This window comes from Microcoleus sp. B5-D4 (assembly GCF_036705145.1).
In the GTDB taxonomy this organism is placed as follows: Bacteria; Cyanobacteriota; Cyanobacteriia; order Cyanobacteriales; family Microcoleaceae; genus Microcoleus.
Genome location: NZ_JAUBTV010000059.1, coordinates 1 through 48225, shown reverse-complemented (window position 1 = coordinate 48225; position 48225 = coordinate 1). Strand labels below are relative to the sequence as shown.

Annotated in this window: 39 protein-coding genes, 2 tRNA genes and 2 pseudogenes; 25 read left to right on the top strand and 18 right to left on the bottom strand. The window is 45.2% G+C overall.

Annotated features, from left to right (window positions below):
- Positions 1-94: 94 nt before the first annotated feature.
- The 4 genes and pseudogenes from QUB10_RS23540 to QUB10_RS23525 all read right to left on the bottom strand — a co-directional run.
- A pseudogene (locus QUB10_RS23540) lies at positions 95-384 on the bottom strand (transposase family protein); the annotation flags it as partial.
- Positions 385-881: 497 nt separating this feature from the next.
- Positions 882-1136 carry an ISAzo13-like element transposase-related protein gene (locus QUB10_RS23535; RefSeq protein ID WP_333205668.1) on the bottom strand — a complete coding sequence of 85 codons (255 nt, stop codon included), beginning with the start codon at positions 1134-1136 and terminating at the stop codon, positions 882-884.
- Positions 1137-1154: 18 nt separating this feature from the next.
- A pseudogene (locus QUB10_RS23530) lies at positions 1155-2222 on the bottom strand (ISKra4 family transposase).
- Between the two features lie 283 nt (positions 2223-2505).
- Entirely contained in the window at positions 2506-2814 is a 309-nt protein-coding gene (locus QUB10_RS23525) for a hypothetical protein (protein ID WP_333205667.1), read from the bottom strand.
- A gap of 273 nt (positions 2815-3087) precedes the next feature.
- On the opposite strand from QUB10_RS23525, the gene QUB10_RS23520 reads away from it, so the two are divergent.
- Positions 3088-4191: an IS630 family transposase gene (locus tag QUB10_RS23520; RefSeq protein WP_333205666.1), complete on the top strand. Its 1104-nt coding sequence runs from the start codon at positions 3088-3090 to the stop codon at positions 4189-4191.
- A 101-nt stretch (positions 4192-4292) separates the two neighbouring features.
- Here QUB10_RS23520 and QUB10_RS23515 read toward each other — a convergent pair whose 3' ends face one another.
- Positions 4293-5009, bottom strand: coding sequence for a GUN4 N-terminal ARM-like repeat domain-containing protein (locus QUB10_RS23515; protein ID WP_333205665.1), 717 nt, complete (start codon positions 5007-5009; stop codon positions 4293-4295).
- Here QUB10_RS23515 and QUB10_RS23510 point away from each other — a divergent pair.
- On the top strand, positions 5008-5205 hold the full coding sequence (locus QUB10_RS23510) for a hypothetical protein (protein ID WP_333205664.1): 198 nt from the start codon (positions 5008-5010) through the stop codon (positions 5203-5205). The two genes, QUB10_RS23515 and QUB10_RS23510, sit on opposite strands and share 2 nt — an antisense overlap.
- A gap of 40 nt (positions 5206-5245) precedes the next feature.
- Here the strand turns inward: QUB10_RS23510 and QUB10_RS23505 are convergent, their stop codons facing one another.
- Both QUB10_RS23505 and QUB10_RS23500 read right to left on the bottom strand, forming a co-directional pair.
- Positions 5246-5818 carry a hypothetical protein gene (locus QUB10_RS23505; RefSeq protein ID WP_333066315.1) on the bottom strand — a complete coding sequence of 191 codons (573 nt, stop codon included), beginning with the start codon at positions 5816-5818 and terminating at the stop codon, positions 5246-5248.
- A 281-nt stretch (positions 5819-6099) separates the two neighbouring features.
- Positions 6100-6309, bottom strand: a complete 210-nt coding sequence (locus tag QUB10_RS23500) for a hypothetical protein (protein WP_333205663.1) — start codon at positions 6307-6309, stop codon at positions 6100-6102.
- 970 nt (positions 6310-7279) lie between these two features.
- On the opposite strand from QUB10_RS23500, the gene QUB10_RS23495 reads away from it, so the two are divergent.
- From QUB10_RS23495 to QUB10_RS23460, 8 genes are all read left to right on the top strand, one after another.
- The gene (locus tag QUB10_RS23495; RefSeq protein ID WP_333205662.1) at positions 7280-9916 is read left to right on the top strand and encodes an AAA-like domain-containing protein; all 2637 of its coding nucleotides are present in this window, start codon (positions 7280-7282) and stop codon (positions 9914-9916) included.
- Positions 9917-9988: 72 nt separating this feature from the next.
- Complete coding sequence (locus QUB10_RS23490) at positions 9989-10243, top strand: type II toxin-antitoxin system RelN family antitoxin (RefSeq protein ID WP_333205661.1); 255 nt, start codon at positions 9989-9991, stop codon at positions 10241-10243.
- Entirely contained in the window at positions 10233-10598 is a 366-nt protein-coding gene (locus QUB10_RS23485; RefSeq protein WP_333205660.1) for a type II toxin-antitoxin system RelE/ParE family toxin, read from the top strand. Before QUB10_RS23490 ends, QUB10_RS23485 begins: the two co-directional genes overlap by 11 nt.
- A 21-nt stretch (positions 10599-10619) precedes the next feature.
- Entirely contained in the window at positions 10620-11243 is a 624-nt protein-coding gene (ruvA, locus tag QUB10_RS23480; protein WP_333156680.1) for a Holliday junction branch migration protein RuvA, read from the top strand.
- A 233-nt stretch (positions 11244-11476) separates the two neighbouring features.
- Positions 11477-11746: a 30S ribosomal protein S15 gene (gene rpsO / locus QUB10_RS23475; RefSeq protein ID WP_333205659.1), complete on the top strand. Its 270-nt coding sequence runs from the start codon at positions 11477-11479 to the stop codon at positions 11744-11746.
- Positions 11747-11841: 95 nt separating this feature from the next.
- Entirely contained in the window at positions 11842-12315 is a 474-nt protein-coding gene (locus QUB10_RS23470; protein WP_333205658.1) for a PAM68 family protein, read from the top strand.
- 206 nt (positions 12316-12521) lie between these two features.
- Entirely contained in the window at positions 12522-13583 is a 1062-nt protein-coding gene (gene aroF / locus QUB10_RS23465; protein WP_333205657.1) for a 3-deoxy-7-phosphoheptulonate synthase, read from the top strand.
- 180 nt (positions 13584-13763) lie between these two features.
- Positions 13764-14324, top strand: coding sequence for a Uma2 family endonuclease (locus QUB10_RS23460; protein ID WP_333205656.1), 561 nt, complete (start codon positions 13764-13766; stop codon positions 14322-14324).
- Positions 14325-14472: 148 nt separating this feature from the next.
- Here the strand turns inward: QUB10_RS23460 and QUB10_RS23455 are convergent, their stop codons facing one another.
- The gene (locus tag QUB10_RS23455) at positions 14473-14790 is read right to left on the bottom strand and encodes a hypothetical protein (RefSeq protein ID WP_333175392.1); all 318 of its coding nucleotides are present in this window, start codon (positions 14788-14790) and stop codon (positions 14473-14475) included.
- Positions 14791-15008: 218 nt separating this feature from the next.
- On the opposite strand from QUB10_RS23455, the gene QUB10_RS23450 reads away from it, so the two are divergent.
- The 3 genes from QUB10_RS23450 to QUB10_RS23440 are packed head-to-tail and all read left to right on the top strand — an operon-like array spanning position 15009 to position 18295.
- Positions 15009-16403 carry an NB-ARC domain-containing protein gene (locus QUB10_RS23450; RefSeq protein WP_333205655.1) on the top strand — a complete coding sequence of 465 codons (1395 nt, stop codon included), beginning with the start codon at positions 15009-15011 and terminating at the stop codon, positions 16401-16403.
- Between the two features lie 8 nt (positions 16404-16411).
- A complete protein-coding gene (locus QUB10_RS23445; protein ID WP_333205654.1) occupies positions 16412-17020 on the top strand; it encodes a tetratricopeptide repeat protein in 609 nt (202 codons plus the stop codon).
- Between the two features lie 36 nt (positions 17021-17056).
- Entirely contained in the window at positions 17057-18295 is a 1239-nt protein-coding gene (locus tag QUB10_RS23440; protein WP_333205653.1) for a tetratricopeptide repeat protein, read from the top strand.
- A gap of 91 nt (positions 18296-18386) precedes the next feature.
- Here the strand turns inward: QUB10_RS23440 and QUB10_RS23435 are convergent, their stop codons facing one another.
- From QUB10_RS23435 to QUB10_RS23410, 6 genes are all read right to left on the bottom strand, one after another.
- Complete coding sequence (locus tag QUB10_RS23435) at positions 18387-19106, bottom strand: DUF2786 domain-containing protein (protein WP_333205652.1); 720 nt, start codon at positions 19104-19106, stop codon at positions 18387-18389.
- A gap of 174 nt (positions 19107-19280) precedes the next feature.
- Positions 19281-20498 carry a DUF790 family protein gene (locus tag QUB10_RS23430; RefSeq protein ID WP_333205651.1) on the bottom strand — a complete coding sequence of 406 codons (1218 nt, stop codon included), beginning with the start codon at positions 20496-20498 and terminating at the stop codon, positions 19281-19283.
- Between the two features lie 15 nt (positions 20499-20513).
- Positions 20514-20975: a DUF3598 family protein gene (locus tag QUB10_RS23425; protein ID WP_333205650.1), complete on the bottom strand. Its 462-nt coding sequence runs from the start codon at positions 20973-20975 to the stop codon at positions 20514-20516.
- A gap of 270 nt (positions 20976-21245) precedes the next feature.
- Positions 21246-23948 (bottom strand): C2 family cysteine protease, encoded by a 2703-nt coding sequence (locus QUB10_RS23420; protein ID WP_333205649.1) that lies wholly within the window; start codon positions 23946-23948, stop codon positions 21246-21248.
- Between the two features lie 1190 nt (positions 23949-25138).
- The gene (locus tag QUB10_RS23415) at positions 25139-25315 is read right to left on the bottom strand and encodes a hypothetical protein (protein ID WP_333205648.1); all 177 of its coding nucleotides are present in this window, start codon (positions 25313-25315) and stop codon (positions 25139-25141) included.
- 89 nt (positions 25316-25404) lie between these two features.
- A complete protein-coding gene (locus QUB10_RS23410; protein WP_333205647.1) occupies positions 25405-26943 on the bottom strand; it encodes a DEAD/DEAH box helicase family protein in 1539 nt (512 codons plus the stop codon).
- 308 nt (positions 26944-27251) lie between these two features.
- Between QUB10_RS23410 and ald the strand changes: the two genes are divergently transcribed.
- Positions 27252-28340 carry an alanine dehydrogenase gene (ald, locus tag QUB10_RS23405; protein WP_333205646.1) on the top strand — a complete coding sequence of 363 codons (1089 nt, stop codon included), beginning with the start codon at positions 27252-27254 and terminating at the stop codon, positions 28338-28340.
- 277 nt (positions 28341-28617) lie between these two features.
- On the opposite strand, the gene QUB10_RS23400 is transcribed toward ald, so the two are convergent.
- Positions 28618-29514 (bottom strand): Uma2 family endonuclease, encoded by an 897-nt coding sequence (locus QUB10_RS23400; protein ID WP_333205645.1) that lies wholly within the window; start codon positions 29512-29514, stop codon positions 28618-28620.
- A gap of 257 nt (positions 29515-29771) precedes the next feature.
- Between QUB10_RS23400 and QUB10_RS23395 the strand changes: the two genes are divergently transcribed.
- From QUB10_RS23395 to mutT, 5 genes are all read left to right on the top strand, one after another.
- Positions 29772-29853, top strand: a tRNA-Leu gene (locus tag QUB10_RS23395).
- A gap of 73 nt (positions 29854-29926) precedes the next feature.
- Positions 29927-30724, top strand: a complete 798-nt coding sequence (locus tag QUB10_RS23390) for an RNA methyltransferase (protein ID WP_333205644.1) — start codon at positions 29927-29929, stop codon at positions 30722-30724.
- Between the two features lie 599 nt (positions 30725-31323).
- Positions 31324-32283 (top strand): RNA polymerase sigma factor, RpoD/SigA family, encoded by a 960-nt coding sequence (locus QUB10_RS23385; protein ID WP_333205643.1) that lies wholly within the window; start codon positions 31324-31326, stop codon positions 32281-32283.
- A gap of 221 nt (positions 32284-32504) precedes the next feature.
- Positions 32505-32846: a DUF760 domain-containing protein gene (locus tag QUB10_RS23380; protein ID WP_172187001.1), complete on the top strand. Its 342-nt coding sequence runs from the start codon at positions 32505-32507 to the stop codon at positions 32844-32846.
- A 188-nt stretch (positions 32847-33034) separates the two neighbouring features.
- The gene (gene mutT / locus QUB10_RS23375) at positions 33035-33439 is read left to right on the top strand and encodes an 8-oxo-dGTP diphosphatase MutT (protein ID WP_333156657.1); all 405 of its coding nucleotides are present in this window, start codon (positions 33035-33037) and stop codon (positions 33437-33439) included.
- A 49-nt stretch (positions 33440-33488) separates the two neighbouring features.
- On the opposite strand, the gene QUB10_RS23370 is transcribed toward mutT, so the two are convergent.
- The gene (locus QUB10_RS23370; protein ID WP_333156656.1) at positions 33489-34727 is read right to left on the bottom strand and encodes a histidine kinase; all 1239 of its coding nucleotides are present in this window, start codon (positions 34725-34727) and stop codon (positions 33489-33491) included.
- 53 nt (positions 34728-34780) lie between these two features.
- Here QUB10_RS23370 and QUB10_RS23365 point away from each other — a divergent pair, with 53 nt between their 5' ends.
- From QUB10_RS23365 to QUB10_RS23355, 3 genes are all read left to right on the top strand, one after another.
- A complete protein-coding gene (locus QUB10_RS23365; protein WP_333205642.1) occupies positions 34781-36505 on the top strand; it encodes a DUF2079 domain-containing protein in 1725 nt (574 codons plus the stop codon).
- 250 nt (positions 36506-36755) lie between these two features.
- Entirely contained in the window at positions 36756-37943 is a 1188-nt protein-coding gene (locus QUB10_RS23360) for a glycosyltransferase family 4 protein (protein WP_333205641.1), read from the top strand.
- A 315-nt stretch (positions 37944-38258) separates the two neighbouring features.
- Positions 38259-39503, top strand: coding sequence for an MFS transporter (locus QUB10_RS23355; RefSeq protein ID WP_333205640.1), 1245 nt, complete (start codon positions 38259-38261; stop codon positions 39501-39503).
- Between the two features lie 270 nt (positions 39504-39773).
- Here the strand turns inward: QUB10_RS23355 and QUB10_RS23350 are convergent.
- Positions 39774-39847: transfer RNA gene (locus QUB10_RS23350), tRNA-Arg, on the bottom strand.
- 78 nt (positions 39848-39925) lie between these two features.
- Here QUB10_RS23350 and moaC point away from each other — a divergent pair.
- The 3 genes from moaC to QUB10_RS23335 all read left to right on the top strand — a co-directional run bounded on the left by moaC (position 39926) and on the right by QUB10_RS23335 (position 41262).
- Positions 39926-40450: a cyclic pyranopterin monophosphate synthase MoaC gene (gene moaC / locus QUB10_RS23345; protein ID WP_333205639.1), complete on the top strand. Its 525-nt coding sequence runs from the start codon at positions 39926-39928 to the stop codon at positions 40448-40450.
- A gap of 187 nt (positions 40451-40637) precedes the next feature.
- Positions 40638-40895 (top strand): 2TM domain-containing protein, encoded by a 258-nt coding sequence (locus QUB10_RS23340; RefSeq protein WP_006633890.1) that lies wholly within the window; start codon positions 40638-40640, stop codon positions 40893-40895.
- Positions 40896-40959: 64 nt separating this feature from the next.
- Complete coding sequence (locus tag QUB10_RS23335) at positions 40960-41262, top strand: DUF3181 family protein (RefSeq protein ID WP_333057367.1); 303 nt, start codon at positions 40960-40962, stop codon at positions 41260-41262.
- Between the two features lie 63 nt (positions 41263-41325).
- Here the strand turns inward: QUB10_RS23335 and QUB10_RS23330 are convergent, their stop codons facing one another.
- A complete protein-coding gene (locus QUB10_RS23330) occupies positions 41326-48216 on the bottom strand; it encodes a Calx-beta domain-containing protein (protein WP_333205638.1) in 6891 nt (2296 codons plus the stop codon).
- Positions 48217-48225: the final 9 nt, after the last annotated feature.

The window sequence follows — 48225 nt, the reverse complement described above, 5'->3', positions numbered from 1 at the left end:
TCTTATTTTTGCGGGTTCGGTGGCCCAATCTTTGAAAAATACTCGCTCGCGCGATCGCACCTGCGGAATGTGGGATAACTTCTCAAGAAAAAACTTTCGGGTCTAGCTTTTCAAACACCCGGCGAAATGTATCATCACGCTTGGATGCCATTGGGTAACTCTAAAAATTATTCACGCCCATTGCTGCTTGCTGAGTCCATAATTTTCGATGTCTTCCCACCCCTGGGCACCGGCGATCGTAGCTAATATGGTAATGACCAGAATGTCTTTAAGTAAATGTTGTTTTGTTCGGTCTACTCTCGGATCTGGTATGTCATCAAAATAAGTTGAAGGCGCAGTAAGTGTTGCAGGGAGAGGGGTTGAGACCTGTCGGGTTTCGGTGATGATTTTGCCTCATTCACAACACGCTCGAATCCTTTCTCCATTGATTTTTCCTCACCATTCGTGACACAGATGAAGCAGTATTATAGAACCAATTTGACATCTTTGAGGCTGCGAGTCGATCGCCCGTTGTCTGTCGGGCGTTGCTTAATCAGGGATGGGTTCAAAGAGCCGCTATTGACAGGATGCTCTTTTATATCTTGCCCTTTTTGTCAAGTACAATTTATACCAAATTAGATGAGCTTACCCTGAAAAAAACGCTTAGCTATTGCTTTTTGTGAGATGGGTTCAGTATGATAAGTATCTAGGATTTTTGGCAGAAAATCAATCGAGTAAGCTTTCATTTTTAACAAGGTATGATGTTTGGTACAAGTAAACGTGTTGTGAGTCAAGCATCGCGTACTTTCAAAAAAATGTTATGATGTGTGGTATCGCTTTCGCGTGGCTTTACTCAACCATATAATTATAGTTCATTTGATCCGATATTCTCTGTTTTACCCTCACGAGTGAGGGTCAGTAACATTATACCTCATCTTTCTGAGAAAGGCTGTATATCGTCGGTTTTGTTGAGAATCATAAACCCCATGCGGAATCACTTTCCCGTGACCTAAACTCCAAAAATCATGATCGAAAGTAGTGACAGGTTCCTTTGTATAGAGAGTTCCCGGACGATACAATTTTCCTAAAACTTCTTTCTTTTTGGTGTCAAGACTAATAATAGGATTGCTGGGTTCTCTATACTCTGTAGGGTGCATCTCACTTTGGCAAATACATCAAATTGAAAGTTGACCGTTGAGATAAGCACAGCGAAGAGAAAGGATAGAGGGAACGCTCTCAATTTTCCATTGCGCTCCTGATATTTTTACCCTGAACCCAATTCGTTTAATAATTGATTCAACTGTTCCCGAACCTATCGAACTTATGGACTCTTCTTTATAGTATTGGTAGTTGACTATTCGGCACCGATGGGTCTCTAAATAGTTACAAAATATTTTGAATCCTTTTTTTTTCATCTCTTTAAATAGATTAATAACTTCATCTATTTTACCTTGCCACAACATATTTTCGGCTAGTTTTAAACGTTTTAGCGAACCTCCTACCTTGTAAAGATTTTCTTTCAGATGATACCAATCTAAGATTTCTTGTCTTTGTTCAGTATCTCCTATTTCTTGAAATATTTTCCAAATTCCCGCATGACCATCTCAACCGTCAATACATAGGATGTAGTAAGTTTTGGCTATTAGTCCAATCAATTAAATCTTGATTATTTTGAAAAAAGGCTCCCGAATAAACATTATCTAAACAAATGGCTTTATAGTCTTTCCAGTAACAGCCCTCGCCTTTGGTGTCGTTGCGTAGCCTGACTTTCCCGCCATCTAATGTAATTTCTTGAACTCCTTGTTTAGATGTAGGTAATTCAAATTCTTGTCGTTTGACTAATCTTTGTAATGTACTATGAGAGACTTTGATCCCCGTGAAAATCTCTAAATCTTTTTCTGCCATTTGATAAGATTCGTTGGCACTGATTAAAAGACAGCACTTTTCCATCATTGGACTGAATTGACTATACGCTTTCAATCCAAAATATTTCGCTTGATTGTCTGTAATTTCGAGCGAACCGACTATTGATTTTATTTTTCTGGATTTTCCTGTTTGAATCCCTGATACTGCTGAAAAAAAAAGCTACCTAGTTCTGGTCCCACTTGTTCTAGCATTTTCTGACGGAGAGATTTTTCTATGCTATCAAAACTTTCTAACTCGGTTGGATCTGTATTTCTGTAAAGAATGGATGCTGCCGCTTTTAAGTAGGCTTTTAGCTGTTCTTGGTCTGAGGGTGTCATTTTCTTTACCTCATATTTTTTGGCAATTTTACTAGCTTTTCCATTTTAACCCTTTTGCGACATATTCGCCAAAGCGAGATGCACCCTACTCTGTACTCTGTATCCAGTCGCGCAATATTTTTAAATTGAGCGTCCCGATTTTTGTTAATTCCTATTGTTTGTTTTTTTGGGCTTTTCTTTTCACATATCCATGCTTTTTTAATAGCTTGGCAACTCAGGGTAGACTAATGGTGAAACCTGCCGTTCGTAGTCCAGAAGCTATTTCTTTATGCGTCAAATTAGTTTATTTGATTAACTCATTCATTGGGTCTCCGGCTGTGTGATTTTTTAAAACTTCTAAAAAGGCTGCCTCAATACCGATTTGAGTAGACCCAATACTTTTTCTTCCCCCTCCTTTCTTTCTGATCCTGGAACTATTTAGTGTCTCTGAGTCCATTTTCTCTAATTCTTCCAATCCCTTGATTATGGTATTTCGGCTGCAGCCCAAAAGTTGCATTACATAGCTAATTCCACCCCATCCTAATTTTTGAGATTCTATAGCTGCATACCTTCTTTTATCCTTTTCTGATAAGGATTTATAAAAAATTTTCATTTCTGACTCAATTGAACTCGAATAAAACATGGATTTAAAAGTAAATTAGAATAGTTAAGTAGAAAAATCCTTTGTGAGTTGATCTCTGTAGGAGCCAAAATTGCAATAAGCGCACTTTTTTCATTATAACCGATAACTCATCAACTTATTTATTTTTCATTCCTTATTCAGCAAGCCCTATCTATGTTCTGACGGGGTTGTTACTGTCATAAGCTGTTCAGCATCTAAAACGCATATTGCATAGTATAATATGATGATATTTATAAAAAGTCAATGCCTACTAAAAACTTCCTCAGTTCCGAGACAAGGGAAAATCTTCAACAAGTATTAAAGGAGCATGAGCATCCAGACATTCGGCAAAGAGCCTTAATTTTTTTATTGCTAAATAGCGGAAATACACAAGCTCAAACTGCTGAACTAATAGGATGCTCTCTGAGAAAGATTGCTTATTGGAGCATTCATGGTGATCCTGATAATTTAGACACTTTTAAAGATAATAGGATGAAGGGTAATTACCGAAAAGCCACAGAAGAATACATTAATTTACTTTTAGAAACAGTTGAAGTAGAACCTGAGAAATATGGCTATGAATTCGGGAAATGGACAACAGCTAGACTTGCCATATATCTAGGAGAGAAAACAGGAATCGAGTTGAGTAGTACCCAAGTAAGGAGAATTTTAAAATCAAAAAAGTATGTTTACCTTTGGGCTAAATACAGCTTGAAGGATAAGCAAGATGCCGTAGAAAGGGGTTTATTTAAAGATAAATTAGCTGAGTATTTAAAAGTAGAAAAAGAATCTCCAAACCTATTGCAGGTATGGTTTTGGGACGAAAGTGGATTTAGTTTAAGAGTAATTAGACGGAAAACCTGGTGTAAAAAGGGGACTAGAAGTAATAAAAGAGGAGACCGACGAAAAGGTCGTATTAATGTTATGGGTGGAGTGAGATACTCAGACAAAAAAAGATGGGTAGATTTTATTCCATCTGGTAATTCTGCTAATTTTTATGCTGTGCTGAAAACTTTTTATGAAGATTTAAAATCCGAGTGGATATTGCAAGGAAATTTAGCGGAAGAATTTGAAGATAAAGGCTGTAAATTTGTGATAATCTTGGACAACGCTAGTTTTCATAAAAAAGCAGCGACTTTGCAGAAAATAGCGTCAGAGATGCCGAATCTAATCATAGAGTTTTTGCCCAAGTATAGCCCGGACTATAACTTAGTTGAATTAGTCTGGCATTCTGCCAAGGAATATGTTGCTAATAGATTATTTGAATCCATTGAAAAATTAGAAGCACTGTTACATAAACTGTTAAATGAAGGAGGACTAATTATGAAATGGAACCGAAAAATAAAAAATAAAGGTAACGCGAGTTAATGCAGTTTAGATGTTTGACAGCTTATCCAACACCCCCTCACTAACAAATGTCGGGCCGAACATCCCGCCGGCCCCGCCTTCTCCAAAAGCCCGAAAACCATTCACTTCAACCAGGCACGGTGAGCCATCAAAGCTGCAAAAGGCTGCACTCCCCGCAACTGATTCGACAGCGGCAAATGACCCCTAGGCGCGCTCAAATCCCAAATAAACTCTTGCGGATACCGCGTCCAATTATTCCCCTTCTTCCAGCCAATTAGCGGCCACAACTTATCCCAATTCTTGCCCGAACTCAGCCAAATTTCCCGCTGCACCGAAAAGCCAAATTTGCCTTCGGAATGAACTTTCCACAGCGTATTAATTGTTTGCAAATCCGCCACTGGCAAACTCTCAACTTGCGTAAAATACAGCCACTTTCTCATGGAAGCTGTCTCACCCGCTAATTCACAAAGCTTGTCTAAAGTCAAGCGATCGGCTTCTTGAAATTCCTGTAACGCCAATAATTGTTGCAGTGGAGTGTAATCAATGTTAGAGTCCGATCGCAGCGGCACAACCCCAGTGGGAAAATTCGCTTGCAAAAACTCCGCCGCTCTCGGAGAATTAGCACTGTAAAGAATTTGGTAAGCCTTACCCATTACCGCAGTCGGTGCTTCTGACTTGCGCTCTAATAAAAATTCCATCAATACATCCCAACCGGAATCTGCTATTTGTTGTTGTAGCAGTTGCAGTTGAGCTTTTTCCGAACCCGACCTCAACTGAGAGCGGAGTTCGGCTGTATCGGCCGCCGAGTCTAGAGGAGAAGTAGAAATCGAGTCAGTCATGAGAAACTATCAGCTATCAGCTATCAGCTATCAGCTATTAGCTGAAGCCCTGGTTTTCCTCCATTGTACAATGGTACTGACTCCGATTCACTTCTCTGTACTCGGATGCCTGCGCGCCACGCTGCCTAGTTTAGCCTCAAGCCCGCACGCACCCTCTTCGCCAATGGCAGCAATAGCAAATCAGTCTACCATCTGAAATTTACGATCGATGCCATGTCAAAGAGTTTTTCTTGAACCTAGTCGTCCACGATCGAAACCCATGCAGAGAAGGAAGGCGGAAAAAAGTTTATGTCATATTCCGAGTCTTCCCATTCTTTGACCCAAAGCGGTACCGCGCCGGGGCGAGGAGTAGCAGAAAATGTGCGTTCTTTGACTTCGATCGAGTGAAATAGCTGTTTTAAAGTATCTCCCCGATCCAAAGCTTCGCTAAGGATGTCGTCCAACTCAGGATCGACCCGTTTGACACGGTTTTTGTCCTCCTCCAGCCACAGAAGTTTCAAAGACTTCAGATCTCTCGGACTGAGGATGCTCTTGTAGTACACGCGCTTAAGGGTCGCTACGGGCTCCAATGAACGTTCGATCCGGCGAATTTGCTGAACTCGCAGGTAGTGCCATTCTGCTAAACGCTTGCTTTCCGAAGGCGGGAGAGTACCCTTGCCCGCTGCGTGTTTGTAGTCGTATTTAATCAAACTGCAAGCCATATTGGCTAGCAGGTGAATCAACTGTTTTTCTTTGGGTGTTGCCTGACGCCGTTCCTGGGTTCTTGTCAATACGCGCTGTCTGCGGGTAGTTTCGAGAGTATTTTCCATTGGGTTTTTACGAGATGAAATACGATTGTGCCAGATCCAAATCCCGAACATCAGAAGGTAAGGAAGTTGATAGGCGGGGAAACTCCACCGACAGACTCGCCTTACCTGTTTATTTTCCCATTCACCGTTCTCTGAAACTGACCCCCACCCCCGGGATTAGGTAGACTGATATTGGGATCTAGTTTTAACCACCTCGATTAGAGGCCCTTGCGACAACAAATACCACCACAACTACAACCACAACCACAACCGCACAAGAGCGAACCACACAAGAGCGCCAATTATTTCCTGCCTTTACCCGTTTTTACCTCTTCTTGCTCCCCATCCTCATTCGTTCCAGTGTAGTTAAAGTCGGGATTAATCTCCCAAGCCGTCAAACTGCTGGCTGATGAATGTTGTGGGGTGATCGCTAAAGCGCTGGCGCTGCCTGCCTGGAAAAAGCCGAAGCCAGCCGAGGCAATTACCCCTAATACTAAGATGCTGTTTTTCATGTTCGATGACCCTGATTTCCGTAGATAGACACTTTTTGGCTAACCCGATCTGTCAGAAATGGGTTGATGCAATAGCCCACTTGTCTTCTGATAAATCTGCCTGCCATAATCAATTCAGACAGGCACACCCGCTTGCGATCGGAAACGCCGGAAGTGACGTGTTACTAATGTCCACGATCATCCACCAACCCGAATTTTTTGGGTAGTGGAGCGAAAGCCATCAGGGCGTCGATCCATCAGGGAGTTATGCCATCAGGGTGCTAATCCATCGGGTAGTTAAGCCATCAGGGCGCATCTTCTACAATTAGCCACCGACTTAACTTTTATAGTTGAGTGAGTGGTTAGCCTGGTACTGACAAAGCCTTTAAGAATTAAACTTTTTGTGGATGCATCCTGAAAAGTTTGTTCTTAGGAATCCCCGAACGCGAAAGCCCGGGGAAAGTCAGCAGCATGGAATTCCATGCAATCTAAGTCAATTAAAAAAACGCAGATTAACGATATCTCCCACTCAAGCAGTCCTCAGCTAAACGCTGGGGTTTTTTATTGGCAGCCATTCCGAGCGCGTTTTTCTCCGGCATCCGGGAGGCGGATCAGAAGGCAGAAGGTTGACGGCGTTCTGTGGTTAGGAGTTTCCCTGCCCACATCATACCACCGGGTGAAATTTAAAGTATTATTGTAAAAAAATGTGAAAAAATGGGCGTTTTAGCGTTCTAAATCCGATCGAGTGAAAATTCATCTAATTATGTGAACGAGTGTAAAAAATCCAGGGGCGGGCTACAATTGGGCCGAGCGTAGGATTTGGGGCGAACGCTTGCAAAGATACGGTAAAGATTGACGAGAAGAAAGCTGAGCTAGTAGACAATAGAGAAAGAGGAAGAAAAATTTTCCACCATAGTAAGCGGGCAATAATTGTAATTTGTAACCTTTCGATCGCACAGCATAGGGGCGTAGGATCTTGATGAATTCCCAGATGAGAGCAGAAGTCAACTCAACGTACCAATATCAAGTTGGAGGATATTTGCCTGCCGGGGCGCCCACCTATGTCAGGCGATCGGCAGACAGCGAACTCTACGAAGGACTCAAAGCCCGAGACTTCTGCTACGTGTTGAGTTCGCCACAAATGGGAAAGTCCAGCCTGCTAGTGCAAACGGCCAAAAGGTTGCAAGCCGAAGGTACAGTTTTTACCGCCATCAACTTGAGAAGCATCAGTAGCCGAGATATCTCCCCCCAGAAGTGGTATGGCGCAATCATGTACCGCATGGCAAGCAGTTTACACATCACAAACAGGTTTGATGCCATGAAGTGGTGGAACGATCGCGAACTGCTATCGCCGGTGCAGCGATTGGAGATATTTATCGAAAAAGTTTTGCTCAAGTCACTTCAGCAAAATCTGGTAATTTTCCTAGATGACATTGACAGCATCAGCAGCCTAAATTTCAGTACCAGCGATTTTTTTGCTTTGATCCGGGCTTGTTACTCCAAGCGGGCAGAGCAACCGGAATACGATCGCCTGACTTTTGCTGTTATGGGAGTAGCAGCCCCCTCAGAATTGATCCGAGATCCAAGATGCAACCCTTTTAATATTGGACGGCAGATTCATTTAAGTCGATTCCAACTGCACGAAAGTTTGCCGCTAGCAAAAGGATTAGCCCTGAAAGCTTTTCGCCCCCAAAAAGTGCTCCAAGAAATATTAGCTTGGACGGGCGGCCAACCGTTTCTAACTCAAAAAGTTTGTCACTTGGTACTTGAATACGGGCCTTTTATTGGCCGAAATTCCGAAGCTCAGCAAGTTGAAAAACTGGTCAAACACAGAATTATTAAAAATTGGGAAGAAGAAGACGAACCCCAACATTTGATAGCAATTCGCGATCGCATTTTCCATAACCCCTGTGACCTCACGCGGCTGTTAACGCTGTACCAGCAAGCTTTGCAACCCGCCAAGGCAACAAAACGGGGGGAACTGCAGGCAGTACCAGCAGATTACTCTCCCGAAAAACTCGAATTGCAACTGTCAGGACTGGTTGTTAAATCTCACGGTAAATTAATAGTTTCCAACCTAATTTATCAGTCAGTTTTTAATCAATTTTGGGTAGAAAAAGAGCTGGGAAAATTGGCTCCGTACCGATCCGCCCTAGCAGCATGGCTGGCTTCAGACCGCGAAGATGAATCGCTGTTATTGACAGGAGAAAGTTTGCAGTCAGCTTTGGATTGGGCTGCGGACAAACAATTAAGCCAAGAACACTATTGGTTCTTGAATCCCGATCGAACTTTTCGGGAAAAACCGACAGTCGTTGTCGCACAAGTTGCAGACAGCAGCGTAGACACAGATGCAGACAGCAGCATCCTCACCCCGCCCTCAGATAGTGTTCCAACAGGCAGCAACGAACAGAGATTGTACGATCACATCGTCTCCTGCGTGGAAACAGAATCCCCCGCACAGGTGATCGAGCGGTTCCGAAAGCTATTTATCGACGGCATGGGCTATCCCGATCGAGAGATTGAAGCAACTTTGTACAGTATAGTCTCCGTCAAGCGATCGGATCAGGACTTTAAATATCTCCTCCACCGCTGCTGCTACATCCCGATCAACCGCTGGCAATTGCAATCACAAAATCAGTTCGCGATCGCCAAGTTGGTAGCTTTATTTAAGCAGACTTCTCCCCGATTCGGGATGGAATTTTACATAGTCAAGCGCTTACAAGAACAAATAAATTTCTTTACTAAAAGTGAAGAATTCCAGACCATAGAGCGCTTAGTAAAAGCCTTAGATAGAGAGGCGGAACAGCAGAAACAAGATACAGATTCTCCTTTGGGCGAATTGATATGTCGGTATCCTTATTTGTACGGCTATTCTCTACTGAGCAAGGACAGCATTGAGGAAGACCAACAAACCATCCAAAAACTGGCATTTCAAAGACAGCGACAATTTGAAACACATTTGTCTAAATATTTGAATTATATGGTTGAACCGAGAAATACAGAAATAGGAATTGTGCAGCGGGCTGCTAATCCCACACTTTTGAACGATGCAGAACTGCACTTAGCGGTGAGGGAATTTGCGGGAAAAGTAGCAGGCGATCGCAGCTACAAAGAAGCGGCTCAATTTTTTCTAAGAGATTCCCGACAAACTCCATCTTACGCATCATTTAAAGGAGATTTATATGAATATTTAATATCCTCGGTAGAACCAGAATACGGGGGGCGTCAATTTAATGACCGTTTGTACAAACAAATCAAAAATACATTGCGAGAAAATGACTCGGTGAAATTCAATAATCGCTTGTTAGTTCGTACTTGCAGCCAGTTGTTCAACTTCTTAGTAGTGGAAAATTCTCAACATCCCAGCCACTACGTTTTTTACGACTTGGTGTACAACCTCGGCGCTAGTAGGACAATGGGCTTACTGCTGAAACTTGTGCTGCTTTCGGGCAAAGTCAAACCAGAGTTGGAAAAGCGATTTTCTATTTTGTTCAATCACTATGAAGGTAAAGCTTCTAATGAAATTATGTGGTTTGTCAAATCGTTGGAAAATTTCAATGTGGCTTTGGTTGTGAATTTTGGTAAGACGGATTTGTCTTTGGTTAAACAGCAGCTTATTTTGACTTGAGAATAACAAAATCGCTCGAACTCGAACAGGGTTATATAATAGTATTAATTGAAAAAAATACAGGAGAAACAAATGAAAGCCTTTGAAGTCACAGGAACGATCGACGAAAAAGGTCAATTAATTCTCGATCGACCTTTAACCGCAGAAACTCCCGGCCGCGTGCGAATCATCGTTCTTCTTCCCGAACCTACAGATGAAGATGAAGACGACCCCGACGATACTCCAGTTGCAGAAATAAAAGCCAGTCTCAAAAGAGCGTTGCAGGAAGCTAAAACAGGGCAGCGAATACCTCTTTCTCAAATGTGGGAGGGCATCGATGTCGAATGAATCCGATGATCTAGTTCAAATCGATTTAACGCCTGAGTATAAACGAAATTTGCGTGAATTATCCAAAAAGTATCGACAAATCCGGCTAGATACTCAGCCCGTAATAGAACAAATACAGGCTGGCAATTTTATTGGCGATCGCATTCCCGGAATGGGCGAAGATTATATCATCTTAAAAGTCCGGGTGAAAAACAGCAACATCCAAAAAGGAAAAAGTGCAGGGTATCGCATGATTTATCAAGTCGAATCGCCCGTCAGCGTACTTTTGTTAACCATTTACTCAAAATCAGATCGAACAGATATTAGTCTCAACGAAATCCGCAACATCATCGCCGAGTTTGATGAAAACGAATAGCGGTGTATTATTATTAATTTTATGATTAGCTATCTCAAAGGCACAGTCGCCGATATCGCCAAAGGCAGCAACCGCGTCATATTGACTCTCGAAGTCAATCAAATTGGCTATGAAATCCAAATTTTGCCCCGCGTGACCGGTCAATTGCCAGCATCCGGCGAAGTCGCCCAAATTTTTACCCACCAGCAAGTTAAGGAAGACCAAATCGTATTGTACGGTTTTGGCAGCGCGGCCGAACGCGATTTGTTTCGGCAGTTGACGAGTGTTAGCGGTGTCGGTGCTCAACTGGCGATCGCACTTCTCGATACTTTAGGATTGCAAGATTTAGTCCAGGCGATCGTCGGCGGTAACACCCGCATCCTCGCCAAAACACCGGGCGTGGGTACCAAAACCGCAGAACGTCTCGCCCTGGAACTCAAAAGCAAACTCTCGGAATGGCGACAGCAAGCAGGTTTGACAACTTCAGTCGCCGCCGGAGTCCCCCCAGCTATTCAAGAAGAAGTCGAGATGATCCTGCTGGCGATGGGATACACTGGGGCGGAAGTTTTGCAAGCGCTGCAAACCCTCAGTCAAGACAGCACTTTGTCCGCCAAAGGTGATGCGGATGATTGGATACGTGAGGCGATCGCCTATTTGAGCCGATAATCCCCTACAATATCTAGCCGCCGGGAATAAACACCCAGGACGGGCGGGACGCCCATCCCACAATTTTTTTCCTGTGGGATGGGCGTCCCGCCCGTCCTAAGTATGTTTACAATTCAAGTCTATTCTGCTCAAAAAACAAACCCATCCTTGGCAAAAATTTTATCGTTGTTATGCTTCCCCTGTGATAACATTGGAGATTGTGACAATCGTACAAAAAAAACTAAAATCAATTCATGGCTCTTACACAACAGCGCAAACAAGAAATCATGGGCGACTTCCAAACCCATGAAACCGATACCGGTTCAGCAGATCTCCAAGTCGCCATGCTGACCGATCGCATCACCAAACTCAGCGCCCACCTGAAAATCAACCAAAAAGACTTCGCCTCCCGGCGCGGTTTGATGATGATGATCAGCCGCCGCAAGCGCCTGCTGGCATACATCCAAAAGCAAAATGTCGATCGCTACAAAGCATTGATTGCCCGTCTAGGCATTCGCGGCTAAACACCTAAGCCAAAATTTGCGACAATATTCTTTAATCTTGGGCAAACACCAAGACTTATTGAAAAATGTTCGAGATTTCAGGTTAGAGATAAAATATGTCCTCCGAACCACCCCGCAAGCGCTTGCCCTTTGAACCGGCAACGAATCGTAAAAAAACGCCTAAAAAGCCCCCAGAGCCCCAAGCAAGCATAGCCTTAGAGTCGGATTCTGCCGACAAGCAGCCGAAAGCTAACAAAACCGGAAAACAGGCGCAATCCATCCCAGAAGTAGTCAGCCAACGCATGATATCCCGTATAGCGGTATTCTGTGGCATACCGACAATCCTGGGAATTTCCACATTTTTTGTCAGCTATTTGGTAGTCAGCAAGGGCTTGTTTGATCTGCCCAACACAGCAGTATTGCTGGTAAGCATGGGCTGTTTTGGTCTAGGCGTTCTGGGATTAAGCTACGGAGTCCTCTCGGCTTCCTGGGATGAAGAAGTTTCAGGAAGCACTCTGGGGTGGGAAGAATTTAATACAAATTTTGGACGGATGCGAGAAGCGTGGCGCGCCGCGAAGCCAAAAAGTTAGTCATTAGTTATGAGTTATAAGTCATTAGCTAAAAACTAAGCTGTTAACCATTAGCGAGTTTGTATTTGGGGAGGGAACAAGAACCCGCCCCACAAAAATGCTAATAATACTGATATAAATAGATTCTCGATCGCCATTGCATCTATTTTTCTCAGTGCATCAGAGTCATGATCCGTTTCTAGCCCAACTAAAAAGGCAAAAAAAATATGATTATAGTAATGAAAGCCGGCACTCCAGAAGCCGAGATCGATCGACTAGACGAAGAGCTCCGCACTAACTGGGGTTTGATACCAGAAAAAATCGTCGGCCGTTACAAAACCGTCATGGGTTTGGTGGGCGACACCGTTGAGCTCGAACCGATGCAACTGCGCGAAATGAGCACCTGGATTGAGGAAGTGCTGCGGGTGGAAAAACCCTACAAACGCGCTTCTCTCGAATATCGCCAAGGTGAACCCAGCGAAGTAGCGGTTGCTACTCCTTTAGGAACTGTAATGATCGGCTTGCACCACCCGATCGCGATCGTAGCAGGCCCTTGCTCGGTCGAAAACGAAGAAATGATTGTCGAAACGGCAATGCGCGTCAAAGCTGCTGGAGCTCATTTTCTCCGTGGTGGCGCGTACAAACCGAGAACTTCCCCCTATGCTTTCCAAGGCCACGGCGAGAGTGCTTTGGGATTGCTAGCGGCGGCGCGGGAAGCTAGCGGTTTGGGAATTATCACAGAAGTTATGGATGCGGCCGACTTAAGTGCGATCGTAGAAGTAGCCGACGTAATCCAAGTCGGGGCGAGAAATATGCAGAATTTCTCACTATTGAAGAAAGTTGGAGCTCAAGACAAACCTGTTTTGCTGAAGCGCGGCATCTCCGCCACCATTGAAGAATGGTTGATGGCTGCTGAGTATATCATGGCTTCTGGCAATCCGAACGTGATTTTGTGTGAGCGCGGAATTCGCGGGTATGACAGGCAATATACACGCAATACTCTCGATTTGTCGGCGGTTCCAGTGTTGCGGACTCTGACTCACTTACCGATTATGGTTGACCCCAGTCACGGCACCGGTTGGGCGCAGTTTGTACCGTCAATGGCGTTTGCTTCGATCGCCTCTGGTACAGATTCGCTGATGATTGAAGTGCACCCGAATCCCAAAAAAGCTTTGTCTGACGGGCCGCAATCTTTAACACCGGATCAGTTCGACAAGTTGATGGAAGAATTGGCGGTGATTGGTAAAGTCATGGGACGTTGGCCGCAGCCCGTGCCAGTTTTGGCATAAAAACAGGCGAAACGCCTAACCTAAAATGCAATCGCGGTTAAATCCCCGACTTCTTTAAGAAGTTGGGGATTTTGTTATTGTGTTTTTGGAATAGAGACCCAGGGGCGATCGTACTTCTAGGAATATTGGGAAATTTTGTATAATTGATATTTGAGTTAATTAGCGAGAGGGCTGGGAGTCATGGTAGGCATCGGAACCAAACTCACTTTAGCAGAATTTCTAGCTTTGCCCGACGGAGATATATATTGTGAGTTTGTAGATGGTGAAGCAGTTCCGAAAGTGTCTCCAAAATTTTTTCATTCCAGTTTACAGGGAGCTTTGTGTCGCCTGATTCGTGTATGGTGTAAAGGACGCGGGCGAGTGCTTCCAGAATGGGCAATTTTGTTAAAACGTCAGGATAAAGATTGGGTACCTGTTCCTGCTTTGACCTATATTTCTTATGAACGTCTGGCGAAAAGCTGGCGGCAAAATGAAGCTTGTCCTGCAATTCCTGAACTGGTGATTGAGATTATCTCTCCTGGTCAAACGATGCAGGGATTTGAAGAGAAGGCGAAAGATTATTTGGCGGCGGGCGTTCCGCGAGTTTGGGTAATTGATCCACAAGCTATTTTAATAAGAAGCTTTTTCCCCGATGGTTTGAGTCAAGTTTATACGGATAATACACTAATTTTGGATGAGTTGCTGCCTGGTTTGGAGTTGACGACTAGACTGATTTTTGAAGAAGCGGAATTGATTGATTAATTGAGGGCGATCGTACTCTGTGCAAGATATCAGTCGTAGGGTGCGTGACAACGGGAAACTTTAACTCGCGGCGGTGGGACTATTGACTGTCACGCACCGCACGCGGGCCAAGCATTAAATAATACGCTCTCACCGGAAACGAGATCACTTACACTTCGAGACGGATTTTGACTGTTGTGCCAAACGCTTTTCTGAAAGCTGATTCAACATCGGGAAGTTTTTGAATTGCCATTAGCAAAAGTGGTGTTGAGGAAACTTTAATTCTTGCTTCTCTATCATTGAGAGCCATCAGTTTTCCATGCTGTCGCATCAGTTCTTTAGTGCTGCGTGGTGATATCTGAAGCAGCACAGTTTTCCATGTTAGGTCTAGTATTCCTTGCATTGCTTCTTCTATTTGTTTGAGGGTGTCGTTTTTTTGAGGTAAAACGCCTGGTAGTTCCAGTTGAACGAAATTTTGTGCTTGCATAGTCTTACTCATGATGAAGAAATGATTGTTTTAACTGGGAAATGAGCGATATCGCCTAACTTGCTTCCCATCTCTATATTCCTTGAACAGCAAAGGTTTGACGGCTCTCTTTCAACGCAAATCTGGCGCTGTATCCAAAAGTGAGCCAAAATAGAGCCGCGCCACAAATTGGCAGATGTTATAAGTTAAATATGGTTACTGAAGGTTAAAAAATCAGCATGGCAGCTAGTCTAAGAGCATCTGAATCTGGGTTGGAAATAGTCGATCGGGCTAGGCGAAAGAAAGGCTTGGAAAAACAAGCTTCTAGCTGGTGCGGAGATGCCCAAACTTCAGTCGCAACTTTAAAGCGGTTTTGGCGGCGGAAGCCTATTCAGCATGAGGTTTTTGTCAAGATTTGCAAGGCTGTAGAATTGGAGAACTGGGAAGATATTGTGGATGATAGTCCCTTATGTCAGACTGATTCGAGAGCAGAGTTTTTTGCTTGTGACGATGCTTGGGTTGGTCGAAAAGACCTGATTAGTCAACTCGCCCAGAAGGTTCAGGGTTCGTGCCACTTGTTAATTCTTCTTGGCATCGCGGGAATTGGCAAAACGGCTTTAGCTGAAAGATTGGCGGTGGAGTTGCAAGACGACGGTCGTAAGTTTCATCAGGAGAATTTTGAAAACCAGCAGCAAGCTTCGGATTTTGCTAGTGTGGCGATTCGATGGTTGGAAAAGTGGGGAGAACGCATTACGCCAGATGACCGCAAAGATACACAGCGGCTGCTGAATCGATTAGTCGAGCGATTGCGAGAAAATCGGTATTTGGTCGTGATAGATTCTCTGGAACTGATTTTAAAAGGAAATGAAGAAGCGGGCTGGAATGGTTTTCAGGATGAGTTGTGGGCAAAATTTTTTGATGGTTTTTTGGCAGTAGGATCTTGCCAAAGTCGTATCATCGTAACATCGCAGGATTTGCCAGAGCAAATTCCGGCCCGTTATAAAAATTTTTGGTATTGTCAAGAATTGAAGGGACTGACAGCATCAGAACAGTTAGACTTGTTCGATAAAACTGGACTAGAGGTGGAAATAGATTCACCAAACAAACCTTATTTAGAACGAATCGGGACTGCTTATGAAGGGCATCCATTGGCTTTGCGGGTGATTGCTGGGGAAATTGGCAGTAAGCCTTTTTATGGCAACGTGGCTGGTTATTGGAATAAATACGGGCATGAAATTGAAGAAGTGGAGAAGGCAATTGAGGAAGCTAAGACCAAAGGAATAACGGCATCAGCAGATGACGACTGGCGACTGGATCGATATACTCGCGAACTGCGAAAAAATGTGCGATTCCGGCTGGAAAAGACGTTTGAGAGATTGAAAAAAGATGTTTTGAATGCCTATCGATTGCTTTGCGAAGCTTCTGTGTATCGCTGTGCCGTACCGGAAGAGTTTTGGCTGAGTCATTTGGAAGATTGGGATTGCGATGACCAGAAGCAAGAGTTAGCGTTGGATGCGTTGCGCGATCGCTTTTTGGTAGAAGAAGAATTAATTGACGATGAGATACACTTGCGACAGCACAATTTAATTCGCAGTGTAGCATTAGAGCATTTGAAAAATTTGACAGTGAGGTAGTGGACAATATGAAGAGTGATTTTGCTGAATTTGATTTTAAAAGTCAAAATAGTTTGGAAGTTGACATCACGCCGCCGGGAGAGTGGATGCTGGCTAATCTGGGAATTGATCTAGCAGCACCGGAGTTTAGGGAAATGCCCCCTTGTAAACGCGCTCAGTACAGAGCGGTTAAAAATTGGCTGACGAGGTACAAACTGAAGCCGGATGCTTCCAATCTTGAGAAAGTTCGGGGATACTTGGAAGCATTTCACCATCTCTGCGAAGTCGAAGACTGGCAAAGAGCTTGGGAAACCCTTGTGATTCGCCTCAATACTCCTATTAAAGAACAATTACACAATCAATTTGGTATTTGGGGGTACTATCGCGAACAAATTGAAATTTATGACCGAATATTAGGTAAATTAAACCAGACAGAAAACACTATTTTATTCAATGTTTTCGCTAATGCTTATCAAGCATTAGGAGACCATGAAACAGCGAGGAAATACTACCAACAAAGTTTGAATAGTGTAATGGAATTCCCAAACCGTAAGCTAGAAGCCACGGTTTTGGGAAATATTGCAAATACTTATTTATCTCAGAGAAAGTTTTCCAAAGCCCTAAAGTGCTATCAATAAAGTTTAGAAATTAGCCAAAAAATAGCAGACAGATATGTGGAATGCTCGACGCTAGCAAATTTAGGTGATTTTTACCGTATTCAGGGCAATTATATTAAAGCAACAGAGTATTTAAAGCAAAGTTTACTTATTGCACAAGAAATTTCAAACCGCCAGCTTGAGGGAGCAGTATTGGGAAAGTTAGGCGTAGTTTACCGCTGTTGTGAAGAGTATACAAAAGCTATGCAATACCAGCAGTATAGCTTAAATATTATGGAAGAGATTCAATACTCTAAAGGTGTAGAAGCATCTCTAATGAATGTGGGCGCAATTTACCGTCGCCTCAAAGATTATACTAACGCAGTTGAGTGTCACAGGCAGCACTTAGCAATAGCGCAGGAGATTCAAGATCCATTGGGTAAGAGACAGGCGCTAGCAGATTTGGGAAGAATTTATTATCTCCAAGAATACTACTCTCAAGCTATTGACTATTACCAGCAAAGTTTAACCATTGCACGAGAACTAAAAAGTGACGTTGTAGGAGAGTTTTTTGCCATTTTGGGTTTAGGATTAGGTTACGCAGGATCAAAAGATTATGTCAAAGCAATTGATTGCTATCAGCAAGCTTTACTCCTTGCCCCACAAATGGGAAACCAGCAAGAAATAGCTGTTTTATTGGGTATTGCAGAAGCTTATAATTTACTAAAAAGCTATTCTCAATCTATCGAATATTATCAGCTAATATTAATATTCTTAAGTAGGCTTAGTAACCGTGAAGCAGAAATGTTTACTCTGGTTAATTTGGGCAGTGTTTATTCGCAGCAAAAAGATTACTCAAAAGCAAAAGATTGTTACGAGCAGATTGTATTACTGGCACAACAAACTGGCACTCGTCACATGGAAATGGTAGCATTGGCTCGTTTAGGATCTACCAATGCTAAACTAGGATGCAAACCACAAGCTGTTGAATTATACGAGCAGACATTACCAATTGCTAAAGAACTTGGGGAATATGGACGAGAGATAGCAATACTGATTAGTTTGGTTCTTTTGTATTTAGAACAGCAAAGATATTCCAAGTTATTTAAATCTTTAATTCGACTTGCATTTAAACATTGGTTGGTTATACCAATCTTTATTGGATTATTATTTTCCTTAGCCTTAATAGGAATATTTTCTGTTATTCTATCAGTGATAATTTGGGGATTGGCTGCACTTTTTCTCAGCGTAATTGTTACATTTATCTTGTGGGAAGTTTTCAAAACTCTTAAGAATAGTCAGGATCAAGGTGCATGATCCTCAACTTTTCAGTACGCCAACTGACCTAATTTGTAATTTGCTTTAATTTTATCCCAGTTTGGATTATCCATCAATTACTATCGAGAACTCAAAGACATTCATTAAGTTGCTTCATATCCCCTTGCGGCTGCACTTGCTTGTGCAAACTAATTTTATCGCCCACTTCATACCCCGAATTAAAACCCGCCGCGCTGCTGACTTGAGAATCTGTTCTAGTTCTAATTTTAACCCCTCGGCCCTCTAGATAATCCGCGATCGCCTGTTGATTTTTCTCAAACATCGATCGTACTACAATCCCTGGAGTCGCCGCCACATCCCCCGAACCCGGAATCCCCGACTCTTCCATCTGCTGTTTTTGTTCCAACAATCTTTGTCTCAACCTTGTCGCGCATCCCACCCGAAAAGCATTCAGATACGCCAATCCCCTCCCGTTTCCTTTGCGGTATTTAGCCCTTTTTTCAATCGCCGAACTCAAATACTCGTACAGATGTTTGCAAACAATCAGGTTTGTAGAAGTTCCCACCAAAAACATACTGCCATTATAAGTGTTTCGCATGGCAGTGCAACCGTTAGCGTCGGCAATTCCCGAAAGCAGCATCATTTTCCAAGTTACAAATTTCGATGTTGTTTCAACAGAGTTTTCGTCAATCTCTTCTTGGTGATTTGGCCCTAAATCCGCGAGGCTGAGATTGTACTGTGCCAGTAAAAGGGAAGCTTTTTCGGCCGCAGCAGTCGATTCGTTTTCATTGGATGAGGTGGCGAGGGCTAACAGCTTTTTGATTCTTTCGACAATACTTGTGTCTGGCATTTTTCAATCGATTTTAGGGTGAGAGTATGCGGTGGCAAGGATTTGGGTGAATTCCTATTTTAGTATAGCGTGCAAGGTGGGAGGTTTTTTGAGGAGGATTTTTTTGAACCGCAGAGGGCGCAGAGGCCGCAGAGAGAGAGAAAGAAAGGAGTTTGCAACTGATGCGCGGATTGGTTACTCTTCGAGGACTTCCAGGACTGATTTGGGCAGCAATTTATCTTTAAACCAGACTACTTTTGCTGGCACATCATTTACATTCACCCCGGCTTTTTCTAAATTCAGCCGTTCGGAAATAGCTAAAATCAAGTGATCGCATTCAGACTTCTGTACTTGTGAAAATTTCTTTTGCAAATACTCCGGCCGCCAATAACCAACTATTTCTAATAAAAACACTCGCCCGTCGGGATGCACCAACCGAAAATCGGGAATCATCACACTACCTGGAATCGGAATTAAATCAACTTCTCGCTCTAGTTGCCACTCGGTTTTTGTGGAATTCCATCTTTCAGCAAAGGCGGCTTCTAACATACTATCATAAGGCTTGCCAGGGGGATAGTGGCTGACTAAACCGCAATCGGAATTTAGGGTAAATTTACCTGTTTTCAAAACGCCACTAAAAGGATCTTTTGTATGGAGTGTCGAGTGCATACTCCATTTGGTGACGTGCAGCAGTGCGGGCAGCATTTTCGCCAGGGCTAAGCCGTAGCGGGTGCTGGGTTTGAATAAGCTTGTAGGGCCATCTATTGTCAGTGTAAAACCGTGGTCTGCATCGCCTTCAATGTAAGTCATTAATTGAAATAGTTTCAGATAGCGAAATAAGAGTTTGTATTCTCCTGGATCGTTGCGGTGGGCGGTTAATTGGACTTGACTTGCTCGGTAAAATATGCCTTGAACTTGAGAAAGATTGTATTTGTGAAGCAAGTTTTCGGGAGTTGGTGCATTAAACTCTGTGAGGATTTTGTTTTCGTTTAAATCGGCGTATAAACCTGTAGTGATTTCGTGAGGCAAAACTTCTCTGTTTAACTCTTGGCTGAGTTCACTTGCTACTTTTTCCAGGGTTAATTGGGTGGATTGAGGGCTGGGAGTCGATCGCGCGGACAACGCAAAAACCCGCTGTCTCAACTCTGATGGTTCTAGGGGACTGATGACTTCCAAGGTGCAGAAACCGCCTTTCAGCAGGTGCGCTAATCCCCGTTTCAGCCGATAATCGGGGCTGTCGCCTTCTAATTCTAGTAACCGTCCGTCGAGTTCGCCTTGGGTTTTGCCGATCGCACTTTGAAAGCAATCAATCATTTCGGTAGCTGCTTCTAAGTTTTTAGCATCTATCTTGAGGCGGAGAGGAATAATTGATTCTCCGTTTTGGCGGTGACTTAATAAATCAGTGGGTAACATAAGCAGTGAAAAGTTTTACTCAATTCTTCGTTCAACAATCACCAGAACTCCCCTAAGTTTTCCCTCTTCTGTCAAGCTTTGGGTAGTCCGAATTCGCCGATCTGAACTGACAAGATGGATGGTTTCAACAGCCCTCATAAAGCCAGTTGCTTTGTCCCATACTTGAAAAATTATCAAATCCTCTCCAACTTCTGTCGCTAGTGTATTGTAGTTGGAAAAAACCGAGTCCAGACCTTCAATTTGCACTTGCCCTTCGCCGACAACATAACCCACAAAATTTTGGGTTTCACTCTGACCATTGGCATAAGTTTGAAGGTTAGTTTGCCTCCACTCGTTATTAACTATTTTCTGAGTTACCACTGCTGTAAAACGCCGGGTTTCTTTGCAGTCGCCATCGAGTATTGTCCAGTCTCCCTCCCAAACTCCTGTATGTTTGGGGAAAATTTTAAAGTTAGTTAGTTGTGCAGTTTCGCTCATTTTTAGGCAATGTAAATTAGTTGTTGATGATATTTTATTCCAGCTTCCTCTAATTTTACTGTAGCCAAAATCATAGAAGAGGATATTACTCAAAGACCTCTAATTGAGGTGCAGCCCAAAATTGCGTGTCGGTAGGAGTTGGAACCAATTGCGTAGATTGGGTTGACAATAAGAAACCGAACAGCCCTTTACTAGGTTGGGTCTCGCGAAATGAGACCCAACCTACATCTGTTCCAGCTTAACAGTTGGGTTGTGAAGAAGCGATCGGTACTATGCCTGGGACAGACTCACCCCCTGAAAGTTCTTCAAAAACGCATCAAATGTGATGGTTATAAACCCATCATTATCGTTACTCGGATCTTCTGCTGCCTTCACGAGACTACGGTTCTCGCCATTAGTATTATCGATCCCGTGGGGATTCCGCAGCAAGATCAGCTTTTGCCCATCTTCTCGTTCATAGGCATTGTGGATGCTGTAGGCATGGCTTTGGTATAAGACCCCACCATATAATAGCTTTGAGTCATCCCCGCCGCCGGGTGTCCCAGCAGCGACGTAGCCTCCATTGTCCAACGCAGTTTTAATGCTGTCAAAGACTTGATCGGTCTCAATAGGGTCTCCTGGTGTGACAAAAAACCTACTCTCAATTGTTGCATCGGGTGTAATCGTGCTCGGTGTAGTCTTCTCTGTAAGATTAGAGGGATTCCATTTAATGAAGTCGATCGATTTGTTCGTGAGCCGGCTGAGGGCATTTCCGTAAAAACCACCATTCCCTATGGCATCATAGCCACCCCGAAACTTTGCATAGGCTCGTTCAAAAATGGGAGCCCAGATGGGTTGACCATTTGCGTCTGTTGCCCCGACATTGTTATTGGTCCATTTGGCTCCAAACAACTTACCTTCAGAGGTAACCACCTGATTGTCCACGACGATATCCTGGGTTTGTTTCTTGTCGAAGAACTTGATGCTGTAGTTCGTGTCCTCGGTAGAAATCGCACTTTTGAGCACCGTACTCTCCTTGGATTTAGCATCGGAAAGGTCTTCCTTGATTTTGCCGAACGTAGCCGTCATGGCTGCCAAAAAGTAGCAATCGCCAAATAGATTCTGGTTCAATTGGTCGATTCGGATTGAACCAGGGTCGATCTGACCATTATCAAGAGGGGCATAGGTAAAATTAGTAGTGTTGCCCTTATAAGTAAAGACCGGTAGTGGTAACGGAGTGTCAGCACTCGCACTGCGTAACGCGTTTGCAATCGGCGTTCCCGTCACCGTCGCATTCAGAGTATAGTCACCCAAGCCCGGAGCATCCACACTGGAGGCAAACACCACATATTGAACCCCTGGCTCCGTGGTGAAACTCACCCTGGCATTGAAGTCTCCACCGTTGGTGTTGATATCATCGTTTTCAGCCACCACTTCGCCCGTGAGCTGATCCACCACTGTTAGAGAAGCATCGAAATCCTGTGATTCTTGAGTCACAGTCACCGTTAACCCAGCCCCCAGTTCCGACAGCAGATAGGGATCGGCGTAGTTTTCCTGATCGTTGGGATCGAAGTTATCGTTTTGAGTCAGGGTGCCTGTCGTGGGGATACCGGGGAAGAGCGGGTCATAGTTTTCAATGTCTACCCGGCTGCCCGGTTCGGAGATGGCAGCAATTTCGTAGGGCGTTGGAGCACCGGGCGCGCTGACATTGACGTAATAGGTACCGGGGTTGATGTTATCCTCCTGGATTTCATTTGTCCCCTGGGCAACAATCTCATCCGCATCCAACTGATCGTTGCTATTACGATCGCTCCATACAGTAAGGTTTAGATCCGCCTTCCGGTTCTCGGTAAACAGATCCAAATACCCCGCGTTGAGCACTTCCAGGCGATAGGCATCCACTGCATCAGTCCCGCCCACATAATCGTGCAATTCCACTTCACCGTCTGGCGACAGCAGGCGTGCCGTGCTGGCTCGATCGCCCGCCAAATCTTTTGCTACAGTTCCGGCAACACCTGCCAAACTCAGGCTGTAGTTGGTGTTTCCTTCATATGCCTCCACCGATAGGAAATATTTACCCGGATCTAAGGTGACGTTCTCAATGGTTTCATTCGCAGCGCCCGATTTTGTGGATGCGGAGATGATTTCATCTCCCCCCAATTCCCCATCATCGTTCAGATCCTTATATAGTGCCACATCCGCATCTGCGCTCATCCCACTCAAGCCCAAGTTAACAATGCTCGTTTCCGTTACCTGGAATTGGAAAAAGTCGGCATAATCTTCATCGCCCACTGCCCCCTGAAGGTTAGCTCCTCCCGGTATCGAACCCAGCACTGTAGCCCCCGGTTCCGTATCGTCCAGTGTCGCTTTGACGGTACTGAATAAGCCTGTCAGGCTAGCAGGGCTGACTCCCTGCACCCGCGCCAAAATCCCACCAGTTGCTTTCAGCCGAATGAATGTATCGGTGCCATTCGCTTCCAGCGTTACGTCGGCTTCGGTGAGGGCATCGCCTGCTCCATCCGTCAGAGCAATGACATCGCCCTCTTCATCGCTGAAGTCGGCGATCGTATCGGCGAGAGCCGGATTAGTTAGAGCATCAGCGACATTCAAAACAAAAGCATCGGAACCGTCGCTGCCAATTAGACTATCAACTCCAGCACCCCCGGCTAGGAAATCGTCTCCCTCTTGACCGATTAATGTATCGTTGTCTTCACCGCCATAGATAACATCATTACCGCGTTCTCCCTGGAGATAATCATCTCCAGCATTGCCCAACAGCAGATCGGCTCCGCGTCCGCCTTGTAGGCTGTCGTTCCCGATTCCACCGGAGATCGAGTCCGCTCCGTCATTCCCATAGACCAAATCCGGGCGATCGGAGCCCACAATGGAATCTGCTCCTGCGAGCGAGCGAATCCCAAAACCGGCCGGAACTTTGGAGTCGATCGTAAAAATATCGACACCGCTGGTCAAATCAAACAAGTTATTGGATGACATTAGTATATGAACCCTGAAAGATGAATGTACGAAGACATGAAAAATCCCACCCGCAATACCTAGGAATTAGTTAGAGCGGTGAATTAGTTGTTGAGCCCAAATCCGGCTGAAATACCCCCTCGATCTCTTAGTCTGTCCCTGACTACGTTCGAGGATAAAGTTCGGCAGACGTTGTAGTTGGCTCTCGTGAGTTTTAGGTGATCCTAAAAATAAAACTTCCCGTGGTACAGCCCGGAAAGCCTGCGTGAGCGAGACGCTCACACTACCGTTTCCACCACAAATCCAGAACAGCCAATTTATTCGTCTACTATAGAGTGCTAAGGATAATATTGATGAGCTATTGCATCTTTATTAACTCTTATCTTACAAAAATATCATACCTTAGATAGATGACAAAGCAATACTTTTTATAACCGCTTGGTTAATCAGTGGGAAAACTAAACACTGTATGGGTTCACCGAAAAACGAGCCCGGCGTGCCCCTGGCTTTAGACACGGGGAGGAAGTCGGCTGCGGTTTCAACCGCCTTCAATATTTCTTTACACAACTGATTGAAAGGTTGTATTAGAATTAGATTGCAAGTAAAACAACCATCTACGTGTTGAAACACGCCTTGTATCGGAGAAATCCCGGCGAGCGTGAGCCACCACACTCTTGAGGAGTAGTAAGCCTGTACAACTGACAAGTAATGACAGAGTGTGAAGCGTACCTATCTCGCAAAAGTGATGGATTATGAAAGCAAACACAATTTAAAAGTAAGCGCAATTGCAATACCCTTCGTACTGGTAGTTGTTTTGAGCGTATAGAGGTGCTTTGATAACGCCTTTGAGAGTTTTCGGATTCATTCAAGAATCCCCGTGGCTTCAGCCGTGGGGAGTATCAAGAGGTGACAACCCCATCAAACTCATCAGCTTCCCAAAAATCGGTGTAGCAGATGGCACAAGGGCGGTAAACTGCCTTTAAGGATTGCCAAAGCCCCGCCTTTCCTGAGTTTTAGGTGATAATCAAAATAAAACTTTCCGTGGTACAGGCCCGAAAGCCTGCGTGAGCCAGAGGCTGACACTACCGTTTCCACTACAAATCCAGAACAGTCGTGTAGTTTGAGATCAAAATTTTTCAAGCCCCTTTTCCATAAAGGGGGTAACGGAGCCGAAGTTGGCATTCTAAGGCTATACACTAAGTTGGCAATATTCAATCTTTATTTTCTTCGTCATAATTTTCTCCCCATTTGGCTGGTGATTCGGCTGCTTTTTTGGTTGTCTCCCGGTTGACTCCGTAAATGGGTGTCGGTTTGACAGTTTCTAATTTCTGATATTCAGGCTTTGGCGGTTCTATTTGTGTTTGTGGTTGGGGTTTGTGAGGCTGCATTCCTCCTCAGCGGCGTTGGGATGTTCTTCGTCGCGAAGAACGCGAAGGGAAGAGAGAGAAAGAAAGTGTTTAGAAATAGTTTAGGCTTGCTACCAGGGAATTTCATCATTGTCTTCTCCCCATTTTGCGGGTGATTCTGCTGCTTTTTTGGTTATCTCTCGGTTGACTCCGTAAATGGGTGTCGGTTTGACTATTTCTAATTTCTGATATTCTGGTTTTGGCGGTTCTATTTGTGTTTGTGGTTGGGATTTGTGAGGCTGCATTCCTCCTCGGCGGCGTTGAGAAGTTCTTTCTTCGCTAGTGTCTTCGGTGACGACTTCGTAGAGAATTGCTAACTTATTTACATCGCTGCTTTTGCGGAGAACTCGACCCAATCGCTGGATGTATTCGCGTTCGCTGCCGGTACCTGACAATATGATAGCAATTCTGGCGTCGGGAACGTCCACTCCTTCGTTGAGGACGTGGGAGGCGACGAGGGTTTTGTATTCGCCGCTGCGAAAGCGATCGAGGATTTCGTGGCGTTCTTTGACAGGGGTTTGGTGGGTAATTGTGGGGATGAGAAATTCTTGGGAAATTCGGTAAACTGTGGCGTTGTCTCCGGTGAAAATTAGCGTGCGCTGGGGAGAGTGTTCTGCTAGTATGTTGGCTAAAATTCGCAGTTTTCCTTCGGTACAAAGGGCGATTTCTTTGGCTTGACGGTGGGCTAGCATGGCGCGCCGTCCCAGGGGCGATCGCGCGCTTGCCATGATAAACTGTTTCCAACCTTCGAGGCTGGATATTTTGATGTTAGACTGTTTTAAGAAGTCGTTGCGAATGTTGATTAATTCGGCGTAGCGAGATGCTTCTTCTTGTGACAGTTTTACCATAATTTGAACTATTTTATGGTCGGCTAAAGCATCCCCCGCCAAATCTTCTGGTCTTTTGCTAAATACTGTCGGGCCGATGAGAAAATGTAAATCACTGTGGCGGCCATCGGTGCGATCGGGTGTAGCTGTCAGTCCGAGTCGAAAAGGCGCGATCGCATATTCGGAAATTACTCGATAAAAGTCCGTTGGCAAATGGTGGCATTCGTCAAAAACCAGCAAACCGTATTTATTGCCCAAGGTTTCTGCATGAATACTTGCACTGTCGTAAGTGGCGACTAAAATTGGCGTTTTGTCCCGCGAACCTCCGCCCAACAATCCGATTTCGATGTCGGGAAAAGCTGCCTTTAAATTAGCATACCACTGGTGCATTAAATCGAGAGTTGGTACTACAATTAATGTACTGCGACCAGTGACTTGCATGGCTAATTGTGCCAGATAAGTTTTGCCGGAAGCTGTGGGGAGGACGACTACTCCTTGGCTTCCTGCTTCTTGCCAAGCTACGAGGGCCTGTTCTTGATGTGGGTAAGGCTGCATTTCCACGCTGGGTACCAGTTCGAGTAGTTCGTATGCCCTAGCTTCGTCGGTAAAGTGAATGCACTCGGCTTGGAGGCATTCTACCAGCGGGCGGTAGTGAATTGCTCGAATGCGGTATTTTTCCACGCGATCATCCCATGTCGCAAAGTCCACCCAGTCTCTGCCTTTGGGCGGCGGGTGCAGCAAGAGAGTTCCGCGATCGAATGTTAAAGTAGGTATGCGTGGCATTTGTTTAGATAGGGGGCGAGTTATGCCTGTTAAATTATAAGTGACAGATCAAATATATTGACTCTTCTTGAAATTATCTGCGTTACTCTGCGTTAATCGGCCCTACATCTGCGGTCGATCTATCAATCAAAAAATTATGTAATTCAAGTCTCAATTGAGGAAATTGCGATCAATCTGGCGAAAAATCCAACAAAAATTCTTCTAGCCCAGCCGGATTGCCAAATCTAAAATCTACAAGAGTATTGTCCCCCTGGGGATTGTTTTTAGGTTAGATTCGATCTACGTATGCCTGAGATTAGAGGTTATAGATGGAAATAGGCGTCCCCAAGGAAATCAAGGATTTAGAGTTTCGAGTCGGGCTTAGCCCCACAAGTGTCCGGGCTTGTTCGGACAAAGGCCACACAGTTTTTGTAGAAACGAATGCTGGTGCTGGGGCCGGTTTTGCGGACGAGGACTACGTTGAAGCAGGGGCTAAGATTGTTTTAAAGGCTTCAGATGTCTGGAATCGCGAACTAATTGTTAAAGTTAAAGAACCGCTGCCTGCTGAGTATCCGCTGATTCAAAAAGAGCAGTTGCTGTTTACATATTTGCACTTGGCGGCCGATCGCACATTAACGGAACATTTAATTAGCAGCGGAGTCCAGGCCATCGCCTACGAAACCGTCGAACTCCCGGACAGAAAATTGCCGCTGCTGACGCCGATGAGTATTATTGCAGGGCGTTTGGCCGTGCAGTTCGGAGCTCGGTTTCTGGAACGACAGCAAGGTGGCAGGGGCGTACTTTTGGGTGGCGTACCGGGGGTAAGACCGGGTAAAGTTGTGATTTTGGGCGGCGGAATTGTCGGCACAGAAGCAGCCAGAATTGCTGTAGGAATGGGCGCCAGAGTGCAGATATTAGACGTAAATGTCGATCGCCTAGCTTATTTAGAAACTCTGTTCGGTTCCCGAGTAGAATACCTCTACAGCAGTCCTTTGCAAATTGAAGCAGTTGTTCCCGATGCTGATTTGTTAATCGGTGCGGTTTTGGTCTTAGGTAAAAAAGCTCCAGTGCTGGTTTCTCGCGAATTTGTTGCGAAGATGCACCCAGGTTCTGTGATTGTTGATGTCGCTGTCGATCAAGGCGGCTGCGTCGAAACTTTGCGGGTAACTTCTCACACAAATCCCACTTATGTTGAGGAAGGAGTTGTGCATTACGGCGTGCCGAATATGCCCGGTGCCGTGCCTTGGACTGCGACTCAAGCTTTGAATAACAGCACTTTGCCTTATGTTTTGCAGTTGGCAAATAACGGGATTAAAGCTTTGGAAATGAATCCGAGTTTGGCGAAGGGATTGAACGTGCAGAATCACCGATTGGTGCATCCGGCCGTGCGCGAGGTTTTCCCCGATTTGGCCGATTAGATTCCCATTTTTTTAAAGTAAGCTATCCCGCATCTAAATTGTATTTTGGTGCGGGCGCGGCGCCCACTCCACAAGCAACTTGATGTGTTGTGGAATGGGCCGGAGAGCCCGTTCCTAAGAAGATCACAAGATGTGAGTTATATCAAATCCGTTAGCATCGGAATAGTAAATTCGAGTTCACTGTTCACTGTTCACGGCGTCAACCGTCAACCGTCAACCGTCAACATCACCTGACGGTGTAACCGGAAATGATATTACTACGAACCTTGTTGTAAAATTAGGGTTGATAGATTTGCCGGATTTCATCGAGGTTGTTGGCTGCTTGCATATAAGATGCGATCGCCTGCAAAACACCAACATCAGAAATTCCCGAAATCTCCTCAAGCAGCAGCAATCCTTCGTCTCCGAATTTGAGTTTTAAACCGAGTTCGATCGCCTGGATAAATGCTTGTTTAGTGCGCGCCTGTTCCTCCAGTAACTGAGCATCTTTTTGAGATAACTGAGCATCTTTTTGAGATAACTGAGCATCTTTTTGAGATAACTGAGCATCTTTTTGTGCCGCCAGTTCGTCGCCTGTAGGAATGGGAACGCCACTAGCATAGCACCAGCGCAACCAAGTACCACCGACATTTTCAAATTCACCTTGCCACAGAGTTAGTCCCAAACCGACTTCGGGAAACCAAGCATCACTTTTGGGTACGTAAGATTGATTCTGCAATTCAAAGACTCGCAGCGTACTCCCTTTCAACTCTCGTAGCGGATCGTACACGATATAATACGGGATTCGCATTCGAGCGTAATCTATTAACTTGCTGCCCAATTCGTTGCCCGGAGTTGGGGAAACAATTTCGATCGCAATTTCGGGAGGTTTGCCAAATTCCCAAAATAAATACGATCGCACTTGTTTTTCCCACCAATCCTCAGCACCAGTAATATTGATACTGAGAAACACATCCGGGGCGATTCCAGGTAGACGCACGCTGCTGAACAAACCGACATTTGCAGCCGCAATGAAGGGAACGGTAATACCTGTATCGCCACCGCTATATAAAACCGTTGTCAGCAGCCGCTGCTGTTTTTCGTTGATGAAACTGTCCAAAGGAGTATCGTCTTCTAAAACTAAGTTGCTAATATCTGGCAACTGACTCGGATCGAGGGTTAATGGCTCAGACATAGGTAGCCGACGTGATGAGAAATATCTGCCAAATGAATTATAACAGAATGGGAATTGGGCATCGGGCATCGGGCATCGGGCATCGGGCATCTTCGCCTTTATAGAATTGGGAGTTGGGAATTGGGAAGAAGGAAGATTTTCTTCCTTCTCCCTTTGCTAACGGGTTTGGTATTACTCGCAGCCCAGAAAAAAAATAAATTCCCCAAAACACTTGACAGATTCGCGGAGGTATGGCAGAGTAGTAATTCGTGACCGATGCGGAACTGGCGGAATTGGTAGACGCGCATGATTCAGGTTCATGTGGTGCAAGCCTTCCGGGTTCAAGTCCCGGGTTCCGCATTCCCAAGGCAGAAGGAAGTTTGGGGTTAACCCGATACAGGCAATAACCCCATTCGCTCTGCTGAATTAAACAATGCTGACAAGTATTCAAAACCCCCTAGTTAAAGAAATTCGCAAGCTGCACAGCTCGAAGGGACGCAGGGAACAACAATTATTTTTACTCGAAGGGACGCACTTGCTCGAAGAAGCTTGCGCGGCAAAATACCCGCTAGCAACGGTTTGCTGCACTCCCGAATGGCTGGATCAGCACGGGGAACTTTGGCAGCAAGTTGGTAATTTAGCCGATCGCACAGAATTAGTAAGTGCAAAAGTGTTAGAGTCGATCGCCACTACAGTCCAACCCGACGGCATTGTCGCCACCGCACCCCGCACCGCAACAGAGCCCGCAAAATTGTCAACTTTAGGAATAGCCCTAGAAACAATCCAAGATCCGGGCAACTTGGGGGCGATCGTCCGCACGGCTGCGGCTGCTAATGCTGACGGTTTGCTGCTGAGCGCAGACAGCGCCGATTTAGACCATCCCAAAGTGCTGCGCGCCTCAGCAGGAGCTTGGTTTAAGCTGCCAATGGCAGTCAGTCCAGATTTAACCGCCGAAGTCTCCGGGTATAAAAATCGAGGAATGCAAATTTTAGCAACCGTCGCCGGAGCCAGTTTAAGTTATTGGGAAGTAGATTTGCGAGTGCCGACTCTGATAGTTTTGGGCAACGAAGGCTCTGGTTTGTCGGAAGAATTGAGGAGTTTGGCCGATCGACAAATCCAAATTCCCCTGAGTCGTGGCGTAGAATCTTTAAATGTGTCGATCGCCGCAGCCCTCATCATGTACGAAGCTCAACGGCAAAGAAGTCAATCGATTTTAGATTTTAGATTTTAGATTTTAGATTGAAGCATTGAGCCACGGATAAATTCGGGGGCCAGTTTATCGGATACAGGTTTTTTATTTCTGGACGGATGAATCACGTGGCGGGTATCCTGGATGCTTTCGGTCATTAGTTATTAGTCATGAGTCATTAGTCATTATCTGTTGGGGCGGGTTCATCAATATCTGTAACTTCATATTCAGGGCAGCCACGGGGGGCAGCCCCTACAAGATAATGAAACAGCCCTGCCCCTCTACCAATCTCCCCCTCTGAGAGGTGGCCGATTTTGTTTATATTGATGCAAACTGTAAAGCCAGGAAAGCGGATACTCTCGTATCAACAGTTCAGGCTGGCATGAAATAAATATGAAGAAGTGTAGCCAACTGCTCTCACAAATGTTAAGATTCTTAACATAACGTAGTATTGTTCACGCCCCAACCAAAACCTAACCTGAGACGGTGCTGACTGGGAGTAGTAGCTAGCTACCATAAAATTAAGCCTCTTTAAATGGAAGGAAAGCGCAAGTCCCCGCCCGCTTTCCTTCCCAGCTAAAGCTAGGGGTTTGCGACTACCGCAAACCTTTAGAGGCACAGATCCTCAGCGGGAAAAGCTCATGAAAACTCTTAAGTCCTCAGATACAGATTCTGTTCGCGCTTACTTGCGGGAAATCGGCCGCGTTCCCTTGTTGACCCATGAGCAAGAAATACTCTACGGGAAACAGGTACAGCGCTCAGCCGCACTGCATCAGGAGAAAAATATTTTAGCCGAAGAGTTAGGCCGCGACCCGACGGCGGCTGAATGGGCACAGGCAGTTGGGCTGTCTGAGGCACAGTTGCAGCGGACGATCGAACACGGGGAAAGGGCAAAGCGCCAAATGGTGGAAGCGAATCTCCGCCTGGTAGTGTCTGTTGCCAAGAAATATATCAAGCGCAACGTAGATTTACTGGATCTAATTCAGGAAGGCACGATCGGGATGCAGCGGGGAGTAGAAAAATTTGACCCGACTAAGGGCTACAGATTTTCTACTTATGCTTATTGGTGGATTCGTCAGGCAATTACTCGGGCCATCGCCGAAAAAGGCCGCACCATCCGCTTACCGATCCACATCACCGAAAAGCTCAACAAAATTAAAAAGGCTCAGCGCCAACTTGCTCAACAGCTTGGTCGCGCGGCCACGGCTGCTGAATTGGCATCCGAGTTAGAGTTGACTCCCAAACAGATTCGCGAATATCTCGATCGCGCGCGCCTGCCACTTTCCCTGGACTTGCGCGTGGGAGACAATCAAGATACAGAGTTGGGCGATTTGTTGGAAGATACGGGTACTACCCCGGAAGATTTTGCTTTGCAATCTTCCCTGCGGACTGACTTAGACCAGCTAATGGCGGAACTGACTCAGCAACAGCGAGAAGTGCTCGCCTTGCGGTTTGGTTTAGAAGACGGGCAAACCTTAACTTTGGCCAAAATAGGCGATCGTCTCAACATCAGTCGGGAACGAGTGCGGCAAATAGAACGGGAAGCTTTGACCAAACTCCGCAAGCGCAAGCAAGATATCAACGATTATCTAGCCAGCTAGGTAGATTGGGGATTGGCGATCGGGTTCCCCCCACTTGCAATCCCCAATCTAAAATCGTAAAAACCGCCGCTTTTAATTCGGTTGTGCCCACTTGGTTGCTATGACTGTCCTGCTACATTAGTAATTACTTAGTAATAAAGATCAGCAGCCATCAGATAAGGGTTATTTAATTTAACCGCCCGCGTCTAACATAACAAGCTGTCTCTGAAACGGAGGTACTCGTGAGCAACTCATCTAATAAATCCCCAGAATTCTTTGAAGAAGACGGAGAAAATGCCAACTTATTATGGCAATACGTGCAGTCAATGGCTCCCGACACAGTTTCTCAGTTGTCTAAGCCGACTTCTCACGAAGTGTTTCAAGTAATGGAGCGAAATATTGTTGGACTTTTGGGCAATTTGCCTTCGGAACACTTCGGGGTGACAGTTACTACCAGTCGCGAACATTTGGGTAGATTGCTCGCCTCGGCTATGATTAGCGGTTATTTTCTGAAAAATGCCGAACAGCGAATGACTTTTGAAAAGTCCATACAAGCCAGTGAGAGACACGGCTCGGACGATTAGTAGATTCTTAACATTTAAGTAATCCAAGTGTCAAGCCCCCCCTCGCAAGATGGGGGCTTAATATTTTAGATTTTAGATTTTAGATTTTAGATTTTAGAGGGTTGATTTTAGATTAAATAATTGAATAATTATTGATATTATTCTTACATTCCCAATTCCCAATTCCCAATTCCCAATTCCTAATTAATATGTCTGTTTCTCCTGTTGCCCACAAAGTTATCGGCGTTGCTGCAATCTGGAACGATCGCCAACAAATTTTGATTGACAAGCGCCGACAACATGGACTGCACGGGGGTTTCTGGGAGTTTCCGGGCGGAAAAATAGAGCCTGGGGAAACAATCGAAGCTTGCATAAAACGGGAAATTATGGAGGAGTTGGGGATTGTCGTAGAAGTTGGCGATCGCTTGATTACAATTGACCACGACTACACTAAATTTACAGTTAGACTATACGTCCACCACTGCCGCCACGTCAGCGGGGAACCGCAAACGATCGAATGCGATGAAATTCGCTGGGTGACACTCGACGAAATTGACCAATTTACTTTTCCCAAGGCCAACGCACAGATTATTGCTGCACTGCGTTCAAGTTGAGCTGTAATATAAAATTCGGTTGGTACTGAACAACTGACAACTGTTAACTTTATTTTTGTACGGGCAGAGTAAAGTGAAAACAACTGCCTCGATCGACTACGGAGTCTACCCAAATTTGACCGTAGTGGGCGCGGATGATGCCTTGACACAGAGACAGTCCAATGCCGTAACCGTCGGTTGATTTATCTCGCTGCAACCGAAAGCTGTCTTCAAAAATGCTCGCGCAATCTTCTTCAGGAATTCCCGGGCCGCTGTTGCAAATGCTGACTTGAACTTTGTAAGCGGTGCGGTGGAGAATTGAAAGATTAACAGTTCCTCGGTCTGGCGTGTACTTGCTGGCGTTGTCCAGCAGGTTGACTATGACTTGTTTGATGCGATCGGGATCGGCATAAACTAAGGGCAAATCGGCGGGAATGTCTGTTTCTAAGTTCAGACTTTTCGCCTGAAATTTGTCTTGAAACTGCAAGATTACATCTTGACAAATCGGGCCCAGTTCGATTCTTTTTGGTTCAATGTGGAGTTGAGCGTTTGTACCCCGGGCTGCTTGCAGGATATCTGTAATCATACGATCGACAATTCGGATTTGGCGGCGGGCTTGTTTCATCAAATGAGCCGCCAGACTCGGTGTCAAACGCGACTTTTCCCCCTCTTTCACCTTCTGACTTGACTCCAAAGTTTCCAAAGCCAAAGATGCTGCCGTCAAGGGATTACGCAAGTCATGAGCTAGCATCGCAATAATCCGGTCTTTCAACTGCAACTGCTCTTGCAGGTGTTCTTTTTCCTGTTTGAGGCGAAAAACTTCATCGGAAAGCTGCACAAGTTCGGCGGCGCAAGCAACGGAATAGATTGGTTTTGGGTCAGTCAGGCTTTCAGCAAGAGCTGGGGCCGACTGTTGTTGAGCTGCGTATTCCTCTACAGAACGCTTCCAGCGGGGCCACCAGTGTTCGAGTTGGGCGATTAAATTGCTGCCGGCGAGAGTTTGTCGCGGATCGGGATGAATTTTGAGCAGCGAGGGAGTGGCTACAAGTTTAAAGTGTTCGGCTAAATCGGGCTGTTCTCCTACGTCGATGATTTGAAGCTCAAAGTCGCACTCTGCCTTCAAATCCTTTAGGGACTTGCGGATGTGTCTGGTCTGTTCCCTGGAAGAGGGACGCTTGTCTACGAACAGCAAAAGCTGTAAAAGCGGTGCGGGATTTACCGGCTGTTCGGGAGAACAGTCAGTGCCGCTGGTGCCTGGTGTTGGATGGACGCTGTTGAGCTTTTCGATCGGGTGAAAATAATTGAGCATTGCCTAGCCGAGTTATTTCACTTCTACTTTAATTTAATACTTACTTTAGATTTATGCTATTGTCCGATAATTTCATTACAAGCGGGCAGATGATATTTTTGAGATGGAAGAAAAATGAGTCGCTGCGGGTGGTGGTTCAAGTGGCGGCCGCCTTTTTTGTGCTGTGCCTGTTGCTGACGCTGCACCGCTACTACAGCTTTTACGCTACTTACGACCAAGGCATTTTCAATCAACTTTTTTGGAATGGCACTCGGGGTCAGTTGTTTGAGAGTTCCCTCTCTTCGGCGTTGTCCACTAATGTGGTTCACCAAAACCAGCTCCCGGAGGTATCTTACTACCGGTTGGGGCAGCATTTCACCCCGGCGCTGATGCTGTGGCTGCCAATTTACTCGCTGTTTCCCTCGCCCGTCACTTTGACTGTGTTGCAGGTGACTTTAATTACGGCGGCTGGAGGAGTGCTCTATGCTCTCGCCAGACACTATCTGGAACCGAGGCTGTCGGCGACAATTGTTGTGAGCTATTACTGCGCTAACGCGGTCATCGGCCCGACTATGGGCAATTTTCACGATATTTGTCAAATTCCGCTGTATGTCTTTGGCTTGCTGCTGGCGATGGAGAAGCGCTGGTGGCCATTGTTTGGGATTCTGGCAACTTTAATTTTGGCCGTGCGAGAAGATGGGGGAGTTGTTTTATTTGGCGTCGGAGTTTACCTGATTTTGAGCCGGCGCTACCCTCGGACTGGTTTGGCTGTCTGCATACTCAGTTTTGGTTATATGATCGTCCTGACCAATCTGATTATGCCTTTGTTTTCTGCTGATATATCCCAGCGGTTTATGATGGAGCGCTTCGGTCAATATGCCGAGGGAGATGAAGCTTCTACTCTAGAAATTATTTGGGGAATGGTGAGCAATCCCGGACGGTTGGTGGCTCAATTATTTACGCCGTTTTTTGCTAAGATTAGATACCTCCTTGGCCAGTGGTTGCCATTAGCTTTGGTTCCCGCTTTCGCGCCTGCCTCTTGGATGATAGCTGGATTTCCGCTACTGAAGCTATTTTTAGCGAAAGGAGAGTCGGTGCTGGCGATTAATATTCGCTATGCGATGACTGTGGTTCCAGGGCTTTTTTATGGGGCGATTCTGTGGTGGGCCCAGCGTCAAAAGGAAGAAGATAGAATGGTGAGAGAGGAAAAAATGTTCTTGCGTTTTCCTTCTGCTTTATTTCCTCTGCCTTCGTCTTCAAAGTTTCGCCGCTTTTGGGCATTTTGCATCTGCTTGTCGCTATTTTTTACCTTCACTTCTAACCCAAATCGGACTTTTTCTTGGATTTTGCCCGATGCGATCGATCCTTGGGTGCAGGTTCCTCTCGTCAGACAATGGCAGCACGTTTTGCAAGTGCGGCCGCTATTGGCTCAAATTCCTGCTGATGCTAGCGTGGCAGCTACGAATACTATTGTGCCGATTTTGTCAAGCAGGCGGGAAATTCTCAGGTTTCCGATGTTGGAACTCCGCAATGATGCGGGCCAGGCCGTGAAGATGCAATATGTAATTGCCGATCTCTGGCAGTTGCTGCAGTATCAGGCTGCGTTTCGCACGGAACGGGGACAGTTGCGGGAGATCGTACCGGCGATCGATCGAATGTCCAAATCTGGAGAGTACGGAATTGTTGGCTTTGAAGACGGCGCGATTTTGATGCGTCAGGGTGCTGTTTCTAATTCTGCATCGGTTGCTGCTTGGACCAGTTTTCGCCGCGAATTGGAGCCGATTTTGAAGAAACGGTAAGTCGATAGCCACGATCGCCATTGCTTCCCTCAGTGGCTCAAATCTTGAGGAAACCTGTTTTTTTCAGGTAATGGCGATCGAGCAATTTCATGCAAGAACCAGGTTTAGGCATGATTTTCTGTCTTTGTTGCTGCCAAAAGTCAGGCATTGGGCCTCAACTGGCGATCGACTCAAATTTGAGGCAGATCATTTTACAATAAATCTGTTAATCCTAAACATTAAGTTATATAAATTATTTGGAGGGAGAAAGATGAAAATTTTGGTATTGGCATGGGAGTTTCCTCCCAGAATCGTAGGCGGTATCGCCCGCCACGTATCGGAACTATATCCAGAATTGGTGAAGCTGGGACACGACATTCACTTAATTACAGTAGAGTTCGGTCACGCGCCTATGTACGAAGTGGTGGAAGGAATACGGGTGCATCGGGTGGTGGTGGGGCACGCTAGGGACTTTTTTCACTGGGTGGCGAACCTCAACCAAAGCATGGGCCACCAAGGCGGGAAACTGATGCTTGAGGAAGGCCCCTTTGATATCATCCACGCTCACGATTGGTTAGTGGGAGATGCGGCGATCGCCCTCAAGCATACCTTTAAAGTACCGCTAATTGCCACCATCCACGCCACCGAATACGGGCGCTTCAACGGCATCCACAATGAGGGGCAGCGCTACATTAACGCCAAGGAAAACGACCTCGCTTACAACGCTTGGCGGGTAATTGTTTGCAGTGATTATATGCGGCGGGAAGCCGAACGGGTACTATCGACTCCGTGGAACAAAATAGAGGTAATTTACAACGGAATTAGACCGGATAAAAAGCCCCGCTGGCACGAATTTGACGCGATGGATTTCCGCCGCAGGTTTGCTGCTGATGATGAGAAAATTGTCTATTATGTAGGAAGAATTAGCTATGAAAAAGGTATTGGTGTATTTTTGAATGCTGCACCTAAAGTAATTTGGGAAATGGGGGGTAAAGCGAAAATTGTAATTGTTGGCGGCGGCAATACAGACCATCTCAAACATTTAGCTTGGCATTTAGGAATTTGGAATAAGTGTTATTTTACTGGGTTCATGTTTGAGGAACATCTCGACAAATTCCAGACGGTTGCTGACTGCGCGGTTTTCCCCAGTCTTTACGAACCTTTTGGGATTGTAGCGTTAGAAAGCTTTGCTGCAAGAGTGCCTGTGGTGGTTTCGGATGCGGGCGGACTTCCAGAGGTGGTGCTGCACACTAAAACAGGCGTTGTTACTGAGGCAAACAATCGGGATTCTTTGGCATGGGGAATTTTGGAGGTTTTGAAAAATCCGGGTTACGCGCAGTGGTTGGTAGACAATGCTTATCAGGATTTGGAACGCCGGTTTAGTTGGCCGAAGTTGGCGATAGAAACCCAGTGGGTTTATGAACGGGTGGTGGAGGAAAGGGCTGAGGTTGATTGGTAAGAATGCTCTTTTTTGACAGTTGACAGTTGACAGTTGACAGTTGACGGTTGACAGTGAGTCGAATATGGGAGCATCTCATATTTGTAAAAACACTTCTTCTGGCTCCTTCCTTCTTCCTTCTTCCTTCTTCCTCTTTTCTCCTGGCTCCTGACTCCTGACTCCTAACTCGAATTTCTAGCGGAGGGCGGCTTTCATTGAGATGCTCTCGTCGAATATCAACTTTTTTGGTGCAAATCTTAAGAATTTGTAACACAATGATAGAGACACTCGAACTTACTTTGAGTGCACTCAGAAGATTTAAAGGGAATTAGCATCTTGAATATTTTTAGGGAAATCGATCCCCAACCCAGACGCAGCTTACTGATTTTATTCACCGCAGGCCTGCTATTCTGGTCGAGTTTGGCTTCGCTACTGCCAACTTTGCCGTTGTACGTTCAATTTGTGGGCGGCACAAAACAGCAAATTGGCTTTGTGATGGGTGCATTTGCGATCGGACTTTTGCTATCGAGGCCACCGTTGGGTAAAATAGCCGACAGCAGGGGGCGAAAACAAGTTTTGCTTCTAGGTGCGTTAGTCGCTGCGATCGCCCCTTTGGGCTACCTGTTAGCTCAATCTATCCCCTTACTGTTACTTATTCGCGTTTTTCACGGCATTAGTATCGCCGCTTTTACTACAGCTTATAGCGCTTTGGTAACAGATTTATCGCCGCCAGGAAAGCGGGGCGAATTAATCGGTAACATGAGCTTGGTGAATCCTATTGGTCTAGCATTTGGGCCGGCTATTGGCGGATTTGTGCAAGCTTGGGTTGGTTATACTCCTTTGTTTGTGATGTCGGCGGCTTTCGCTGCAACGGCTGTATTTTTTACCTGCAAAATTGCGGAACCTAATTTTGCAGATTTAACAAAATCGGACTCGCTATCGGAGGACAAAAATAGCCAAAAATACTGGGAAATGCTGTGGAATCCGAGAGTGCGGATTCCGGCTTTAGTGTTATTGGTGGTTGGTTTAGTATTTGGAACTTTGAGCACTTTTATGCCTTTGTTTATCCAAGAAACTAAGGCTAATTTGAATCCGGGATTATTTTATTCTACGGCGGCGATCGCCAGTTTCGGTATACGGTTGGTCACGGGACGGGCTTCGGACAAATACGGTCGCGGCTTGTTTATTTCTGGGGGCTTAATCTGTTATGCCGTATCTATGTTATTGTTGTATTTTGCTAACAACACCAGTGCTTTTTTAATAGCAGCTTTGGTTGAAGGTTGCGCGGGCGGTACGGTTTTGCCGATGATGGTAACGCTGATGTCGGACAGGTGCGAACCTCATGAAAGGGGCCGCTTGTTTTCGCTTTGTATTGGCGGATTTGATTTGGGGATTGCGGTTGCGGGGCCGACTTTAGGCTTTGTGGCTGAACAAGTTGGCTACAGAAATATGTTTGGTTTTGCGGCTGGACTCGCTGGCTTGGCTTTGCTGGTTTTTATTACTCAGTCTAGCAAGGGCTTGTCTAATTCGATGAAATTTGCGATCGGTCGAGGCAAAGATGTTTATGCTTTGAATCGATGATATTACAGAAGCAAGAAGGAAGAGGCAATCAGGGGACTTACCAAAAAACCCGGTTTCTCCCAAAAATCGTGAATCTATGCGACAGATATTGAGGCAGAAACCGGGTTTTTGTCCCCGCGCACCATTCTTACAAACAGGCAAGATGCCTGTTCCACAAAGAGTGGGTTTTATGTAAAACGTACAAATTAAAAAAGTTATGAGTCTTGAAGGTTGAGTTGGATTAATTTCTTAATTCAAAACTCAAAACTCAAAATTCATAACTTTTAGTAGTGGGCTTGGAGGGATTCGAACCCCCGACCTCATGGTTCGTAGCCATGCACTCTATCCAACTAAGCTACAAGCCCCTGTTGAGTTCAGATTTAATCTAAAATTGATTAAGTTCTTTTCTCACAGAATCTAACATTAACACCATTACCAAAATAATGCAAGACCTTTCGCAAACTTTTTCTAAATTGCCCGATCGCACACAGCTAACTCACCTCGACAACAGCGGGGAAGCCCAAATGGTGGACGTTTCAGCGAAGGTGCCCACTGTGCGGCAAGCTGTGGCTGCTGGCCGGGTGCGGATGCTGCCGGAGACGTTTGCGGCGATTGAAGCGGGGAATGCGCCGAAAGGTGATGTGTTGGGTACTGCAAGGCTGGCTGGAATTATGGCGGCGAAACAGACTGCACATTTGATCCCTCTGTGTCACCCTCTGCCGCTGAGTAGCGTGGAGGTGCAGGTAATAGCGGATGCTGGGTTGCCGGGGTATCAAATTCGGGCGACGGTGAAAATTAAGGCGGAAACAGGGGTGGAAATGGAGGCGCTGACGGCGGTTTCGGTGGCGGCGCTGACTTTGTATGATATGGCGAAAGGATTGGAAAAGTCGATCGCCATTGAGTCGATTCGCCTGGTGAGTAAAAGTGGTGGCAAGTCTGGAGACTATGAAAATAATGTAGAGGCATAATACCAATTTCATAAAGTAGCGCTAGATATTACCCCCCCAACCCCCCCTCCCGCGGGGGGGCTAAGACTTCATCCATAGCACATCTTTAGAAAAATGGTATAAGTTTCCTGCCGAAAGAGGGATGCAGCATTCAAAAAGCTGCACTTATGATTAAAATAGGCACTGAACTACTATCAAGTGAAAAACTATGCCTCCTCGTTGGCCCCGCAAACCCGATCGCAATGATCCAGAGTACCGTCGCTTAGATGACAGGATGAATTTTGCTATCCACGTCGGTCTTTTTTCTGCTACCAATTCAGGTTTGTGGTTTGTTCACAATTTGCAAAAGGCTGATTGGCCTTGGGCAATTTCGGTAACGGGTGGATGGGCTCTAGTAGTTTTGGCCCACGCGATTTACCATTTTGCGATCGCCGATTATTCGCCCCTCACTAAAGATTCGGGCTGAAGGCAGTTGGCGGCGATTTGTTAAGTCTTTTGATTGATAACAAATAACTTTCGGCTTTTTTGATATGGCTAATACTACACAGGCGATCGAATCCTTAGCAGCCGAAATCGGCGAAAATGTCTACATTGATATTGCCAAGTGGCATTTGTATCTCAATGATGCCCACCTGCATACAGTTGTTGCCCAACAACTTTATTCGATGCTGGAAGATGGCGATTTAGATGCTGACAAAGTTGGACAAGTTTTGCAAGGAATTCCAGTCAAGTTGGGCGGCGGCAAGCGGGAAGTGCCGCTGGCAGATTTGATTCCAATGCAGTGTCAAGTTCAGTTGATGGATGTGCTTGAGGAATTTCAGCGGAAGATGTAGTAAAGGGCGATCGCCTTTTTTGGTCTTTTTGTACCGAAGGGCGATCGCGCTTTTTTTCCTTTCCTAAACCAGCATGAAATTAGCCGATGTTATCGCATCCGCACTCACTCCAACCATCACACCTAACTGCTCCCCTGTCAAGAGATTCTTAATAATAGTTCCCTGAGTATTTTGAGTTATTTCTAACTGACCAAAACTCAAACCACCGCTTAATCCAATCAAGTCTTGACCGACGGTAAAATCAGCGATAATATCAAATCCTTCACCAGTTGTTAAGGCAAAGATATCGTTGCCACTACCACCAATCAAACTATCATTTCCCATGCCTCCATCCAGGAGATCGTTGCCTTTGCCACCAGTGAGAGTATCGTTATCGGCGCCTCCGTGCATGGTATCATTTCCGGCACACCCTCCCAGGATATCTGCTCCTTCATCACCGTTGATTAAATCATTACCTTCGCCGCCGCAGATTGTATCCGAACCCTGTTGTCCAAACAGATTGTCATCACCTTGACTACCAAGCAGGATGTCGTTACCTTTGCCTCCATATAAGGTGTCATTATCCTTACCACCATCGATGAAGTCATCATCTTTGTTGCCATAAATGATGTCAATACCTTCGCGGCCATGTAAGAAGTCATTGCCTTTGCCTCCGAAGATTAAATCGTTACCCGATTCGCCAAGGATGATGTCGCTTCCTTCATCTCCGTAGAGAGTATCTTCATCTTTGCCTCCGGCGATGAAGTCATTGCCTTGGTTGCCATTAATAATGTCATTATCGGCACCACCGTATAGGTTGTCATCCCCGGATTTGCCCTCGAATATGTTGGCAGCATCGCTACCTAGTAATTCATCGTTTTGGGCAGTGCCTATCTGAAGGCCGGATGCGTCGAGTATGGTGTTTTCAACAGAGTTTGGTCGGTTTAAGTTGGGATAGGTAATTTTGTCGCAGATGCACTCATCGTCTGAGAGGTTATTAGTTGTTGGGGTGGGGGTTGCTGTTTCCGATGGTGTCGGTGTTTCTGAGGCTGTTTCCGATGGTGTGGGTGTTTCTGAGGCTGTTACTGATGGGGTCAGAGCGATCGGTGGGGTGGGAGCGATCGGTGTTGGGGTGTCAGTGCCGGTTTCGGTGTCGGTTTCGGTGTCGATTTCGCCAGAGGTAGGTTCCTCTGGATCGATCGGGTCTTTGAGAGCGCTCGTCTCGACAACGGGGCGAACGGTAGGGTCATTAACCTCCACCTTCTCCATCCGACCCAGAATTGCCTCTTTGGTGTTTTGAGCGAGGAACTGTTCAACTGTCACAGTTCCCGCAGCCAAATCCGGCAGTCCCACCGCAATTTGACCGACTGACACCGCCTGCAATTTGGTAATTTCAAGAGCAATATCTTTGAGGGGGCGACCGCTAGCGACGAGATCCTTGATGATTTGATTGCCCAAAGCCATGATTTGAGCGGCGGCTGATGCCACACTTTTAAGCTGGGATATGTTTATTGTGGAATCAGATGCCGCAGCTTTCGTAATTGAGCTTTCCACGATCGCCTGTATAGTTTCTATTTTTGCTAAATCGACAGATGCCCCACCCTTTAAGGAAAGAGCGATCGCTGCAATGGGCGCATCAGCCAACTGAGCCAGCGACACCTTACTTACCCCATCAATAAACTTAGCAGTTTGGACGATCGTATTTTGTACCTGAATTGCCGCAGCATACAACGCTAAACCCTTCGGATCGTTATTCGCCACCGCTTCTAAGGGGTTAAACGTCGCCAAATCAACATCCGTCGGCAGTCCTAACGCAGCTTTTACCTTGGTTTGAGCTTCGGTGACATCCATTCCTTCCTGTGCCAGTTGCGCCACTATCGTTGTTAGCGGTGTCACCATTTTGGAACCATGCACAGAACTCAATGGTGTATCTAAAGTCAAGCCGGTGGAAATATCTTGACCGCTAGTTAAAACAACTTTGCCTTCAGTGGAGTCAAGTTTGCCATTCTTATTTATGTCGAATTTTTCAACATCAACTTGAAGTTGGAAAGTACCATCAGGGAACGTCATTGAGTGAGACTCACCCTCATCTTGGATGTTGTTGAAATTCGCATCAAAGAACACCCACGCGCCGGTGATATAACCATCTTGAGCCGTAGCCGGTTCAGCACCAACTCGGAAGTTATAGATAGGAAAAGAACCCAAACGAATCCTTTCTTCGGATGTCACAGCAGTGTCATAATAAGCATCAAAATAAGCGCGGATTCCGCCTTGTAAGTTGATGATCTCTGTAGGAGCGGTAAATATCTTCGCCAGATCTCCAGCCCGCAGCTTTCCATCTTTGGGACTGCCTTGAGGTTCGATCAAATTTAATTCAGCAGTGCCTTCAATTCCCCCCTCAACGCCTGCTGAGGCGACCAAAGCATCAAGTTCAGCAAAAGCACCAATGGTTGCTTTAAGGATCAGTTCGGGAACATTTTCCCCCGTCCCATCAGCATTTTTATTCGTACTCATGTAGAAGCCACTGAGTAAGTCTAAATCCTTACCCGTTTTCACCCATTCTTTCATTCCATAGGTGTCGTATCCAATGGGAATGCTCCGAAGATTCGCTTTCAAACTACCTCGAAGACCTCCTTCAAGCACTCCAAACACTCGGAAACCGGCTTCAATCTCCGGCCCAAATTCCAGGGCTGGCAATTGGTAGGTCATCAGGGGGACATCTTCCCCCGCCAATAACTTGCCGGCGCTTTGAGAATTGGTCAAAATTGGTAAGTCAAAACTCTCGAAAGCTCCTGCTAATTTGCTAGCCAATTCTTCTTTTTTAGTAGTACCGGAACCTCCCTTTTTCTTGACCTGACTATTAACCCCCTCACCAGCCACCTGAGTTTGCTTGGTCATTTCATCTTTGGTGGCTGTTTTTTGTATTTGCTTGCGTTGTTCTTCCGCTTTTTTATATTCTTCGTACCGTTTTTTCAGGTCATCAGATTCCGGAGAAAATTGTAAAACCCCTGTGTCCTCTTTCTCTTCATCTTTATAAAGTTCGTAGGGAGCAAGATCGATCGCCAGATTACCAGATTCTTTCAAGGAATCTTCCATCAGCCTTGTAATCTTGTCTATTTCGTTGACAGTATTAACAAATTTGACATACTGATCAACACGATCCCCTGCAAATTTTTTTAGCAGATCCAGCGGAGTTACTTTTCCATCTTTATCAGCATCGAACGCCCCTATTAAACCAACTTCCCCGAAAATTTTAGTATCGGTATTTAAAAAGTCGAGAATGGGTCGGATTGGAGAGAGAACCCGCGAAATGTTGCCAAATACTGGTTTAGCAAAGCGGGAAATAAAGTCCCCTAAATCCAGCTTGACATTATTGATAGCTAAGAAACTAGGGTTCTTTTCTGTAGTTAATTCGCCGTTGACGTAATTAATTGTCGGCAAATCGCTGTAAAGGTTGAATTTTAGAGATGGCAGTCCAGATTTCAGCAAAACTTCACCATCTAAATTCAGGGTTCCATCTGCCGTGAGAGCTGAGTTATACAGCGGTTGAGACGTACCTATTTTCCCAAATGAGTTATATAAGTTATTGACAATTTCAGAGGCGGTTAGCCCAAAGCCATCTGCATCGGTTGCTGACCCATCAAAATCGCGTAATGAAAGTTGAAAATTTGCCTGAGATTGGCTTGTTTTATTGTCTTTCGTTTTGGCAGTAAAGTTAACAGGTAAAAATCCACTGATGGCATTGTTAATTAGAGAACCATCCTTGACTTTTTCGTTAATAACAGTGCTAAACCCAGTTTTCTGTGTATTGATGTACCACCCCAAATCGGACTTATAAGCAACAGCGACAGAGATATCATAATCAACACTGGTTTGACCCGCTGAAGCAGAAGGCTCACCGAATTTGTAGGTGTCTTGATTGAATTGAATTCGGTCAAAGAGGTTAAATCCTTTGCTGCCAATCTGACTGTTAAAACTTTCTTTACCCCGAATCTTGAATTCTAAGCTATTAGGGTTTACTATCAAGCTCTCGTCATCAACAAGAGCAAATCCCGTTGGTAACGCTGTGGAAAGTGCCTGTTTTAGACTATCGCGTGCGATGTTAGGATTTTGATTCAAAACCCCCGTCAAACTTTTACCGACTGTAGAAAGTTTACTTTCGAGTGTTGCGGTGGGAAATTGGCCAAAAAAGGGTACTTGCACCTTATTACCGGTATCAACCGCACAAGCAGCCAACATATCAAAAGCAAGTTGCGTTATGCCTGCTTTTGTCACTTTATTATCAATAATGATTCCTTCAGCAAAGATATTTTCAACGGTGGCATTGGTTGCGCCACGAAACAAAACTTTAAAGCGTTCGTCAGTTTCAGCTTTTTCGTCAGGATTAACTTTAACTCGAATCGTTTTTTGAGTTTCTCCGGGATTAAATGTTAAAGTTTGGGGAGTAGTTATGGGTTCGTAATCTTTATCCGCAACTGTTGCTGTATCATCTTCGGTACGATAGCGAACGGTAATCGGAAGTGTGCTAGCACTATCTAGTTTAACGTTAAAAACTGCTTCATTAGTTGCACTCTTCTCTCCCTCTAGAACGACAGCGCGATCGATGAAAATTTTTTGTTTGGCTCCATTAGGATAGCTTTTTGTTGAATCATTAAAATCATCAATGATGGCTGCTGCCTCCCCGACACTAATCTTGGCTGGGTTTGAACTATTGAGAACAACGCTAAAGGTTTCGTCTCCTTCTACTTTGCTATCCCCCACAACCTCAACAGAAATTGTTTTTTTTGTCTCATTTGGGTTGAAGATAACGGTTTTATTAATGACGGCTGAGTAGTCTTTGTCACCACTCTTGGCAGTGCCATCCTTAGTGCTATAAGTAACCGTTACTTTTTCATCAACAGGTTTAGAGAGAGTAATGTCAAATTTAGCAGGGTTCAATTTACCCCCATCTTCGTCAACAATAGTATCGCTAATAGATACTAGAGGTCGGTCATCGTCAATAATTGTGGCAGTCCCAGTCGATTTGCTGCTGAGAACAGCATTTTTAGGATTGCTGAGAATGACGCTAAAAGTTTCATCTTCTTCACGCTTCGTATCCCCAATTATTGGCAAGGTAATGGTTTTCTTAGTTTCTCCCGCTGCAAAGGTAATTTTATTGTCTCTCCCCGAACCATAATAATCATTGGAATAGATATCTCTTTTTGCCGTACCATCTTGAGTGTTGTACTCCACTGTAACGGGAACATCGACAGGCGCTGTTAAGGTTACTGTAAAAGTAGCATTGGTTTGGCCACTGTTACCCTCTATTACCTGGATGTCATCAATTGAAATACCTATTTGATCGAGAATAGTGATGGTTCCAGTACCTTTGGCAATTGTGCTATTCAGCGAACCTAAGGAAGGTTCGCTGAGAATCACAGAGAAAAATTCACCAGATTCGGTTTTGTTATCCTTGACAATGGGAACTGAAATCGTTTTAACAGTTTCCCCAGGCTTGAATAAGACGTTAGTGAGGTCTTGCTTGGTGTAGTCTTCGTTTGCTTTGGCTGTGTTGTCTTGGGTTCTGTAGCCAACTCTAACTGCTTGACTACTGGGACTAGAAAGTTTTACTTCAACCTCTGCGCGGCCTGCTATTTCTGAGGTGGTAGCATCGATAATAGAAATGGTAGGTTTGGCATCATCATTAATCACAGTAGCTATGCCGGTACCTTTAACAATTTTGCCCCCAACGGCATCGCTGAGAGTGACACTAAACTGCTCATCCTTTTCAAAGTAAGAGTCCCCATTAATTGGGACTGTAATTGTTTTGCTAGTCTCTCCAGGCTGAAATGTTAAAGCTGTCTGCTGAATGTTTTGATAATCTACAATCTCCAAACGAAATCCGTTTGGGTCATAAGGATCTATCCCGTCCTTCGTTTGATACTGGACAGTTACCGGGATACCTGCTGCTTCAGAAAGGGTGACTGTAAAAGTGGCTTGGCTGGAAAAAGTGTTATTATTTCCATCGCCATTTCCTTCTTTTAACGTAATATCATTGATAGAAATATTAGGCTCTATGTCATCATCTTCAATTTTGAACGATTGAATATTGCTATAATGGGGAACGAAAACGTGATCATCTACCGCACTAATAACAACGTTTACCGACTCAGTGTTTTCTTTCTTGCGATCCCCCACAACAGATACAGTGATATCTTTTTTTATTTCTCCGCGATTAAACGTTACTACTGTTGGAGAAATTTGAACGTAGTCATTATCTGCCACTGTTGCTGTGTCATCAACAGTTTTATAACTAACTTTTACGGGTACGTTACTGGGACGATCTAGGGAGATAGGAATAGTGACGGTAGACGTGCCACTATTTCCTTCTTGAATCTTCACAATCTGATTGTAGACAACGATACTCGCCCAAGGCGCTTTGTCATCACTGTTGATTGTTGCGATGCCCCTGTATTTTTCCCCAATTACCGCATTTGTAGGATCGCTTAGGTCGACTGTAAATATCTCTGTATTTGGCTCATAAACATTGTCATCTACAATTGGGACTGAAATAGTCTTTACTTGTTCTCCTGGTGCAAATGTAAGGGTGCTTTTTGGAAGCGCTATGTAATCTCCATCTGCAACTCTTGCGATGACATCAACAGTTTGGTATGAAACAGTGATAGGTTCGCTATTTGCTGATGACAGGGAAACTGTAAATGTTGCATTGGTGGCGGATTCGTCTACCTCAATATCCGTAATAGAAATAGCTGAAACGGTTTTGAAGTTCCAAGTGGTTGCCCCAGTAATTCCCGCGTAGTTATTGCCAGCTAAGTCTTTAATCGCACCGTTGGCAATTTCTACATAGTATTGAGTGCCATCAACTAAGTCATTGACCGGATTAATCGTGACGCTAGAACCGCTGACGGTGACATTAGCCGCCGTCACATTAATAGTTTCAACAATTGAGTTATCCGAGACTTTCTTGATAACCAAATTGCCAGT

Coding starts and splice junctions, on each gene's coding strand:
- QUB10_RS23390 (WP_333205644.1), top strand. CDS start 29,927: ATGCTGACAAGTATTCAAAACCCCCTAGTTAAAGAAATTCGCAAGCTG.
- QUB10_RS23520 (WP_333205666.1), top strand. CDS start 3,088: ATGCCTACTAAAAACTTCCTCAGTTCCGAGACAAGGGAAAATCTTCAA.
- QUB10_RS23410 (WP_333205647.1), bottom strand. CDS start 26,943: ATGCCACGCATACCTACTTTAACATTCGATCGCGGAACTCTCTTGCTG.
- moaC (WP_333205639.1), top strand. CDS start 39,926: ATGCAAGACCTTTCGCAAACTTTTTCTAAATTGCCCGATCGCACACAG.
- QUB10_RS23385 (WP_333205643.1), top strand. CDS start 31,324: ATGAAAACTCTTAAGTCCTCAGATACAGATTCTGTTCGCGCTTACTTG.
- QUB10_RS23430 (WP_333205651.1), bottom strand. CDS start 20,498: ATGTTACCCACTGATTTATTAAGTCACCGCCAAAACGGAGAATCAATT.
- QUB10_RS23340 (WP_006633890.1), top strand. CDS start 40,638: ATGCCTCCTCGTTGGCCCCGCAAACCCGATCGCAATGATCCAGAGTAC.
- aroF (WP_333205657.1), top strand. CDS start 12,522: ATGATTATAGTAATGAAAGCCGGCACTCCAGAAGCCGAGATCGATCGA.
- QUB10_RS23515 (WP_333205665.1), bottom strand. CDS start 5,009: ATGACTGACTCGATTTCTACTTCTCCTCTAGACTCGGCGGCCGATACA.
- QUB10_RS23370 (WP_333156656.1), bottom strand. CDS start 34,727: ATGCTCAATTATTTTCACCCGATCGAAAAGCTCAACAGCGTCCATCCA.
- QUB10_RS23360 (WP_333205641.1), top strand. CDS start 36,756: ATGAAAATTTTGGTATTGGCATGGGAGTTTCCTCCCAGAATCGTAGGC.
- QUB10_RS23485 (WP_333205660.1), top strand. CDS start 10,233: ATGTCGAATGAATCCGATGATCTAGTTCAAATCGATTTAACGCCTGAG.
- QUB10_RS23535 (WP_333205668.1), bottom strand. CDS start 1,136: ATGCACCCTACAGAGTATAGAGAACCCAGCAATCCTATTATTAGTCTT.
- QUB10_RS23525 (WP_333205667.1), bottom strand. CDS start 2,814: ATGAAAATTTTTTATAAATCCTTATCAGAAAAGGATAAAAGAAGGTAT.
- QUB10_RS23495 (WP_333205662.1), top strand. CDS start 7,280: ATGAGAGCAGAAGTCAACTCAACGTACCAATATCAAGTTGGAGGATAT.
- QUB10_RS23445 (WP_333205654.1), top strand. CDS start 16,412: ATGAAGAGTGATTTTGCTGAATTTGATTTTAAAAGTCAAAATAGTTTG.
- QUB10_RS23455 (WP_333175392.1), bottom strand. CDS start 14,790: ATGCAAGCACAAAATTTCGTTCAACTGGAACTACCAGGCGTTTTACCT.
- QUB10_RS23460 (WP_333205656.1), top strand. CDS start 13,764: ATGGTAGGCATCGGAACCAAACTCACTTTAGCAGAATTTCTAGCTTTG.
- QUB10_RS23450 (WP_333205655.1), top strand. CDS start 15,009: ATGGCAGCTAGTCTAAGAGCATCTGAATCTGGGTTGGAAATAGTCGAT.
- ruvA (WP_333156680.1), top strand. CDS start 10,620: ATGATTAGCTATCTCAAAGGCACAGTCGCCGATATCGCCAAAGGCAGC.
- rpsO (WP_333205659.1), top strand. CDS start 11,477: ATGGCTCTTACACAACAGCGCAAACAAGAAATCATGGGCGACTTCCAA.
- QUB10_RS23435 (WP_333205652.1), bottom strand. CDS start 19,106: ATGCCAGACACAAGTATTGTCGAAAGAATCAAAAAGCTGTTAGCCCTC.
- QUB10_RS23500 (WP_333205663.1), bottom strand. CDS start 6,309: ATGAAAAACAGCATCTTAGTATTAGGGGTAATTGCCTCGGCTGGCTTC.
- QUB10_RS23335 (WP_333057367.1), top strand. CDS start 40,960: ATGGCTAATACTACACAGGCGATCGAATCCTTAGCAGCCGAAATCGGC.
- QUB10_RS23400 (WP_333205645.1), bottom strand. CDS start 29,514: ATGTCTGAGCCATTAACCCTCGATCCGAGTCAGTTGCCAGATATTAGC.
- QUB10_RS23490 (WP_333205661.1), top strand. CDS start 9,989: ATGAAAGCCTTTGAAGTCACAGGAACGATCGACGAAAAAGGTCAATTA.
- QUB10_RS23425 (WP_333205650.1), bottom strand. CDS start 20,975: ATGAGCGAAACTGCACAACTAACTAACTTTAAAATTTTCCCCAAACAT.
- QUB10_RS23510 (WP_333205664.1), top strand. CDS start 5,008: ATGAGAAACTATCAGCTATCAGCTATCAGCTATCAGCTATTAGCTGAA.
- ald (WP_333205646.1), top strand. CDS start 27,252: ATGGAAATAGGCGTCCCCAAGGAAATCAAGGATTTAGAGTTTCGAGTC.
- QUB10_RS23420 (WP_333205649.1), bottom strand. CDS start 23,948: ATGTCATCCAATAACTTGTTTGATTTGACCAGCGGTGTCGATATTTTT.
- mutT (WP_333156657.1), top strand. CDS start 33,035: ATGTCTGTTTCTCCTGTTGCCCACAAAGTTATCGGCGTTGCTGCAATC.
- QUB10_RS23470 (WP_333205658.1), top strand. CDS start 11,842: ATGTCCTCCGAACCACCCCGCAAGCGCTTGCCCTTTGAACCGGCAACG.
- QUB10_RS23365 (WP_333205642.1), top strand. CDS start 34,781: ATGCTATTGTCCGATAATTTCATTACAAGCGGGCAGATGATATTTTTG.
- QUB10_RS23415 (WP_333205648.1), bottom strand. CDS start 25,315: ATGCAGCCTCACAAACCCCAACCACAAACACAAATAGAACCGCCAAAG.
- QUB10_RS23505 (WP_333066315.1), bottom strand. CDS start 5,818: ATGGAAAATACTCTCGAAACTACCCGCAGACAGCGCGTATTGACAAGA.